This is a genomic window from Solimonas fluminis, from assembly GCF_002930645.1.
In the GTDB taxonomy this organism is placed as follows: Bacteria; Pseudomonadota; Gammaproteobacteria; order Nevskiales; family Nevskiaceae; genus Solimonas_A; species Solimonas_A fluminis.
In genome coordinates, this window is record NZ_PSNW01000006.1 from 104901 (window position 1) to 161661 (window position 56761).

At 68.6% G+C, this 56761-nt stretch carries 48 protein-coding genes (1 of these 48 running past the window's edge); 21 read left to right on the forward strand and 27 right to left on the reverse strand.

Going from position 1 to position 56761, the window contains the following annotated elements; translation table 11 throughout:
* From C3942_RS12270 to C3942_RS12340, 15 genes are all read right to left on the reverse strand, one after another.
* On the reverse strand, positions 1 to 76 hold the 5' end (the start) of the coding sequence (locus C3942_RS12270) for a Pycsar system effector family protein (RefSeq protein WP_104230634.1). The gene continues 470 nt to the left of window position 1, outside the view; 76 of the gene's 546 nt are visible here — the first part of the coding sequence; its start codon is at positions 74 to 76; its stop codon lies beyond the left edge, outside the window.
* An 18-nt stretch (positions 77 to 94) separates the two neighbouring features.
* Positions 95 to 949 (reverse strand): alpha/beta fold hydrolase, encoded by an 855-nt coding sequence (locus C3942_RS12275; RefSeq protein ID WP_104230635.1) that lies wholly within the window; start codon positions 947 to 949, stop codon positions 95 to 97.
* 64 nt (positions 950 to 1013) lie between these two features.
* Positions 1014 to 2084, reverse strand: coding sequence for an SMP-30/gluconolactonase/LRE family protein (locus tag C3942_RS12280; protein ID WP_207766066.1), 1071 nt, complete (start codon positions 2082 to 2084; stop codon positions 1014 to 1016).
* Between the two features lie 105 nt (positions 2085 to 2189).
* Positions 2190 to 4184, reverse strand: a complete 1995-nt coding sequence (locus C3942_RS12285; RefSeq protein ID WP_279331154.1) for a propionyl-CoA synthetase — start codon at positions 4182 to 4184, stop codon at positions 2190 to 2192.
* 46 nt (positions 4185 to 4230) lie between these two features.
* Entirely contained in the window at positions 4231 to 5241 is a 1011-nt protein-coding gene (locus tag C3942_RS12290; RefSeq protein ID WP_104230638.1) for an alpha/beta hydrolase, read from the reverse strand.
* 34 nt (positions 5242 to 5275) lie between these two features.
* Complete coding sequence (locus C3942_RS12295; RefSeq protein ID WP_104230639.1) at positions 5276 to 6883, reverse strand: acyl-CoA carboxylase subunit beta; 1608 nt, start codon at positions 6881 to 6883, stop codon at positions 5276 to 5278.
* Positions 6880 to 7386, reverse strand: coding sequence for an acyl-CoA carboxylase biotin carboxyl carrier protein subunit (locus C3942_RS12300; protein WP_104230640.1), 507 nt, complete (start codon positions 7384 to 7386; stop codon positions 6880 to 6882). The genes C3942_RS12295 and C3942_RS12300 overlap by 4 nt, the downstream gene beginning before the upstream one ends.
* Positions 7387 to 7399: 13 nt before the next feature.
* The gene (locus C3942_RS12305; protein WP_104230641.1) at positions 7400 to 8905 is read right to left on the reverse strand and encodes an acetyl-CoA carboxylase biotin carboxylase subunit; all 1506 of its coding nucleotides are present in this window, start codon (positions 8903 to 8905) and stop codon (positions 7400 to 7402) included.
* A gap of 4 nt (positions 8906 to 8909) precedes the next feature.
* Positions 8910 to 9605, reverse strand: a complete 696-nt coding sequence (locus C3942_RS12310; protein WP_104230642.1) for a TetR/AcrR family transcriptional regulator — start codon at positions 9603 to 9605, stop codon at positions 8910 to 8912.
* A 128-nt stretch (positions 9606 to 9733) separates the two neighbouring features.
* The gene (locus C3942_RS12315; RefSeq protein ID WP_104230643.1) at positions 9734 to 11491 is read right to left on the reverse strand and encodes an acyclic terpene utilization AtuA family protein; all 1758 of its coding nucleotides are present in this window, start codon (positions 11489 to 11491) and stop codon (positions 9734 to 9736) included.
* Positions 11492 to 11557: 66 nt separating this feature from the next.
* A complete protein-coding gene (locus C3942_RS12320) occupies positions 11558 to 12340 on the reverse strand; it encodes an enoyl-CoA hydratase-related protein (RefSeq protein WP_104230644.1) in 783 nt (260 codons plus the stop codon).
* Between the two features lie 165 nt (positions 12341 to 12505).
* Positions 12506 to 13735, reverse strand: a complete 1230-nt coding sequence (locus C3942_RS12325) for an MFS transporter (RefSeq protein WP_104230645.1) — start codon at positions 13733 to 13735, stop codon at positions 12506 to 12508.
* 19 nt (positions 13736 to 13754) lie between these two features.
* On the reverse strand, positions 13755 to 14744 hold the full coding sequence (locus C3942_RS12330) for an alpha/beta hydrolase (RefSeq protein ID WP_104230646.1): 990 nt from the start codon (positions 14742 to 14744) through the stop codon (positions 13755 to 13757).
* A gap of 80 nt (positions 14745 to 14824) precedes the next feature.
* Entirely contained in the window at positions 14825 to 15181 is a 357-nt protein-coding gene (locus C3942_RS12335) for a YciI family protein (protein WP_104230647.1), read from the reverse strand.
* Between the two features lie 61 nt (positions 15182 to 15242).
* Entirely contained in the window at positions 15243 to 17549 is a 2307-nt protein-coding gene (locus C3942_RS12340) for a serine/threonine protein kinase (protein ID WP_104230648.1), read from the reverse strand.
* Positions 17550 to 17651: 102 nt separating this feature from the next.
* On the opposite strand from C3942_RS12340, the gene C3942_RS12345 reads away from it, so the two are divergent.
* Complete coding sequence (locus C3942_RS12345; protein WP_104230649.1) at positions 17652 to 19103, forward strand: amidase; 1452 nt, start codon at positions 17652 to 17654, stop codon at positions 19101 to 19103.
* A gap of 59 nt (positions 19104 to 19162) precedes the next feature.
* Here the strand turns inward: C3942_RS12345 and C3942_RS12350 are convergent, their stop codons facing one another.
* Together C3942_RS12350 and C3942_RS22305 are read right to left on the reverse strand one after the other, a co-directional pair.
* On the reverse strand, positions 19163 to 21274 hold the full coding sequence (locus C3942_RS12350; RefSeq protein ID WP_104230650.1) for a TonB-dependent receptor family protein: 2112 nt from the start codon (positions 21272 to 21274) through the stop codon (positions 19163 to 19165).
* 50 nt (positions 21275 to 21324) lie between these two features.
* A complete protein-coding gene (locus tag C3942_RS22305; RefSeq protein WP_165797435.1) occupies positions 21325 to 21693 on the reverse strand; it encodes a hypothetical protein in 369 nt (122 codons plus the stop codon).
* A 192-nt stretch (positions 21694 to 21885) separates the two neighbouring features.
* Between C3942_RS22305 and C3942_RS12355 the strand changes: the two genes are divergently transcribed.
* The 6 genes from C3942_RS12355 (at position 21886) to C3942_RS12380 (ending at position 26818) form a co-directional block, all read left to right on the forward strand.
* Positions 21886 to 23052, forward strand: coding sequence for a 3-ketosteroid-9-alpha-monooxygenase, oxygenase component (locus C3942_RS12355; RefSeq protein WP_165797436.1), 1167 nt, complete (start codon positions 21886 to 21888; stop codon positions 23050 to 23052).
* Between the two features lie 25 nt (positions 23053 to 23077).
* The gene (locus tag C3942_RS12360; RefSeq protein ID WP_104230652.1) at positions 23078 to 23461 is read left to right on the forward strand and encodes a carboxymuconolactone decarboxylase family protein; all 384 of its coding nucleotides are present in this window, start codon (positions 23078 to 23080) and stop codon (positions 23459 to 23461) included.
* The gene (locus C3942_RS12365) at positions 23458 to 24327 is read left to right on the forward strand and encodes a hypothetical protein (protein WP_104230653.1); all 870 of its coding nucleotides are present in this window, start codon (positions 23458 to 23460) and stop codon (positions 24325 to 24327) included. Before C3942_RS12360 ends, C3942_RS12365 begins: the two co-directional genes overlap by 4 nt.
* Positions 24328 to 24438: 111 nt before the next feature.
* Positions 24439 to 25200 carry a TetR/AcrR family transcriptional regulator gene (locus tag C3942_RS12370; RefSeq protein ID WP_104230654.1) on the forward strand — a complete coding sequence of 254 codons (762 nt, stop codon included), beginning with the start codon at positions 24439 to 24441 and terminating at the stop codon, positions 25198 to 25200.
* A 19-nt stretch (positions 25201 to 25219) separates the two neighbouring features.
* Positions 25220 to 26500, forward strand: a complete 1281-nt coding sequence (locus C3942_RS12375; RefSeq protein WP_104230655.1) for a cytochrome P450 — start codon at positions 25220 to 25222, stop codon at positions 26498 to 26500.
* A gap of 153 nt (positions 26501 to 26653) precedes the next feature.
* Positions 26654 to 26818, forward strand: a complete 165-nt coding sequence (locus C3942_RS12380) for a rubredoxin (RefSeq protein ID WP_104230656.1) — start codon at positions 26654 to 26656, stop codon at positions 26816 to 26818.
* A 162-nt stretch (positions 26819 to 26980) separates the two neighbouring features.
* Here the strand turns inward: C3942_RS12380 and yjgA are convergent, their stop codons facing one another.
* Positions 26981 to 27529: a ribosome biogenesis factor YjgA gene (gene yjgA, locus C3942_RS12385; RefSeq protein WP_133164297.1), complete on the reverse strand. Its 549-nt coding sequence runs from the start codon at positions 27527 to 27529 to the stop codon at positions 26981 to 26983.
* A 93-nt stretch (positions 27530 to 27622) separates the two neighbouring features.
* Here yjgA and C3942_RS12390 point away from each other — a divergent pair, with 93 nt between their 5' ends.
* Positions 27623 to 28807 (forward strand): alpha/beta hydrolase family protein, encoded by a 1185-nt coding sequence (locus C3942_RS12390; protein WP_104230658.1) that lies wholly within the window; start codon positions 27623 to 27625, stop codon positions 28805 to 28807.
* A 283-nt stretch (positions 28808 to 29090) separates the two neighbouring features.
* Positions 29091 to 31727, forward strand: a complete 2637-nt coding sequence (locus tag C3942_RS12395; RefSeq protein WP_165797437.1) for an Ig-like domain-containing protein — start codon at positions 29091 to 29093, stop codon at positions 31725 to 31727.
* 104 nt (positions 31728 to 31831) lie between these two features.
* Here C3942_RS12395 and C3942_RS12400 read toward each other — a convergent pair whose 3' ends face one another.
* Positions 31832 to 32635 (reverse strand): SDR family NAD(P)-dependent oxidoreductase, encoded by an 804-nt coding sequence (locus tag C3942_RS12400; protein WP_104230810.1) that lies wholly within the window; start codon positions 32633 to 32635, stop codon positions 31832 to 31834.
* A 128-nt stretch (positions 32636 to 32763) separates the two neighbouring features.
* Between C3942_RS12400 and C3942_RS12405 the strand changes: the two genes are divergently transcribed.
* The 4 genes from C3942_RS12405 (at position 32764) to C3942_RS12420 (ending at position 37588) form a co-directional block, all read left to right on the forward strand.
* Complete coding sequence (locus tag C3942_RS12405) at positions 32764 to 33381, forward strand: eCIS core domain-containing protein (protein WP_165797438.1); 618 nt, start codon at positions 32764 to 32766, stop codon at positions 33379 to 33381.
* A complete protein-coding gene (locus C3942_RS12410; protein WP_104230661.1) occupies positions 33378 to 34187 on the forward strand; it encodes a secretin N-terminal domain-containing protein in 810 nt (269 codons plus the stop codon). The genes C3942_RS12405 and C3942_RS12410 overlap by 4 nt, the downstream gene beginning before the upstream one ends.
* A 153-nt stretch (positions 34188 to 34340) precedes the next feature.
* Positions 34341 to 36353, forward strand: a complete 2013-nt coding sequence (locus C3942_RS12415; protein WP_104230662.1) for a TonB-dependent receptor plug domain-containing protein — start codon at positions 34341 to 34343, stop codon at positions 36351 to 36353.
* Entirely contained in the window at positions 36338 to 37588 is a 1251-nt protein-coding gene (locus C3942_RS12420; protein ID WP_104230663.1) for an HmuY family protein, read from the forward strand. Before C3942_RS12415 ends, C3942_RS12420 begins: the two co-directional genes overlap by 16 nt.
* 97 nt (positions 37589 to 37685) lie before the next feature.
* Here the strand turns inward: C3942_RS12420 and C3942_RS12425 are convergent, their stop codons facing one another.
* From C3942_RS12425 to C3942_RS12435, 3 genes are read right to left on the reverse strand one after another with little or no spacing between them, the layout of a single operon-like run.
* A complete protein-coding gene (locus tag C3942_RS12425; protein ID WP_104230664.1) occupies positions 37686 to 38513 on the reverse strand; it encodes an SDR family NAD(P)-dependent oxidoreductase in 828 nt (275 codons plus the stop codon).
* Between the two features lie 3 nt (positions 38514 to 38516).
* Entirely contained in the window at positions 38517 to 39512 is a 996-nt protein-coding gene (locus tag C3942_RS12430; RefSeq protein ID WP_104230665.1) for a flavin reductase, read from the reverse strand.
* 10 nt (positions 39513 to 39522) lie between these two features.
* On the reverse strand, positions 39523 to 39858 hold the full coding sequence (locus C3942_RS12435) for a VOC family protein (RefSeq protein WP_104230666.1): 336 nt from the start codon (positions 39856 to 39858) through the stop codon (positions 39523 to 39525).
* A gap of 153 nt (positions 39859 to 40011) precedes the next feature.
* Here C3942_RS12435 and C3942_RS12440 point away from each other — a divergent pair, with 153 nt between their 5' ends.
* The 3 genes from C3942_RS12440 to C3942_RS12450 all read left to right on the forward strand — a co-directional run bounded on the left by C3942_RS12440 (position 40012) and on the right by C3942_RS12450 (position 43679).
* A complete protein-coding gene (locus C3942_RS12440) occupies positions 40012 to 40566 on the forward strand; it encodes a VOC family protein (protein WP_104230667.1) in 555 nt (184 codons plus the stop codon).
* A gap of 129 nt (positions 40567 to 40695) precedes the next feature.
* Positions 40696 to 42282, forward strand: a complete 1587-nt coding sequence (locus C3942_RS12445) for a DUF1302 domain-containing protein (protein ID WP_104230668.1) — start codon at positions 40696 to 40698, stop codon at positions 42280 to 42282.
* 17 nt (positions 42283 to 42299) lie between these two features.
* Positions 42300 to 43679, forward strand: a complete 1380-nt coding sequence (locus C3942_RS12450; protein ID WP_243393590.1) for a DUF1329 domain-containing protein — start codon at positions 42300 to 42302, stop codon at positions 43677 to 43679.
* 65 nt (positions 43680 to 43744) lie between these two features.
* On the opposite strand, the gene C3942_RS12455 is transcribed toward C3942_RS12450, so the two are convergent.
* Positions 43745 to 44191, reverse strand: a complete 447-nt coding sequence (locus tag C3942_RS12455; RefSeq protein ID WP_207766067.1) for a YiiD C-terminal domain-containing protein — start codon at positions 44189 to 44191, stop codon at positions 43745 to 43747.
* Between the two features lie 186 nt (positions 44192 to 44377).
* Here C3942_RS12455 and C3942_RS12460 point away from each other — a divergent pair, with 186 nt between their 5' ends.
* Positions 44378 to 44860 (forward strand): nuclear transport factor 2 family protein, encoded by a 483-nt coding sequence (locus tag C3942_RS12460; RefSeq protein ID WP_165797439.1) that lies wholly within the window; start codon positions 44378 to 44380, stop codon positions 44858 to 44860.
* Complete coding sequence (locus tag C3942_RS12465) at positions 44860 to 45858, forward strand: NAD-dependent epimerase/dehydratase family protein (protein ID WP_104230671.1); 999 nt, start codon at positions 44860 to 44862, stop codon at positions 45856 to 45858. Before C3942_RS12460 ends, C3942_RS12465 begins: the two co-directional genes overlap by 1 nt.
* Positions 45859 to 45962: 104 nt before the next feature.
* Here C3942_RS12465 and C3942_RS12470 read toward each other — a convergent pair whose 3' ends face one another.
* Complete coding sequence (locus C3942_RS12470; RefSeq protein ID WP_243393591.1) at positions 45963 to 47480, reverse strand: cellulase family glycosylhydrolase; 1518 nt, start codon at positions 47478 to 47480, stop codon at positions 45963 to 45965.
* A gap of 163 nt (positions 47481 to 47643) precedes the next feature.
* Between C3942_RS12470 and C3942_RS12475 the strand changes: the two genes are divergently transcribed.
* Complete coding sequence (locus C3942_RS12475) at positions 47644 to 48741, forward strand: 3-ketosteroid-9-alpha-monooxygenase, oxygenase component (protein ID WP_104230672.1); 1098 nt, start codon at positions 47644 to 47646, stop codon at positions 48739 to 48741.
* Between the two features lie 186 nt (positions 48742 to 48927).
* Here C3942_RS12475 and C3942_RS12480 read toward each other — a convergent pair whose 3' ends face one another.
* Positions 48928 to 50121 carry a helix-turn-helix transcriptional regulator gene (locus C3942_RS12480; RefSeq protein WP_104230673.1) on the reverse strand — a complete coding sequence of 398 codons (1194 nt, stop codon included), beginning with the start codon at positions 50119 to 50121 and terminating at the stop codon, positions 48928 to 48930.
* A 228-nt stretch (positions 50122 to 50349) separates the two neighbouring features.
* Here C3942_RS12480 and C3942_RS12485 point away from each other — a divergent pair, with 228 nt between their 5' ends.
* Positions 50350 to 51726 carry a DUF1329 domain-containing protein gene (locus C3942_RS12485; RefSeq protein WP_104230674.1) on the forward strand — a complete coding sequence of 459 codons (1377 nt, stop codon included), beginning with the start codon at positions 50350 to 50352 and terminating at the stop codon, positions 51724 to 51726.
* A 118-nt stretch (positions 51727 to 51844) separates the two neighbouring features.
* Positions 51845 to 53353: an aldehyde dehydrogenase family protein gene (locus tag C3942_RS12490; RefSeq protein WP_104230675.1), complete on the forward strand. Its 1509-nt coding sequence runs from the start codon at positions 51845 to 51847 to the stop codon at positions 53351 to 53353.
* Positions 53354 to 53602: 249 nt separating this feature from the next.
* Here the strand turns inward: C3942_RS12490 and C3942_RS12495 are convergent, their stop codons facing one another.
* Both C3942_RS12495 and C3942_RS12500 read right to left on the reverse strand, forming a co-directional pair.
* Positions 53603 to 54565, reverse strand: a complete 963-nt coding sequence (locus C3942_RS12495) for a response regulator (protein ID WP_104230676.1) — start codon at positions 54563 to 54565, stop codon at positions 53603 to 53605.
* Positions 54566 to 54612: 47 nt separating this feature from the next.
* Positions 54613 to 56502 carry a DAHL domain-containing sensor histidine kinase gene (locus tag C3942_RS12500; protein ID WP_104230677.1) on the reverse strand — a complete coding sequence of 630 codons (1890 nt, stop codon included), beginning with the start codon at positions 56500 to 56502 and terminating at the stop codon, positions 54613 to 54615.
* Positions 56503 to 56761 lie beyond the last annotated feature (259 nt).

A 56761-nucleotide genomic window follows, 5' to 3' on the forward strand; every position in this document is an offset into this window, starting at 1 on the left:
TGTCCAGGTGCGCCGCGCCCTGTTCGATGCGCAGCGGCTGCGGACTGGGCGGGGCGAGGTTCGCCGGTTCGTTCATCGGCCGTGGTACTCCGGTCTATTGCTTCAGGTGCCGCGCCAGGAAATCCACCACGGCATCATTGAAGGCGTCGTTGCGGTCGCCGGCCACCATGTGTCCCGCGCCGGCGATGTCCGCGATCTCGGCCTGCGGGATCAGTTCGCGCAGGCGCTGCGCGCCTTCCAGGCTCACCACGTCGCTCTGGCTGCCGCGCACCAGCAGGGTGGGAACCTTCACGTTCCGCGCGGCGCCGCTCATGCGGGCCTCGTAGGCATCCAGGTAGGCGACATGCTCCTCCTGGCTCACCGCGATGATGCGCGGGTCCCAGTGCCAGTAGAGCCGGCCGTCATCGCCGCGGCGCAGGTTCTTCATCAGGCCCGACGGGTCCCTGGGCCGCGGCCGGCCGGGGTTGTAGGCGGCCACCGCGTCGGCGGCCTCCTCCAGGCTGGCAAAGCCGCCGGGATTGGCCGTCATGAAGCGGCGGATCGCCTCGACGCCCTTGCGCTCGATGGTCGGTGCCACGTCCACCAGCACCAGCGCGGTCGCCAAGGGGAATGCGCTCTCGCCGATCGTCGTCAGGGAGGTGATGCCGCCCATCGATGCGCCGACCAGGGCCGGCGGCGCCCGCAGCGTGGCGATCACCGCCTTCAGGTCCGCCACCATCGCGTCGGTGGAGTAGTCGCCGTCCTCGGCCCAGCCGCTGCCGCCGTGGCCACGGGCGTCGTAGGAAATGGCGTGATAACCCTCCGCCACCAGGCGCTTGAAGGCCTTGGACCAGGCATGGCGGGTCTGCCCGCCGCCGTGCAGCAGCACGACGGCAGGGCGGTCGGGAGAGCCGCCGATGTCGGCGGCCAGCGGCAGGCCGTTACGGCCGGCCAGGGTTGTCGTGGTCATGCCCGCAGTTTACCGCCGCTGCTGCGGGGAATGCGGGTTTCCCCTGGCCGGTCTCCTGCAGGCCCTAGGGCACCAGCGGCTGGGCCAGCGGCGACTCCGTGTCGTCCACGAAGACCTTCAGCACCTGGAACTGTCCCGGCAGCAGGATGCCGGTAGCGAAGGCGTGGTTGGTGACCAGCAGGTTGCCCTGGCCGTCGAAGGCGACGTTGGCGGGCGAGTCGTAGGGCCTGAAGGGGCTCAGCAGCGGGTTCTTCAGGCGTGCCGACTCCGTGCCGTCCGGCTCCAGTACCGAGATGCCCGAGGAGCCCGGCAGGGCCAGCGTCACGTAGAGCTTGCCGGACTTGCCGAAGGCGAAGCCGTCCGGCCCGCCGGCGAGGTAGCGGTGGAATACCTGCAGGTCCTCCTTCTGCGGCTGCGCCACCAGCGGCAGCGTGTAGATCGAGCCGCGACCCAGCAGGTCCACTGTCACGCCGATGAACACCTTCGTGCGATCGGGCGACAGGCGCAGGCCGTTGACGCCGATGTAGGGCGAGGCGAAGCGGCTGTCCTGGAACCAGACTTCCGGCGCGCCGCCGCCCGGCGGGATGCGCCAGATCGTCGCCTGCATGGAGTCGGAGACATAGGCGTTGCCTTCGTCGTCGAAGACGATGTCGTTGGGCAGGCTGGGCAGGTTCAGCGGCGTGGGCGAGCAGGGCTTCTTGCCCAAGCCCAGCGCGCAGGTCGGCAGGTTGGGAAAGGGCTCCGAATAGCCGGTCTGCACCTCGGTCTGCAGGTCCAGGCGCCAGGTGCCGATCTGGTTGTTCAGCACGTAGAGCCGGCCGGCACCGTCGAAGGCCAGGCAGGAGTTGGCGTGCTCCGAGCCGAAGACCTTCTCGCCCTGCGTCAGGAAGGTCCGCGTCAGTTCGCCGCTGCCGAGGTCGAACTCGAAGACCCTCGAGGGCTTGTTGTTGAGCGAGGTGCCGAAGGTGGCGGGGCCGCCGACGTAGAAGCGGTTGCCCTTCACCACGATGCCCTCGGGGAAGCCGTTGGGCACCGGCACCTGCGACAGCACCGAGACGTCGCCGAATTCCGCCGCGCCGGCACCGCCGGCGACGAGGCACAGGCCCGCGAGGGCCGCCTTGAACATCCTGTTCATGATTCCGCTCCCTGGTTTGCGCGGACTGCGCGCCAGGGACTATACGCCCCTGCCGACAGGGCAGAAGCGGCATTCAGTCACGAATGGGAAAGTTCCTACAGCCGCTTACGCGGCGGGGTAGCCCAGGCCCTTCAGGGCGCCCGCCACCTCGTCGAGGATCTTCGGGTCGTCGATGGTGGCCGGCACGGTGTAGGGCTTGCCGTCGGCGAGGGAGCGCATCGTGGCGCGCAGCACCTTGCCGGACCGGGTCTTGGGCAGGCGCGCGACAATGGCCGCCTGCTTGAAGCAGGCCACGGCGCCGATCTGCGAGCGCACGCGTTCCACCAGTTCGCGCAGGATCTCGTCCTGCGGCCGCCCGACGCCGGCCTTCAGCACCACCAGGCCCACGGGCAGCTGGCCCTTGAGCGTATCGGCGGCGCCGATCACGGCGCATTCGGCCACGTCCGGGTGCCCGGCCAGCACTTCCTCCATGGCCCCGGTGGACAGGCGGTGGCCGGCCACGTTGATGATGTCGTCGATGCGGGACATGATCCAGCCGTAGCCGTCGCCATCGACATAGCCGGCATCGCCGGTGAGATACCAGCCGGGGTAGCGCGCCAGGTAATTGTCGCGGTAGCCCTGTTCGTTGTTCCACATGGTGGACAGCGTGCCCGGCGGCAGCGGCAGCTTCAACACCAGGTTGCCGATCTCGTCGGCACCCAGGCGCTTGCCGTCGGCGTCCAGCGCGCAGAGCTCGAAGCCCGGCACCGGCACCGTGGAGGAGCCCGGCTTCACCGGCATCGGCTCGATGCCCTGGCAGTTGGCGATGGCCGGCCAGCCCAGTTCGGTCTGCCACCAGTGGTCCACCACCGGCACCTGCAGCATCTGCTGCGCCCACTGGATGGTGTCCGGATCGGAGCGCTCGCCGGCCAGGAACAGGGTGCGCAGGCAGGAGAGGTCGTACTTCTTCAGCAGTTCGCCGCGCGGGTCTTCCTTCTTGATCGCGCGGAAGGCGGTGGGCGCGGTGAAGAAGGTGCTGACGCGGTGCTGCGAGATCACCCGCCAGAAGGCGCCGGCATCCGGCGTGCCCACCGGCTTGCCCTCGTAGAGGATCGTCGTGCAGCCCTGCAGCAGCGGCGCGTAGACGATGTAGGAGTGGCCCACCACCCAGCCCACGTCGGACGCGGCCCAGAACACCTCGCCGGGCTTCACGTCGTAGACTGCCTCCATGGAGTAGCGCATCGCCACCGCGTGGCCGCCGTGGTCGCGCACCACGCCCTTGGGCTTGCCGGTGGTGCCCGAGGTATAGAGCACGTAGAGCGGATCGGTGGCCGCCACCGGTACGCAGTCCGCCGGCGCGGCGGCGGTGGCCGCCTCCTGCCAGTCGACGTCGCGCGGTGCCTGCAGACTGGCCACGGCCTGCGGGCGCTGCAGGACGATGCAGTGCGGGACCTTGTGGGAGGACAGTTCCAGTGCCTGGTCCAGCAGTGGCTTGTACTCGATGATGCGCCCGGCCTCCACGCCGCAGCTGGCGGACACCACCAGCACCGGCTGGGCGTCGTCGATGCGCTTGGCCAGTTCCGGCGCGGCAAAGCCGCCGAACACCACGGAATGGATCGCACCGATGCGCGCGCAGGCCAGCATGGCCACGGCCGCCTCCGGCACCATCGGCATGTAGATCACGACGCGGTCACCCTGCCTGACGCCCTGGGCGCGCAGCGCGCCGGCGAAGCGTGCCACCGTGTCTCGCAGTTCGCGGTAGCTGTAGTGGCGCACCGTGCCGGTCACCGGGCTGTCGTAGATCAGCGCGGCCTGGTCGGCGCGGCCGTTCTCCACATGGCGGTCCAGCGCGTTGTAGCAGGTGTTGAATCGGCCGCCGGCGAACCAGCGGTAGAGCGGGGCGTTGCTGTCGTCCAGCACCTTGCCCCAGCGCTGGTGCCAATGCAGCTTCTCGGCCTGCTCGGCCCAGAAGGCCTCGGGCTCGGCCAGGGAACGGCGGTATTCGGTCTGGTAGCGGCTCATCGCTTTCTCCTGGTGGGCGACGACGGTCCGCTCATGGCGAGTAGCCTCGTGAGCGCAGCGAGCGTGCGTATCGCGCCACGTTCGCCACGGTCCCTCGATACGCGACGCTGCGCGGCGCTACTCGGGGTGAGCGGTCCGTTGAGGGTTAGGCAGTTGCCAAACGGCTCTTGATGTATTCCAGCATCTCCTTGCGCACCAGCTTCACCTCGGGGAAGAGCGCCGAGAACAGCGGGAAGGCATGCGGCAGCAGCGGCCAGATCTCGCACTTCACGTCGACGCCGGCGGCCTTGGCGCGGCGCGCCAGCAGCACCGTGTCGTCGGTCAGCACTTCGTTGTTGGTGGCCAGCATCAGCATCGGCGGGAAGCCGGTGCAGTCTGCATAGAGCGGCGAGAGTTCCGGGTCCGATGCATCCCAGTCGCCGGCGAACATCTCGTCCACGCGCTGCAGCGCCGCGATCGGCAGGATCGGGTCGGCATGGCGCTTCCAGGTGCGCGAGGGAGGGCCATGGATGCGGCCCATCTCCGTCGCCGGAGAAACCGGGATCACGCAGGCCGGCATCGGCCAGCCGTTCCTGCGGATGCGCTGGAGCAGGCCGATGGTCAGGTGTCCGCCCGCCGAGTCGCCGCCCAGGACGATGCGCGAAGGCGCATGCCCCAGGTCCAGCAGCGCGCGGTAGGCGCGCTCGCAATCGTCGAGCTGTGCCGGGAACTTGTTGCGCGGGGCCAGGCGGTAGTCCGGCAGGAAGCCCGAGCCTCCCATCTTCGAGGCGAACCAGGCCACCATCTCCAGGTGCGCCGAGGGCGCCGCCGGCAGGATGAAGGCGCCGCCGTGCAGCCACAGCAGCACCGGCTTGTCGGTGTCGGCCAGGTTGCCATAGACATGGCCCGGCACCCGGCCGACGATGGTGTACTCCTCCGTCAGCCCATGCGTGTTGGGACAGCGCATGTGCGTGGTCAGCAGCTGCATCTTCGCGACCTTCTCGTCCGAGCCGCGGATCATGCGCGCCAGCCATGGGCGCAGGGTGTGCCGGAGCAGCCACACGATGATGCGGCTGCGCAGGCTGATGGCCATGGGCCGGTAGACCACGCAGCTTTCGACGGAAGCCGGCAGCAGGGGCTGGCGGGAGGCGGGGACGGCGGCGTTCGGGGCGTTCATGGCCTGCGGCTAGGGGCGTTCTAGGGCCTACAGCTTACATCCGGAACACGCCGTAGCGGGGATCGCCGATCGGGGTGTTCAGCGCGGCCGACAGCGAGATGCCCAGGGCGTTGCGCGTGTCCACCGGATCGAGGATGCCGTCATCCCAGATCTCCGAGGTGGACCAGTAGGCGCTCTGCTTGCGCTTGAACTCCCCCAGCACCGGGTCGCGGATCGCGTCGATTTCCTCCTGGGACAACTTCTTGCCGGTACGGGCAAGCTGGCGGATCTTCACGTCGGCCAGGGTGTTGGCGGCCTGCTCGGCGCCCATCACCGAGATCTGCGACTGGGGCCAGCTGAACGTGAAACGGCTGTCGAAGGCGCGGCCGCTCATGCCGTAGTTGCCGGCGCCGAAGGAGCCATGGCACATCACGGTGAACTTGGGAACCTCGCTGTTGGATACCGCCATGATCATCTTGGCGCCGTCCTTGGTGATGCCGCGGCGTTCGTACTCCTTGCCCACCATGAAGCCGGTGATGTTCTGCAGGAAGACGATCGGCGTGCGGCCCTGGTTGCACAGTTCGATGAAGTGCGCGCCCTTGAGCGAGCTGTCGTTGAACAGCACGCCGTTGTTGGCGAGGATGCCGACCTTGTAGCCCCAGATGTGGGCATAGCCGCAGATCAGGGTCTTGCCGTAGTTGGGCTGGTACTCGTGGAAGCGCGAGCCATCGACGATGCGCGCGATGATCTCGTGCATGTCGAAGCCCTGCTTGATGTCCTGCGGCAGCACGCCGTAGAGCTCGCTCGGGTCGTAGTGCGGCTCCTCGGGAGGCTGCCATTCGGTATGGGCCTTCTGCGGCCGCTTGAACTGCGCCACGATGTCACGCGCGATGGCGATGGCTTCCTCTTCCGAGGAGGCCGGGTAGTCGGCGGTGCCGGAGACGCTGGTGTGCATGTCGCAGCCGCCGAGGTCGTCGACGCTGACTTCTTCACCGGTGGCGGCCTTCACCAGCGGCGGGCCGGCGAGGAAGATCGCGCCGGTGCCGCGCACGATCACGTTGTAGTCCGACAGGCCCGGCACGTAGGCCCCACCCGCGGTGCAATGGCCCAGCACCACCGAGACCTGCTGGATGCCCATCTTGGAGAGCATGCACTGGTTGCGGAAGATGCGGCCCGCCATGTACTTGTCGGCGAACAGGTCGGCCTGCAGCGGCAGGAAGCCGCCGGCGGAGTCGCAGAGATGCACCACCGGCAGGCGGTTCTCGATCGCGATGTCCAGCGCGCGGACGGTCTTCTTCACCGTCAGGGGGTACCAGGCGCCGCCCTTGACCGAGGCGTCGCCGGCGTTGATCACCACCTCGCGGCCGGAGACGATGCCGATGCCGGTGACGCAGGCCGCGCCCGGCACCTCGCCGTCATAGGCCTCGTTGGCCGCCAGAGAGGAGAACTCCAGGAACGGCGTGCCCGGGTCTAGAAGCAGCTTGATGCGCTCGCGCACCAGCAGCTTGTTCTGCTGGCGCAGGCGGTCGATGTCGCGCTGCGGGCGATCATGGCGCACCGCGCGCTGCTTTTCCTTGAATTCCTCGGCCAGCTTGCGGTTGTGCGCGGCATTGGCCTGGAAAGCGGCGGAGGCCGTGTTCAGTTTGGACTCGATACGCTTCACGACTTCTTCTCCATCGGTTCCAGGCTCAGCAGCAGGGCGTCGCGGTCAAAGGTCTGGCCCTTTTCGTAGGTGACGGCCGCCACCGTGCCGTCGCGCGGCGCGGCGATGGTGGTTTCCATCTTCATGCTCTCCATCACCAGCAGGGTCTGCCCCTTGGCCACGGCGTCGCCGGCCTTGACCGAGACGCTGACGATGCTGCCCGGCATCGGCGCGCGGATGTGGTCCTCGGCGCTGCCGCCGGCCTGCGCGGCCAGGCGGTCCAGCGGATGCTGATAGCGCAGCTGGTAGGCCTCGCCGTCCAGGTGCACGAAAACGTCGTCGCCGCGGGTGGCGATGACGACCTCGATGTGGCGCTCGCCCAGCGTCAGCCAGGCGCGGCCGTCGGCGCCGGTCTTCAGGTCCACGTCCACCACCTGCTCGCCCAGGTGCAGGCGGTAGGCGCTGGCGGAGCGCGAGAGTTCCAGGTTGTGCTCGGCATCGCCGAGCTTGAATGCGTGATGCATGTCGATGCGCTCCTTAGTTGCGCCAGCCGCCCATGGCGGCATGCATGTCGGGTACGGCGTCGGCGACGTCGCGCATCGGACGCGTGCTCAGCGCCGCGGCGCCCAGCAGGGCCTGCAGCGTTTCCGCCGGCATTTCCGGCTCGGCCGCGATCTGCGGGTTGGCGTCCAGGAAGCCGGTGTGCACGTCGCCGGCGACGAAGGCCGGGTGCTGCAGCAGGCGGCGCAGGAAGGCGGTGTTGGTCTTGCAGCCCAGCAGCACGGTCTCGCGCAGCGCCTTGTCGGCGCGGGCAATGGCGTCGTTGCGGTCGCTGCCGCGGATGATCAGCTTGGCGATCATCGGGTCGAAGGCGGAGGTCACTTCGCCGCCCTGCAGCACGCCGCTGTCCCAGCGCACGCCTTCGCCCTGCGGCGGGTGCAGCACCAGGATCGGGCCGGTGGTCGGCGTGTAGCCGCGCGCCGCGTCCTCGGCGTAGATGCGGAACTCGATGGAGTGGCCGGAGGACTTCACGTCGGCCTGGCCATAGCCCAGCTTCTCGCCGGCGGCGACGCGCAGTTGCTGCAGCACCAGGTCGATGCCGGTGATTTCCTCGGTGACCGGATGTTCCACCTGCAGGCGCGTGTTCATCTCCAGGAAGTAGAACTCGCCGCCCTGGCCGAAGATGAATTCCACGGTGCCGGCGTTGCGGTAGTTCAGCGAGCGGGCGATGCCGGCCGCGGTTTCGCAGATCTTCTCGCGCAGCGCGGCGTCCAGCGCCGGGGAGGGCGTCTCCTCGACGATCTTCTGGAAGCGGCGCTGCACCGAGCACTCGCGTTCGAACACGTGCACCACGCTGCCCTGGCCGTCGCCCAGCACCTGCACCTCGATATGGCGCGGGTTCTCGATATAGCGCTCGCAGTACAGGCGACCGTCGCCGAAGTATCGCTGGCCTTCGGAGCGGCCGCGCTCGATCTCCTGCTCCAGCAGGGTCAGGTCGCGCACGATGCGCATGCCCTTGCCGCCGCCGCCCGCGCTGGGCTTGATCAGCAGCGGCGCGCCGACCTTGCGCGAGCGCTCGACGAAGGTCTTGGGGTCGTCGTCCTCGATCGCCGAGGGGGCGACCGGGAAGCCGGCCTTCTCGACGAAGTTGCGCGCGCGCACCTTGTCGCCCATCAGGTCGATCTGCTCCGGCGTGGGACCGATGAAGCGGATGCCCGCCGCTTCCACGGCGGCGCAGAAGCCCTTGTTCTCGGACAGGAAGCCGTAGCCCGGGTGGATCGCGCCGGCGCCGCTGGCCTGGGCCGCGGCGATGATCTGCGCGCCGTCCAGGTAGCTGGCCACCGGCGTCGGGCCGGTGATCTCGATGGCCTGGTCGGCCATCTTCACCGCCGCGGTGCCGCGGTCGGCGGCGTGGTAGACGACGATGCCCTTGAGTCCCAGTTTCTGCACGGTGCGCAGCACGCGCACGGCGATCTCGCCGCGGTTGGCGACGAGGACGGACTGGAAGGGCCACTTCGAAACATCGGGTTGGGCTGTTGTCATGGGTTCACTTCTTCGGCAATGCCTTCTCGATGCGGCTGGCGATCTGGGACAGCCGCTCCATTTCCTGCTTCAGGCCGGGACCGGACGGCCTGGCGATGCCCTCGCAGAGCAGCGCGGTGAGCTGTTCGGCCAGGGCGTCGATATCCAGTCCGCCGCGGCCGCAGATGTAGTTCCAGGTGCCATGCTCGATGCCGCCGTAGACCAGGTCGCGCAGCAGCGTGGCCGGCAGGTCGGCGCGGAATTCGCCGCTGCGCATGCCTTCCTCGACAACCTCGAGCAGGAACTGCGTGTAGCGGCGGTTCATGTCGTGCAGGTCCGAGCCGTGATAGTCCTGCTCGGAGCGCACCTCTCGGAACATCAGGCGGCAGAGCAGCGGGTAGTCGCGGATCGAGCGCAGGTGGCGCCAGACGAGCAGGCGCAGGCGGCCGCGCGCATCGCTGACCCCGGCGAGGTCGCGGGCGTAGTCGCCGAACATCTCCTCGTACCAGTGCTCCAGCACCTTGAGCAGCAGCTCGCGCTTGCTGGCGAAGTACTTGTAGATGGTGCCTTCGACCACGCCCATGCGGGCGGCGATCTCGGCCACCGCGGCGGCCTCGTAGCCCTTCTCGCAGAAGACATCGCGCGCCGCCCGCAGGATCTCGTCCACGCGCTGTTCGCGCGCGAGGCGGACCACCGGCTTCTTGGCGACGGTGCGAGTCATCGGCTAAGCCTCGGCGCTCGCCCGTTCACCCTTCGACAGGCTCAGGGCGAACGGGCTGGGAGGACAGTCCGTTCGGGCTGCGCCTGTGGAAGCCTCGCGCGTAGCGCGTACCAAGGTCATCATGAGCATCAGACCGCCAGGTCCGCCGGCACGTCGATCTCGAAGTCCATCAGCACCTGCGCCAGCATCTTGCCCTGCGGGTCGTAGCGCAGGCTGGCCATGCCGCCGCCGCCCAGCGCGCTGTGCATCAGGAAGTTGAAGCCGTTGAGCCCCGGAATCTCGAAGCGCTCGACCTTGCCCTCCACGAAGTGGGCAAAGTACTGCTTCACCGCGTCGGCGGTGAGCTGCCGCGCCAGCCAGGGCAGGTACTCCGGCTTGCGCGCCAGGATGCCGATGTTGGCGGCATCGCCCTTGTCGCCCGAGCGGCCGTAGGCCAGCTTGATCAGCGGGACCTTCTTCGTCGGGCCCGCAGGGGCAGCGCCGGCAGAGGCCGGGGCGGGCAGGGCGGCGCCGTCGCCATAGGCCACGGGCGGGGCGGCAAAAGGCTTGCCGTCGACCTCGATCGGCAACTGGTCCTTTGGTACCAGGCAGGAGAACAGGCGCACCAGCGGCGTCGGCGAGGGACGCCCGCCGGAGAAGCCGGTGATGCCCTGCGCCATGGCCGTGGCCGGCGGGATGAACTCGCGGCCGAAGATCTCCAGCGCGTTCTTGTCGGCATGCTGCACGGCGAGCTTCAGGATCACCTCGCGCGCGTCGCGGCGGCGGCTGTTGGCGCCCCAGTTGGATTCGGCGCCCAGCACCTCGACGTCCGTGCGGTCGTAGTCGGCCAGGCCGCGCCTGGCGAACATGGCACGGGTACGCTTGAGGATGGCTGCCGCCACCGCCTCGGCCTTCTTCACCGCATCCACGCCGCCGATCATCATCGTGCCGGTGGTGCGGAAGCCGTCCTGGTAGGTGGCGGAGACCTTGTACTGCGAGGTCGGCGCGCGGCCCTTGGCGCCGCTGACTTCCACGCGGTTCTCGCCGACCTGGGTCAGCCGGAGGTGGCGCCAGTCGCAGGTCACGTCCGGCAGCAGGTAGGCGGAGGGGTCGCCGATCTCGTAGACGATCTGCTCGGCCACCGTCTCCGGCACCACTCGGCCGCCGGTGTTGGCCGGCTTGGTGGCGATGAAGGAGCCGTCCGGCCGGCAGATGGCGATGGGGAAGCCCATGCGGTCCCAGTCGCCGGCGACCTTGTCCCAGTCGGTGCTGACGCCGCCGGTGGCCTGCGCGCCGCATTCCACCACATGGCCGGCGAGGCTGCCGGCGGAGAGCTTGTCGAACTCGTCGGCCTTCCACTGGAACTCGTGGATCAGCGCGCCCAGCACCACGGCGCTGTCGACGCAGCGGCCGGTCAGCACGATGTCGGCGCCGCCATCCAGGGCGGCCGCGATGGGGAAGGCCCCCAGGTAGGCGTTCATGCTCCAGAGCTTCGGCGGCATCGCCGTGCCGCTGAACATCTCCTTGACACCCGCGAACTCCGCGGCGCGCGGCAGCAGGTCGTCACCCGTGACGATGGCCACCTTCAATTCGATGCCCAGGGCCTTGAGCTTTTCCTCGATCGCCGCCTTGCAGGCCTGCGGATTGACGCCGCCGGCATTGGTGACCACGCGGATGCCCTTTTCCTTGAGCCTGGGCGCCAGCGAGGCGACCACCGAGGGAAAGTCCGTGGCATAGCCGGTATTGGGGTCCTTGGCGCGGGCGCGCGCCAGCAGGCTCATGGTGATCTCGGCCAGGTAGTCCAGCACCAGGTAGTCGATCTCGCCGGAATCGACCAACTGCTTCGGGCCTTCCGCGGAATCGCCCCAGAAGCCAGCGCCGCAACCAATGCGTACTTCTTTTTTCATCTTGATGTCTCCACGGACTCTCTGTGTCCGTTCGCCCTGAGCCTGTCGAAGGGTTTGCGGGCTGAATCAGTTACCCGTGAAATTCGCCGGACGCTTCTCCTGGAAGGCCGCCATGCCTTCCTTGGCGTCTTCGGTGCTGGACATCACCGGCACCATGGCCTGGGCGAACTCCAGGGACTCGCGCAGGCTCATGTCGCGCATCGCGTTGTAGGCCTGCTTGCCCAGGCGGATCGCCGTGGGCGATTTGTCGGTGACGCGGGCCAGCAGCCAGTCCAGCTTGGCGTCCAGTTCGGCACGGGGCACCACGTAGTTCACCACGCCCCAGTCCAGCGCATCCTGGGCGCTGAACTGCTCGCCGGTGATGCACATCTCCTGCAGCTTACGCGGCGGCAGGATGCGCAGCATGTAGGGCAGGATCATCATCGGCGTGACGCCGATCTTGGATTCCGTGGTGCCGATGCGGATATCGTCGGCGGCGATCGCCATGTCGCAGGCGCAGAGGATGCCGAAGCCGCCGGCCATGACGTGGCCATTGACGCGGGCGATCACCGGCAGGGTGCATTCCTGCAGGCGCTTGAACAGGTCCACGATGTAGTGCTTGGGGCGCGAGAAGTCGACGGCGAAGGCGAAGCCCTTGGCGTTCTTGGCCAGGTCCGCGCCGGCGCAGAAGGCCTTGTCGCCGGCACCGGTCAGCACGATGGCCTTCACCTCGCCGCCGCTCTGGGCGTCGGCGATGGCCTTGTCGATGGTCCGCACGACCTGCTCGTTGAGGGCGTTGCGGCGCTCCTCGCGGTTGATGGTGATCCACAGCACCGCGCCGCGGCGTTCGACAAGGACGGGTTCAGACATGAGCTTCTCCAGGGGATGTTTCGGGATGAGTCCGCCTCAATCCTAGGCGGACAGGCCGCCCGGGCAGCCCACCCCGGCATTTCCGGCAAGGTTAGGCAGGCCTTGGTGAGTCTGCCTCACCCGTTTGTGCGAGATGCCCCGCGAAGCAGGATTTTCCCTTTGTGTTCAGGCGCTTGCGGCCTGTGGAAGAGGGCGTGCCTCGCGGATCGGCAGGTTGGCCGCCGCGGCCAGCAGGGCGAAGGCGATGTCGGCGGTCCACATCCAGTTGTAGTCGCCGAAGCGCGTGATCGTGAGACCGCCCAGCCAGGCCCCGAAGAAGCCGCCGATCTGGTGCGACAGCAGGGTCAGGCCGAACAGGGTGGCGAGGTACCGGGTGCCGAACAGCTTGCCGACCAGGCCCGCGGTCGGCGGCACCGTGGCCAGCCAGGTGAAGCCCAGCGCGGCGGCGAAGACGTAGAAGGTCAGCGCCGTGCGAGGCGACAGCAGGTAGACCGCGATCATCAGGGCACGGCTGGCGTAGATCGCGGCCAGCAGCCATTTCATGCGGTAGCGCTGGCCCAGGGCACCGGCCGTCAGGCTGCCGGCGATGTTGAACAGGCCGATCAGCGCCAGGGACACGGCCGACACGCTGGCCGGCAGGCCGCAGAGCGCGACCTCGCCGGGCAGGTGCGTCACCAGGAAGGCGATGTGCAGCCCGCAGGTGAAGAAGCCCAGGTGCAGGCACCAGTAGCTGCGGTCGGCGAAGGCCGCGCGCACCGCGCGGCCCAGGCCGGGGTCGGTTTCCGCCGGAGCGGGCGCCGCATCGGCGGGCGCGGGCGGCGCGCGCAGGTAGCGCGCCAGCGGCAGCGTCAGCAGGGCGCCGGCCGCCAGCGTGAACATGGCCGCCGCCCAGCCGGCGAAGGCGATCACCGCCTGCGTGATCGGTGCGAACAGGAACTGGCCGAAGGATCCCCCGGCATTGATGAAACCGGCGGCGAAGGGTCGGCGCTGCGGCGGCAGCAGGCGCGAGGTGGCGCCGATCAGGATCGAGAAGCTGCCGGCGCCCGCGCCGGCCGCGGACAGCAGGCCCAGCGAGAGCAGCAGGCCCCATTGCCCGGGCAGCAAGGGCGCCAGCACCAGTCCGCCGGCCAGCATCAGGCCGCCGAGCTGCACCACGCCCACCGAGCCGCGGCGGTCGGCATACATGCCGAACAGCGGCTGGGCCACGCCCCACATGAGCTGGCCCACGGCGAGGGCAAAGCTGATCGAGACGATCGACAGCCCGCTGCTGTCATGGATCGGCATCACGAAAAGCCCCAGCGACTGCCGCACGCCCATGGTCAGCGTCAGGATCGTCGCGGCGACGATCATCAGCAGCCAGGCGGCGCGGGCACCGGAGTCCGGGGTCTGGGTCATGGTGCCGCCATCGTATCGCCTAGGGCGCGATCTTCTCCATCATCTGCGGCAGCGCCCACTCGAAGCCGTCGAGGAAGCAGGGCCAGTCGTGGTAGCCCGGACCGTAGAACAGCGTGCGCGTGTCCACGCCGGCCGCCTGCGTGGCCTGTGCCAGGCTCATGCTCTGCAGCAGCACCAGCGGCTCGATCAGGTAGTAGGGCGGCGCAACCGCGCCATGCGGCCCGCCGGGCAGGCCATTGCCGCTGCTGATCAGGATGCGCATGCCGGCCATCCCGGCGACATTCGTGCCGGGGTCCTGCTCCTGCCAGCGGGACCAGTTCGTCAGCGGGTCGCCCCAGATCGGGCCGTCGGGCGTGCCGGCGACGGGATTGCCGAGGAAGCTGTAGAGCGCGCTGACCCGGTCCAGGTGCAGGAAGTCCACCGGCGAGGAGAAGGATGCGGCCGCCTCGAACAGGCCCGGGTGCCTGGCCGAGTAGATCATCGAGCCGTAGCCGCCCATGGAGGGTCCGGCGATGGCGCGATGCCCGTCACCCAGCCCTCGCAGTCGCTGCTCGACGAAGGGCATCACCACGCCGATGTGGTAGGTCTCCCACTGGAAGGAGCCGTCCTGCCAGTCGGAGTACCATCCGGCATGGCCGCCGCCGCCATCCGGCATGACCGCGATCACCTCCAGGTCCTTCAGGTATTCCATCGCCCGGCCCCGGCGCGTCCAGGATGTGTAGTCGCCCGGCGCGTCGTGCAGCAGGTAGAGCAGGGGGTAGCGCTTGCCGGAAACGGCGTAGCTCTCGGGGACGATCACGCGCACGCGGTTGTCGGTGACGGTCACGCCCTCCGGCAGAGGCACGGCGAACTCGAAGCAGCGCGGCGCCGGGCAGGCGTCGTCGTCCACGGCGTAGGCATCCCGCGGCAGGCCGTCCGCGCCCGGGCTGTCCCCGCCGCCGTCGCTGCTGCCGCAGGCTGCCAGCAGGGCGGCAGCCACCAGGCCTGAGGCCCTGGATATGGTTTTCATGTGATCCCCTCTCGCCGGGGATCATAGGACCGGGCGCATCCCGGGGGACTGGTAAATCCAGATGCCCCCCGCCGGAGGGGTCAGCTCTCGGAGCAGACCCCGGTCTCGCGCAGTTCCACCGTAGCCCATTCGACCGCCGGGCAGGCCTGGGCGATGGCCAGGGCCTGGTCGCGGCTGCAGTCCAGCAGGAAGAAGCCGCCGACCATTTCCTTGGCCTCCGCGAAAGGGCCGTCGAACTGGCGGCGCTGGCCATCCCGGGTCTCGATGCGCAGGGCCTGCCGGTGCGTGGGCAGCAGCGATTCGCAGGCCTTCAAAACGCCGCGTGCCTGCAGTTCGCCGCCGAAGCTTTCCATCAGCTGCTGGTGGCGTTGCTTCTGCTCCGCGCTGCGGCTGCTGCGCCAGCCGGGTTGCTCGATGATCAGCAGGACATGGGCCATGAACGGCTCCGGATGGGGGAGGCCGATCTTATACCGCTCGAGGGGGTGCTGTGCCGGGGAGCTAGCGCGCCTGCCGGATCGCCAGCACCGCCTGGTTGCGCAGCGTGTGCAGCAGCGACAGCGCCTTGTCGGAGACGGCGATGGCGCCCGGCCGGTCGGCATCGGCATAGATCATCGCGGCCGGGCTGCCGCGCACGCTCATCGGGAATACCAGGAAGCTGGGCGCGTCCACCTGTTCCAGGTACCAGGGCGGCAGGCGCGTGCGCACCTTGGCTTCGCCGGCGTCGCGGATCAGCACGTCGGAATCCTTGGCCAGGATCAGGTTGAACAGGTCCTGCCCCCCGAGCGTGAACTCGAAGCGCCGGGCCAGTTCGTCGCAGCCGCTGCCGAAGCCGAAGCGTCCGCGCATGATCGGGCGGTGCTCGTCGCGCAGGCACATCAGCACGCGCCGCACCCGCGTCGCGCGGTACACCGTCTCGGCGACGATCCGCAGCAGGTCCGCCAGCGGCAGGTCCTCCAGCAAGGCCTTGCTGATGTCCTGGATGCCGGAGGCGAGGATGGCCTCGGCGTCGCCCGCGGCTTCCAGCGCGGCGGCCGCCGTGTCGTCCACGCGCAGCTCGCAGGTCGCCGGCGGGATCGCCGCGGACGGCGGCGCATCCGAAAGCTTCTGGCCGATGCGGCTGCGCGCAAGGTCGATGCCCAGCGTGCCGGACAGGTCCGCCAGTCCCAGGGCGGCACGCCGGAAGGCCTCGCCCAGTTCGCGCTCGCCCAGGCCCAGGCTGCTGTGGAAGCGCGCCGCCAGGGCCGTCATCGTGCTGCCGCGGTCGCCGCCCGCGTCGAGCATCGCGCAGGCCTCGCCGGCGCAGGCGCTGAGCAGGCGCAACTGCTCCTCCGCGGAGCGTGCCGCCGCCGGCTTGCCCTCCGGCAGGCGCTGCATGCTGTGGATGATCGGCTCGGGGAACCCCCAGCTGCGCGCCACGCCGATGCCGAGGTCCTGGTAGCTGATGCCCAGCACGCGCAGCGCGGCGGCATCCGGGGTGCAGCCTTCGGCCGCCACCAGCTTGCCGATGGTCTCGGCCTCTTCCCAGAAATAATAGTGCGCCAGCAGCCGGCCCAGGTCGTGGAACAGGGCGCAGATGAAGGCCTCCTCGGCACGGCCCGGCAGCAGGCAGGCGCCCAGTTCGCGCGCCAGCATGCCGCCCAGGTTGCTGCGCAGGAACTCCTCGCGCAGCACCGCCGCCTGCTTGCGGTCGCCGATGTGCTCGAACAGCATCAGCGAGATGGCCAGGCTGCGCACGGTATCGAAGCCCAGCATCACGATGGCGCGCGAGACGGTGCGGATGCGCTCGCCGGAACGGTTCGGGTAGTAGGCCGAGTTGACCAGCCTCAGCATCTTGTTGGTCAGCGCGAAGTCCTTGAGGATCGCATTGGACAGCTTCTGGACATCCGCCTTGTCCGACGCGGCCAGTCGCTGGATCGCGTTGATGGCACTGGACATGGCGGGGAAGTCGCTCTTGACCTTCATGCGCCGCAGCAGGAACTCCAGCGTGCTCTGCCGGCCGCCGTCGCCGGCATCCGCCACGGCCGGCTTCAGGTAGGCCTGCAGCGCTTCGCGCATCTGCGCGGCGCTGGCGTAGCGCAGCGCCGGCTCCCGTGCCGCGGCCTTGGCGACGATGTCCTGCAGCCGTGGGTCCACCGCCGGCTCCGCCGGGAACTGCAGCGGCATGTTGGCCAGCTGGTGGATCGCCTGGAGCGCACCGTCGCCCTGCACGGCGCGACGTCCGCTGAGCATCTCGTAGAGCACCAGTCCGGCGGCGAAGATGTCGTACTGCGGGCCCGCCTGGCGCGTGTGCACGTACTCGGGCGCCATGTAGGCCGGCGTCCCCACCAGGCCCTCGTCGGTGCCGCCCGCTGCGCGGCTGGCGATGCCGAAGTCCATCACCCGCGGCTTGCCGTCCGGCTCCACCAGGATGTTGCTGGGCTTGAGATCGCGGTGGACGATACCCTGCGCATGGGCCTGTTCCAGTGCCTCCAGCACGCCCACCATCAGTTCCGCCGCCCGTCGGGCCGGCAGGGCGCCCTGCGCCAGCTGCTGCTGCAGGGTCTGGCCCGCCACGTATTCGAACACCAGGTGCGGCTGGCCGTCCTGCTCGCCCATGTCGAAGATCGGCACGATATTGGGGTGGCGCAGGCGGCTGACGTGGCGCGCCTCGGCCTGCGGCCGGGCCGCCGGCCCGCCGCGCGAAGGCAGCAGACGCTTGATGGCGACCTCCCGCTGCAGGTCCGGGTCCCAGGCCAGGTAGACACGGCTTTGCGCACCCTGCCCGAGCAGGCGCCGAACCTCGAACTTGCCGATTGTCTGGCCCATGGTGGCCCATCTATCGGCCAGGGTGAGCGGAACTTCAGTCCCGGCGGACGAGCGGCAGGGCCCCGGCTATAGTGCCGCCTTTCCATCACCCGGCTGCCCCGCATGCCCGCCAAGAACCCGACGACCCTGCACGCCTTCCGCGACGACCTCCTGGCCGACCATGACGCGGTGGCGCTGGCGCGCCTGATCCGCCGCGGCGAACTGGACGCGCGCGAGGTGACGGCGGCCGCCATCGCCCGCGCGCAGGCGGTGGGCGCGCTCAATGCCGTGGAATACGAGGCCTACGAACTGGCCCTGAAGCGGGTGCCGCGGGCCGGCGTCTTCGGCGGCGTGCCCACCTTCGTCAAGGACAATACCGACGTCGCCGGCATGCCCACGCGGCATGGCTCGGACGCCGTGCCCCCGCGGCCGGCAACGGCCGACGGCGCTTTCGCGAAGCAGTACCTGGCGCAGGGCTTCACCTTGCTGGGCAAGAGCCGGCTGCCGGAGTTCGGCTTCAGCGCCAGCACCGAGTTCCTGCGCCGGGAGCCTACGCGCAACCCCTGGCACACGGAGTATTCCAGCGGCGCTTCCTCCGGCGGCGCGGCCGCCCTGGTGGCGGCGGGGGTGGTGCCCATCGCCCATGCCAACGATGGCGGCGGGTCCATCCGCATTCCCGCCGCCTGCTGCGGCCTGGTGGGCCTCAAGCCCACGCGCGGCCGCTTCATCGATGGCGAGCAGGCCCGCAGCCTGCCGGTGAATATCGTCTCCGAGGGCGTGGTCACGCGCAGCGTGCGCGATACCGCCCACTTCTTCGCGGGCATGGAAGGCACCTGGCGCAACGGCAAGCTCAAGCCCGTCGGCCTGGTGGAAGGTCCGGGCAGGCGCGGCCTGCGCATCGGTTTGGTGCTCGACTCCATCAGCGGACATGCCACGGACGAGCAGACGCGTGCCGCCGTGAATGCCACCGCAAGGCTGCTGGAGAGCCTCGGCCACCGCGTGGAGGAGATGCCGCTGCCGGTGAAGCCGTCCTTCGCCGGCGACTTCAGCCTCTACTGGGGCATGCTGGCCTTCTCGGTCACCCGTTTCGGGCACAAGCTGATCGCGCCGGGCTTCGACGCCTCGCAGGTCGACAACCTCAGCCGCGGCCTGGCCGGCATGTTCCGCCGCCAGATCCACCGCACGCCGCTGATGCTCTATCGCCTGCGCAAATCCTGGGATGATTACGCCCGCGTGATGAAGCAGTACGACGCCGTGCTGTCGCCGGTGCTGGCGCACGTGACGCCCAGGCTGGGGCACCTGTCGCCGAAGCAGGAATTCGAGCCCCTGTTCCAGAACCTGCTGCGCTATGTCGCCTTCACGCCGCTGAACAATGCCAGCGGCAGCCCCGCTGTCTCGCTGCCGATGGGCACCAGCTCCGAGGGCCTGCCGATCGGCGTTCAGCTCTCGGCCGCGCATGGCGACGAACGCACGCTGCTGGAACTGGCTTACGCGCTGGAGGAGGCGCAGCCCTGGCGGCGCATCCAGGACCTCAAGGCGGCGCCGAAGCGGAAGCAGCCGGCCTCGGCTGCCTGAGGGGGCGTCTCTTGCAGGAGCCGGCAAGCCGGCTCCTGCAGAAAGCCGCGCGTGACTCTCTACGGCGTGAAATTCATCTCCACGCCCGCGAACCAGCTGCGGTCCGGTGCCGGCTCGAAGAAGCGGTTGTTGCCCTCGTTGACGATCACCGAACCGGCGTAGGTCTTGTCCAGCAGGTTGTCCACGCGTACGAAGGTGCCGAAGCTGCCGCGGCCGTGGGGCCGCATCCAGGCCAGGCGTGCATTGACCACGCGATAGGACTCGGTCTGGTCGTCATTGCGGTCATTGACCGCAATGCTGCCGGCATGGCGGACGTCCACCGCGGCCGACCAGCCGGGCAGGGCGCGGCGCCAGGCCAGTTCGGCCCAGGCGTTGTGGCGTGCGATGCCGGGCACGCGGTTGCCCTTGCTCACCGGGTTCGTCGCCCCTCCTGCGAAGTACTCGAAGTCCTCGTCGAACTCGGCATCGATGTAGTCGGCCGCCAGCTGCAGCGACCAGTCGCCGGCGAGCTTCAGCGCCAGCCCGGCCTCGGCGCCGCGCCGCTGCGTATCCGCGTTCTGGAAGCTGGCGCGTCCGCCGCTGTTGCGTGCCGGCACGATGTCGTCCTCGGCGCCGGTGTCGAACAGCGCCAGCGTGAACAGGCCGCCGCGCGGCAGGGCGCGTTTCCAGCCCAGCTCGAAGGTCTGGCTGCGGGCGGCACGCAGGCCGAGATTGAGGCCGCTGCTGCCGTCCGGCTTGTAGGACAGTTCGGTGAAGGTCGGCGTCTCGAAGCCGCGGCCCCAGCTGCCGTAGACGCTGCTGGCCGCACTCCAGGCGTAGCGTAGCGCCAGCGCCGGCGTGGTGGCGCTGTAGCGCTTGTCGCCGCTGTCGTCGATGTTGGCGCCGACGACGTAATGGTCGTCCGACTCGAACGCCACCTCGCTGCGGCGCAGCGCGCCCAGTACGCTCCATCGTTCCGACAGGGCCCAGTCCGCGGACAGGAACTGGTCGAAGCTGTCGACCTGGTTGTCCTCGTCGCGGCGCAGCGCGCCGAGCACGCCGGTGGTGGCGCCGACGAAGTTCTCGTAGCCCTTGCGGTTCTCCTTCAGCGACTGGAATTGCAGGCCGGCGCTGAGCGTGCCGTGCGGCAGCTTCCAGTTGTAGCGGCCGTCGCCGCCATAGCCCTCGCGCTCCAGGTCGATCACGCCGCCGGAGTTCTGCGGCTGCGTCTGCTGCACGCTGACCGGGATCGACTGGAACTGCTGCACGGCGCGCGAGCTGCCGTAGGCCACCAGTTCCAGGCTGTCGCCGCCGGCCAGCTGCTGCTCGTAGCGCAGGCCGCCGATGCGGTCGTTGAGGCTCTTGCGCGTATTGAAGGTGGTCGCCGCCGCATCCGCCTGGCGCGGGTCGGCTTCGTACTGCGCCCGGGTGAGGCCCAGCGGGTCCTGCGCGTCGGGCTGCGACAGGCTGTTGAACACCAGGCCCAGGCGCCTGGTTTCGTCGATCTGCCAGCTGGCGGTCGCCGCCACCTGGTCGCGCCTGGCTGCGCTGTGCTCGCGGTAGCCGTCGGTCATGAAGCGCAGGCCCTCGATGCGGTAGCCCAGCTTGCCGTCCAGAGCCTGCCCGGCCGCCGAGGCCGAGGCGCGCCAGGTTTCGTCGCTGCCCATCACCAGCCGGCTGCCGAAGCTCAGCGCGGCCGGCGGCGGTGCCGAGAAGGCGGCGATCACGCCGCCCGAGGCGTTGCCGTAGGGGTAGGCCAGGGGGCCGCGCAGCACCTCCACGTGATCCAGCGAGGTTACCGACAGGCTGGAGGGCTGGCCCTGGCCATCCGGCGCCGTCAGCGGGATGCCGTCCAGCCGCAGCTGGATGCCGCGCACGCCGAAGCTGGAGCGCGCGCCGAAGCCGCGGCTCTGGATCTGCAGGTCCTGCGCATAGTTCTGGCGGTTGCGCACGGTCAGGCCCGGCACGCGCACCAGGCTTTCGGAAAGTCCGATGCCGGGCTGCGTCCAGGCCAGGTCCTCGGCATCGACGCGGCCGATCGCGGCGGGCGCCTCCAGTTCGGGACGCGGCGAGGGCAGGCCGCTGACCACCACCGGCGGCAGGGGCACCGCTGCTTCTTCGGCGAGGGCGGAGGACAGGGGCAGGGGCAGCAGGCCGAGGGCCAGCAGGGGGCGCAGGGAACGGTAGTGCATGCCGAATCCTAACCCGCGTCCGCCGGCCGGGTTCTACCCTGAAGGCAGTATCACTGTGCTGGTGCGGCGGGTCCGCAATGCCTCTCCGGCAGCGCGCAGCGGATATCGCCCGAGCAGTACCAGCGTTCGCGGCGTTCCAGTACCAGCGGCTTGCCACCCTCGGCGGACACCACGGCCTGCTCGCGCGGCGCGTCATGGCCGCAGCGGATGTCCGTGATCGCGGGGTCGCCCAGGTCGCGGCAGTAGCGCCCGGCCTCCGTCTCCAGCAACTCGCGGGCATGTGCCTCGGACCTGAAGCTGATGAAGCCGCCGGAGCGGCCCTGCTTGACGGTCTCGGTGCAGTTCGCAGGCGTGGCCGCCAGCGCCGGCAGGCAGGCCAGGCCGAGCAGCAGCGTCAGGGCGCGGAGAGGGACGGGCATGGGGGAACTCCGGAGGGCGCGACAAGCCAATCTAAGGCCTGCCGCCGGTCATTTCTACCGCAGTCGGGGGATGAACCGGGCGGGGTGCCGGGCCCATGCTTCAAAAACATTGTTATAGAAATGTTTCTGTACAAGAATCGCATCCATGAGAGAGCCGCCGGCCGCGGCGCACCGAGAGAGGGGACAAGACAGATGGATACCGACAACCGGAAGGGCGGAGACCTGAATGCCAAGGCCGAGACCCTGCGGCGCAGTTCCGCCGCCACGGCGCAGCGCAACCTCCTGACCATCCCGCGCCATGCGGACGGCTCGCCGCGCTACGCGCGCGGCTGGCACATGGTCGGCTGGAGCGACGAGTTCCCCCAGGGGGAGCCGGTGCCCCGCGACTACTTCGGCATGCGCCTGGCCTTCTTCCGCGGCGAGGACGGCAAGGTCCGCTGCCTGGACGCCTTCTGCCCTCACCTGGGCGCCGACCTCTCCGCCGGCAAGGTCCTGGGCAACGAGCTGCAGTGCCCGTTCCACAACTGGCAGTACCACGGCGACACCGGCAAGTGCGTGAAGATCCCGTACTGCGCCAGCATCCCGGCCCGCGCCAAGACCCGTGCCTTCAGGACGCTGGAGATCAACGACACCGTGCTGATCTGGTTCGATCCCGAGGGCGGCGAGCCGGACTACGACATCCTGCCGCTGGAGGACTACCGCGCCAAGGGCTGGACCCAAGGCTGGCGCCGCTTCCAGATCACCATCAAGACGCATCCGCGCGAGGTGATCGAAAACACCGTCGACAAGGGCCACCTGCTGCCGATCCACGGCTACGACGTGGACACCTGGCTGCCGGTCTGGGACGGCCACATGACCGGCGAGCTGATGTGGGGCAAGCACACGCGCCTGGCGGCTGACGCGCAGGACGACAAGCTCTATGTGCGCTCGCTGACCTTCGGGCCGGCCTACCAGTACACCTGGCAGACGCAGGATTCCAAGATGTTCGACTCCGCGATCCTCACCGCCTGGTGTCCGATCGACGAATACACCATCGAGTACTGGTTCGGCGTGATCGTGAAGGCCAACTCCAACCAGTTCCCGCCCGAGCACCTGGAAGCCGCCGCCCAGGGCTATTGCGAGGCCTCGTACCAGGCCTTCATGGAGGACGTCTACATCTGGGAGCGCAAGCTGTTCCGCCCGGAGCCGACGCTCTGCGCATCCGACGGACCGATCGCCAAGCTGCGCCGCTGGTACTCGCAGTTCTACACCGACCGCGCCGAGGTCGACACCCGCCTGTTCCACAACAGCAACCGGAAGTGGACCGTGCACGACCTGCGCGACAACATGCAGGCCGTGCTCGCCGAACAGGAAACCTGAGGGGCGCCGGCCGGAGGAGAAAACCATGAGTCGCTACGACCGCAAGAAGGGTGTGGAGCTGTTCAACGAGGTCTACTGCGGCAAGGTGCCGCTGCCGGCCGGGGAGGGCCAGAGTCCGTTCATCGACTACATGCTGGAAACCCTGTTCGGCACGCTCTGGGCCGACGGCACCCTGTCCATCCGCGACCGGCGCCTGCTGCTGATCGGCGCCATCGCCGCGCAGGGCGAGGCCAGCACACTGGCGATCCAGTTGCGCTCCGCGCTGCTGCGCGGCGAACTGACGCCGGAACAGCTCGATGCCGTCGCGGTGTTCCTGACGCAGTACGTCGGTTATCCCAAGGGTTCGCAGCTGTTCCAGGTCTGCAATGGCGTCAAGGCCGAAGCGCAACAGAAGCAAGGGACCCCATGACCACCGCTACCGCTTCCGCGGCTTCTTCCGGGCGCATTCCCGGCTACTGGTTCTCGCAGAACCCCGACAAGGCCTGGGGCGAGAAGTTCTTCCTGAGCTTCCTGCCGGTGTTCCTGGTGTTCAACGGCGTGGTGCAACAGATGGGCTGGCTCGACACCGGCAACTTCTGGAACATCACGCAGAACTTCCTGATGTGGGTGCCCTACTGCCTGCTGCTGCCCTGGTGGCTGCGCCGCAACAGCGGCGTCCCGGCCACGCAGAGCTATTGGTTCAAGTTCAACGTCTACATGGCGGTCTACGTGTTCTGGTGCACGTACTTCCATACCGAATACTTCTTCTCGGTGCTGGGCATCCGCTATCGCTTCCCCGAGGTGACGCTGTACTTCGATTCCGCCCTGCTGGGGCCGGCCGAAGCGACGGCGCGCGAGACCTTCCAGAAGGTCCCGCCGAGCATGTACCTCAATGCCATCGCCTTCTTCGTGGTCTATCACACCTGCTCGGTGGTGATCATGCGCCGCGTGCGCAGCCTCACGCCGAATGCCTCGCCGCTGCTGCGCAAGCTGCTGTGGTGCCTGACGGTGGCCGTCACCGCCTTCTTCTTCGCCTGGGCCGAGACCTTCTTCTACGTCACCGAGGGCATCAAGCAGCATGTCTGGTACGTGGACATGACGCGCATGCTCAGCATCGGCTCGGTCTGCTACATGCTCTATTTCCTCGTGAGCTTCCCCAATGTCTACCGCCTGGACGAGGAGGCGGGCGGCGAGCGCTGGAGCGTCTACCGCGCCGCCATGGAGGCCTCGGCCGTCAGCATGGTGATCCTGTTCCTGCTGGACCTGTTCGCCTGGGTCTACGGACCCATCGTCTAAGCCGATGATTCAATGGGAGAGCAGGGCCGGGGAAACCCGGCCCTGTTGTTTTTGGCTAATTTCGAGAATATATTCGCAAAACAGTTCTCGTATTGAGGCGAAACCCGGGACATGAGCGGCGCAGCGATCAAGGCGGGCAGGGGACAGGCAGCGGCGCCGCGCGTCGGCCGGCCGCCCAGCGTCACCGTGCCCCAGATCGTGGCCGTGGCGCTGGAATTGGGCCTGGACAACCTGTCGCTCAAGCAGCTGGCGGACCGGCTCGGCATCGGGCTGGCGACGCTATACCGCCACGTCGGCACGCGCGACGAACTGTTGCGCCTGGCCAGCTTCGAGCTGATGCTGCGCCGCCAGGCGCCGGCGGCGGAGTCCGCCCACTGGTCCGAGGTGGCGCTGCAGTACGCCGAAACCCTGCTGCAATCCTTCATCGCCGAGCCGCAGCTGATCACCGAACTGCAGCGCGGCCGCCTCGGCCCGCATGTCGAGGTGGACCTGCTGGAGAAGTTCCTGGGCGTCATCACGCGGCATGGCTTCAGCATCGACGAGGGCGTGCGCCTGTTCCACGCCATCGGCACCGTGGTGGTGGGCACCGCCACCGGCATGACCGGCAACCGCGCCGCCGAGGCGGCCGGGGAATCCTGGAAACTGGAGACGCGCCGCGTGCTCGGCGCGCGCGACGACGACGAGCTGCCCCTGGTGCGCCGCGCCTATCCGCAGTTCATCGACCCGGGCACCGCGCAATGGCAGTTCACCATCCGCAGCCTGCTGGCCGGCGTGGCCGCCGGGCGCGGCGAGGTGCTGCCGGCAGACCTGCTTTCGACACCAACGGCCGACAGAGCCGTGTCCATCACGCGCAAGGGCAGCGGCAAGCCCTGATCACACGAGGAGATTCGACATGAGCGCCAGCAACACGCCAGCCCGCATCGAGATCGACGGCAAGATCTTCAACCCCTATTCCCGCGACTTCATCCGCTCGCCCTGGGCCACCTGGGACCGGCTGGTGAAGGAATTCCCGGTGGCCTGGCACAAGGACCTCAGCATGTGGGTCGTCAGCAGCCACGATGCGCTGATGGACATGCTCAAGGACAACCGCTTCTCCACCAACTACAAGCACTGGGAATTCGCGCCGCCGCCCAAGCCGGTGGAGCAGCAGAACCACTTCGAGCGCGCCATCGACGCCGGCCTGTTCGCGGTGGACCCGCTGCAGCACCTGCGCCTGCGCAAGCTCACCATGCCGGCTTTCTCCAAGCCGGTGATGGGCAAGATCGACGCCAAGATCCGCGACCTGATCACGCAGTGCTTCGACGAGATCGGCACCCCCGACCAGTTCGACGCCTTCAGCATGATCGCGGAGAAGCTGCCGGTGCGCTCCATCGCGCGCATGGTCGGCGTGCCGACCAACATGGAAAGCTTCTTCCATGACTTTGCCGTCAATGTGGTCAAGTCCACCCGCATCAACCTGCCGCTCAAGGAGCGCGAGAAGGCGATGCAGGACACCCTGCCGGGCTTCCAGTACTTCCTGGACCTGATCAAGGAACGCCGCGCGCTGCCGCACCCGGGCGAGGATTTCGTCGGCCAGCTGGTGGCGGCCTCCGACAACGGCGATTCGCTCAACGACTACCAGATCGTCTCGGTGATCCAGGCCGTGATCGTGGCCGGCTCCGACACCGCCACCGACCTGCACACCTATGCCATCCAGGGCCTGCTGTCGAATCCCGACCAGTACCAGCTGCTGCGGCAGAAGCCGGAGCTGATGGAGAACGCCATCATCGAGTTGCTGCGCTACGGCGCCTTCGGCAAGACCCCGCAGTTCCGCTTCGTCTCCGAAGACCTGGAGTGGCGCGGCCAGCAGTTCAAGAAGGGCCAGTCGGTGCTGATCAACCTCACGGCCGCCTGGATGGACGATTCCAAGTGGGAGAACCCGCGCAAGCTCGACATCCAGCGCCGCCTCGACGGCAATCTGGTGTTCGGTGCCGGCGCCCACTTCTGCATCGGCACCTACCTGGTGCGAGTGCAGGGCGGCCTGATGATCCAGGAGCTGATGAAGCGCTTCCCCAACGCCGAACTGGTCAACGGCAACGGCGACGTGGAGTACGACTACAACCACCACAACGCGCGGCGCATCAACCGCCTGCTGGTGAAGACCAACGTCGAAGCGGCACGCAAGGCGGCCTGATCCCGCACGGAAAAGTGGGTGAGGCCTCGCAGGCGATGACTAAATGTCATCGCCTGCGGGGCCGAATGCCAGGCCCTGGATGGCCGGGCAGGGGCTTATTCAGATGGCCACGGTCGCGCCTTGGACGGCGTCACCATTTTTTGAAGGCATCGCATGGAAAAGTGGATCTGCGTGATTTGCGGCTACATCTATGACCCGGCGGTCGGCATGCCCGATGCCGGCATCGCGGCAGGTACCCGCTTCGAGGATCTGCCGGAGGACTGGATGTGTCCGGAGTGCGGTTCGCCGAAGTCGGCGTTCGAGGTGTATGTCGGCTGATAACAGCCGCCAACAATAGTCAGCCCTTGGGGACGGTGCCTGCGGGTCGCCGTCCCTTCTTTTTGCCCGAAGGAAACGAAAGCAGCCCATGCGGGAGCGGGCTCCCGCGATCTTCGGCTTGCAGCGGCAAAGGATTGCGAGACCGCTCCCGCGGGCAATGCGCTAGCCGTCTTTCTTCTGCAGGACTTCGCGGACCGCCTGGAACAGCTCGCGGTAGTACGGGCCCTTGCTGCCGCCGCGGCCATGCTCCTCGTCGTCCGCCAGTTCATGGCGCGCGCGTTCGACCAGCTTGCGGAAGGCCGGCGTGTCGCTGGCAGGGTAGGCTTCCAGCCAGGCCGCCAGGCCCTTGTCGTCGGCCAGCAGGCGCTGGCGCCAGCGCTCCAGTTCCTGCAGGGTCTGCACCGCACGCGTCTGGCCCTGCTTGTAGTCGGCCAGCGCACGCTGGAAGGGCTCGGGATCCTCGTCGCGCAGCAGCTTGCCGATGAACTGCATGTGGCGCCGGCGCGCCTCGCCGTTCTTCAGGCGCTTGAGTTCGACGAAGGCCTCGCGCAGGCGCTCGTCCATCTCCAGCGCGTCGAGTCGCTCCTGCGGCAACTCGCCCAGCGCGGTGCCCATCTCCTGCAGGCCCAGCATGTCGCGCTTCACCTGCGACTTGCTGGGGCCGGCGTAGAACTCGTCGGGATTGAAATCGGGGTCTTTGCGGCGGCGCATGATCGGACGGAAGGAAAGCAATGGGTCATTTTAGCCGGGTGCGGCCGGCTCCCGCTTGTGGGAGGCTTTGCGCCCCATGAGGAGAGAGCGGACATGAAGCGGATCGCGGCACTGCTGCTGGCCCTGTGGCTGGCCGCCTGCGGCGGCGGCAGCCAGGCCCCCGGCGGGGCCGGGGTGCTGCCCAAGGCCTGGCCGGCCTCCGGCCCCGGCGAGGATCCGCCGCCGGCGCCGCCCGTGGTCGAGGCCCTGATGGGCCGCCTGGACCTGCTGCCGGCCCTGCTGCCGCCGGCCGTGGCCACCACGCTGTTCGATCCGCTGATCACCGGCGTCACGGTGCGCGACCTGACCGACCCGGCCCTGGTCGCCTTCACCGTGCGGGCCACCCTGGCCCAGCTGCTGGGCCCCAAGCCGGCCGAGATCTTCCACTGGTACGGCCACCCGGACTACAACCACGCCGTGGCCCAGGTCCCCGTGCATTTCCAGAACCGCCACGGCACGAGCCTGTACGGCGAGATCGTGCTGCCGCGGCGGGGCCAGGTTCCCCCCTCCGACGGTCCGTTCCCGGCGATCCTGGTGCTGGAAGGGCAGAACACCAACCTGGCGATGTACCGCTGGTGGCACCAGCTCTATGCCGATGCCGGCTATCTCGTGTTCGCCTTCGACTTCAGCGGGCAGGGGCACTCGGAGGACGAGGCCGAGGGCGACCCCGGCGACAACGTGCACGACGCCCAGGATGCGCTGGACTACCTGCTGGAGCGCTCTCCGGTGGCCGGCGCGGTGGACCGCCGCCGCATCGGCGTGGTCGGTCACAGCATGGGCGCCATCGCCAGCCTCGGCCTGCAGGCGGTGGAGCCGCGCATCCACGCCGCGGTGGCGGCGGCACCGATCAGCGAATCCTCGGCCCCCTTCGACGCCAACCCGGTGCCGGTGATGATCCAGACCGGCGACCACGACGGGCCGGTGGCGCCGATCCCGGTGGTCAACCCGGCGGTGGTGAGGCCGGTCTACGACAAGCTGCAGGGCGACCGCGCCTTCATCGTCGCCGATGCCTCCACCCATGCCCAGCACACCAACTACGCCCTGCTGCCGACCGCGAGCTGGGGGCTGGAACTGGCCGGGCGCTATTCCCTGGCCTGGATGGACTGGCATCTGCGGCGTGACCCGGCGGCCCTGGAAATCCTGCGCAGCCCGCATCCGCACCTCTCCTGGCTGTGGGACAGCGAGGTCCGGATTGGACCTGATTCAGTCGTCATGCGCGGTGCCGGGCCATTGCCCTAGCCACGGCTCCCCCCGGGCGCGGAATTACTACCGTGCGATTCGCGCAAACCCTTGAGAGGCCGTTGATATTCCTCCTCGCGCTGTACTACTCTTCCGGCAGTATTCCAGCGCCGTTTCTGCGTCCGTCTCCATGAGCGGCGCCGCTTCCGGCGACCGGGATGATCAAGTGCGGACCCTGGCGGGTCCGTCATATCAACGGGGTGAGGTGGTGGGCCAGCGGGACAGACCCGCGGTACCGCAAACCGGCGGCCATGCCGCGCAACAGGATTCGGGGAGTCATCTGATGGACAAGCGTGCCGCGACCGGTTTCGGCCTTCGGGCTCTCATCATCAGCATGCTGCTGGCGCTGGTCACGGCCTGCGGCGGCGGTGGCGGCGGCTCCGCGGCGGTGGTGCGCCTCCAGCTCGGCCCGGCTTCGCCGACGGTCGCCAAGGGCCTGACCGTGGACCTCACGGCGACGGCCATTCGCGACAACAGCCGCACCGACGATGTCACCGCTGAAGCGACCTGGACCTCGCTGACGCCGGGCGTGGCCAGCGTCTTCAAGGGCAAGGTGACCGGCCTGGCGGTCGGCACCGCCGAAATCCGCGCCAGCTTCGACGGTGTGCAGCAGTCCATCCAGGTTTCGGTGACGGCTGCCCGCATCGTCAGCCTGGCGGTGACGCCGAGCAACGCCAAGGTCGGCCTGGGCGCGACGCAGAAGTTCACCGCGACAGCCACGATGACCGACGGCAGCACTCCGGACGTCAGCGGCCTGGCCACCTGGAGCGTGCTCAATGAAGCAGGCACCGCGGCCAGCGACGTCGTGACCATCACCGGCAACGGCCAGGGCACGACCAACCGCATCGGCAAGGCCAAGATCCAAGCAGTCGTCGCCGCCGCCACCGCTCCGCTGGTGGACTTCGAGGTCATCTCGGCCCAGTTCAAGGAAATCCAGGTGGAGCCGGCCGCGCCGTCGATCCCCAAGGGCCTCACGCAGCAGCTGTCGGCCACCGAACTGCTGACCAACGGTACCCCGACGGTCGTCACCAACACCGCCACCTGGACCACGTCCAACGCGGCGATCGCCACGGTGGACAGCGAGGGCGCCGAGCGCGGCCTGGTGACGGGTCTGGAGCCGGGCACGGCCACCATCACCGCCACCACCGCCAAGGGCAGCCGCTCCGTGGTCGTGACCGTGGTCGATGCCACCCTGCAGTCGATCCAGGTGGAAACGGTGCCTGCCGGAAGCGGCCAGTTGCCCAAGGGCGGCTTCGAGCGCAAGTTCATCGCCACCGGCATCTTCAGCGACACCACCACCCGCGACCTGACCAGCCAGGCGCTGTGGACCTCGTCCGACGAAAGCATCGCCACCATCAGCAACGCCGACGCCACCAAGGGCATTGCCACCAGCACGGCGAATGCGGGCGACACCAACATCACCGCCAAGGTGGGCACGGTGACCAGCGCGGACTTCGCCCTGGAAGTCACCGACGACACCCTGGAGAGCATCGAGGTGACGCCGGCCAGCGCCGAGGTGGGCCTGGGCCAGACCCAGCAGTTCACCGCCACCGGCATCTTCGGCGGCGGGCTGCCCTCGCAGGATCTCACCAAGAAGGTGACCTGGAGCTCCGACGCCGAGGCCATCGCCACCATCAGCAACGCTGCCGACAGCAAGGGCCTGGCGATGACGCAGAGCATCAGCGACACGCCGGCCACCATCACCGCGAAGTTCGGCGACGTGGAGGGCAGCACCGACCTCACCGTCACCGATGCGGCGCTGCTGTCCATCGTGATCAGCCCGGATGACTCGGTCCTGCCCAAGACCTTTACGCGTGCCCTGAAGGCCACCGGCAGCTACAGCGACGGCAGCGTCAAGGACGTCACCGGCGAGGTGACCTGGAGCTCCTCCAGCTCCAGCATCGCCACCATCAGCAATGTCACGACCACCAAGGGCGTGGTCCGCGGCGGCTCGGCCGGCCAGGCCACCATCACGGCCACCAAGCGCCTGCCCAACGACGTGGTGGTCAGCGACACGACGCGTGTCATCGTGACCGATGCCGTGCTCGAGTCCATCTCGGTGACGCCGGCGACGCTGACCCTGCCGCTGGGCCTGGGCCAGGCCTTCGTGGCCACCGGCAGCTTCAGCGACGACTCGACCATGGACATCACGGAGCAGGTCACCTGGACCTCCGCCGATACCAACGTGCTGAGCATCAGCAACGCGGGCGGCACCAAGGGCCAGGCCGTGGCCAAGGCGCTCAGCACCTCCGTGGTGGTGACCGCGCAGAAGGACAGCCTGTCCGACACCGCGACGGTCCAGGTGACCAACCCGGCGGTCGAGACCCTGATCGTCAGGCCCGATACCCAGAGCTGCGCGTCGCCGGCCCCGGGCGAGGACGATTCGATCGACCTGCCGCTGCCGTTCAGCACCGGCCTGATCGCCTGCGCGAGCTACTCCGACGGCGTGGTGCGCAACGTGACCACGGAGGTCACCTGGAGCTCCACCGACAGCTCGGTGGTCACCGTCAGCAATGACTCGCCCACCAAGGGCGTCATCACCGCGGCGCGAGACACCATTGCCGCGGTGGCGGCGTCCCTGGGCGGCAAGACCGACTCCATCCAGGTCAAGGTGGTCGCTGCGACGCTCACGGCGATCACGGTGACGCCGGCGGACGTGGTGATCGTCAATGCCAGCGCGCCGGTCCAGTTCGTGGCCACCGGCAGCTTCACGGGCGACATCACGCTGAACATCACCCGCAACGTGACCTGGACGGTCTCGAGCAACACGGTGACGGTCAGCAATGAAGCCGGCAAGAACGGCCAGGTCAGCCCGGCCCGTTCGCCGACCTTCGCCCAGGATGTCACGGTCACCGCCACGCGCGGCACGATCAAGGGCGAGCAGACCTTCGAGCGTCGCGCCAATCCCGCGGCGGAATAAGCCACAGGCAGGAACAAAAGGCGGCCGCGTCAGCGGCCGCCTTTTTTCGTGGCCCCGGCCGTCTGGCGGCGGCTTTCGGGCAACGGCGGGGTCACGGCGGGTCTTCAGTCCCTCTCGAGCTTCTTCTTCAGCTGCCGGTCCATCTGACGGAACAGCGGCTGGCTCAGGCGCGTGACCACGCCCGGCAGCGCTGCCATCGCCAGTCCGCCGAGCGTGCCCAACGGGCTGCTGACGCGGGCCGGGCGCTTCGCCGCGGCTTCCACGATCCAGCCGGCCGCCTTCGCGCTGTCCATCATCGGCATGTGCTTGTAGATCGCCGTCTTCGAGGACATGGGCGTGCGCACCATCGGGAAATACACCACCGTGCAGCTCACGCCCTTGTGCGCCAGCTCGGCATTGAGCGAGCGAGAGAAGGACTCCAGCGCGCTCTTGCTGGCGAGGTAGGCGGAAAACAGCGGGATCGGCACCTGCGAGGACATCGTGGAGATGTTCACCACATGCCCGGCGCCCTGCTCCAGGAAGCGCGGCAGCAGCCGCAGCGTCAGGCGCAGGGCGCCGAAGTAGTTGAGCTGCATGGTGCGCTCGTAGTCGTGCACACGGTCCAGCGCCTCGCGGATCGGCCGTCGGATCGAGCGCGCCGCGTTGTTCACCAGCACGTCGATGCGCGGGTTCTCCGCCAGCAGGCGGTCGGCGCAGCGGTCCAGGTCCGCCGGGTCCGAGAGGTCGCAGGCGTAGCTTCGCGCCCAGCCGCCTCCGGCTTCGATGGCCTGCTGCACGCGCTGCAGTTCCTCCTCGCGCCGCGCCACCAGGCAGAGCCGGGCACCGGCCTGCGCCAGCTGTCGGGCGGCTTCCTCGCCGATGCCGCCGGACGCGCCGGTCAGCACGATGGTCTTGCCCCGAAGGTCCATGGTCTCCTCCATGAGTGTTTTCCCCGAGTATCGGCCAAGGCGTCCGGGGCGGCATTGACCGCAGAAACAAGCCCGCCCACGCGCGCGGCAGAACCCGGCTGCCTGACCGCGGTCTACCGGGTATGAACGTGACGAGGATCTTCCTGCTGGTGGCCGGCCTCTTGGCGGCCGGCCTGAGGCCGTCTGCGGTACCGGCGGCGGACTGGGGCTTCGAGCTCGATCCGGAGGCGCTGGGGCGGTTCCGCCAGCAGGCGGAGGCCTATGCCGCGCCCCTGCTGCGCGACGCCATCCTGCGCTCGCGCCAGGAGGCCCTGTCGGCGGGGACGCAGCCGATTCCTCCGGCCATGCGCGAGCGGCTGCGCGGCTACTACCGCGACGATCTGCTGGACCGCGTGCGCTGGCGCAGCGGCGGCGGCAGCGAGATTTCCCTGCAGCTCCATGCGATCCAGTACGGCGACCGTGCCGCGATCACGCTGAACGAGGTGGTGGTGTTCGCGCGCGAGCCGGATGCCCTCGGCGATGCCGCCCTGTGGGCGCACGAGCTCTGGCATGTGGAGCAGTTCGGGCGCTGGGGCGTCGGCGGCTTCGCCGAGCGCTATGTCCGCGACTACCGCGCCGTGGAAGCCGAGGCCGAGCAGGCCGCCGCAGGCTACCTGAGCTGGCTGACCCGCCGACCGGTTCACAGCCGCGCCGCCGCAGCTTCGGGCAAGATCGCCGCGTCGATCCCGCCTCCGGAGCCGCCATGATCCCGCGTGTCCTGCTGTTGCTGTCCGCCCTGCTGCCGGCTGCCGCGCTGGCCCAGGTGGCCACCGAAGTGATCGAGCCGCGCCACCGGGCCGCGCTGGAACTGGTGCCACTGCTCGAGTCCGTCGGAGGACCTGGCAGCGTGAATGTCTACGACAACAAGCTGATCGTGCGCGCCACGCCTTCGCAGCTGGCCGAGATGCGCCAGCTGCTGGACCAGCTCGACCGTGCGGCGCGGCAGCTGATGATCTCGGTACGCCAGGGCGGCGTCGCGGAGCGTCGCGACCAGGGCGTGGGCTTCGCGGGCGTCTATCGTCGCGGCGACGGCAGCATCGTCGTGCCGGGCCCGGACGGGCGCGTACCGCGCGACGTCGAGCTGCAGGCCGGCGAGCGCCAGCGGCGCGACGACAGCGGCATCCGCCAGCAGGTTCGCGTGGAGGAGGGGCGCGAGGCGCGCATCTTCCTGGGCAGTTCCACGCCCCACGTGGTGCGCGAGCGTCTGCCCCACGGTGCGGTCGTGCAGCGCAGCGAGTACGTCGACAGCGGTTCCGGCTTCACCGTGCTGCCGCGCGTGCAGGGCGATCGCGTGCAGCTGGAAATCCAGGCGCAGCAGCAAATGCCGGGGCGCGGCGGGACCGTCGACTCGCGCAGCGCCGGCAGTGTCGTCAGCGGCCCGCTGGGCGAGTGGTTCGAGATCGGTGGCGCGGTCCAGCAATCCTCGTATGCCGGCAGCAGCCTGCTGGGGCGGGGCGAGGGCAGCCGCAGCAGCCAGAACAGCATCCAGGTCCGCGTCGACCTGCTGGACTGAGGCGGGACATCGCCGGTCGCGCTGCCGGAGCCCTGGCCCCGCTTTCCGTTGACGAGAACGATTCGCATCCCGCAAACTCTCATTTGAGAATGCTTCGCATTTTCAATCTTTGGGCGAGATCGGGCCTTTCCGGCCACGCCGCGGGAGTTTCGGGTGACCAGCAACGACAAGTACGCGCGCCGCCTCCGGCCGGCCGCGATGGGGATGTTCCTGGCCTTCGGGCCTTGGATGGCATCGGCGCAGGAGCCGGCGGCCCCGGCTCCGGATACCCCGACCATTGCCTTGCCGGACGCGCCGGCGCCGGTGCCCGTGCTGGCTCCCGCCACGCCCAGGGCCGTGAGGCTGCAGCCGGTGGTCGTCACCGGCACCCGCACGGCCCACAGCCTCGACGAAAGCCCGGTGGAAGTGCAGCTGATCGATGCCGAGGACATCCGCCGCAGCGGCGCCCGCGATGTCGCCGAGCTGCTGGAGCGCGAGGGCGGCGTCTATGCCAGCCGCTCCGCCGGCCGCGGCAGCCGCATCGAGCTGCAGGGCCTGTCGTCCGAGCACGTGCTGGTGCTGGTGGACGGCCGCCGCCTGATCGGCCGCATCAACGGCGCCATCGACCTGTCGCGCCTGCCGACCGGCGACGTCGAGCGCATCGAGATCGTCAAGGGACCCAGTTCGGCGCTCTACGGTGCCGACGCGCTCGGCGGCGTGATCAACATCATCACCCGCCGCGGCGGCCGCGACAGCGGCGGCGCCGTCACCGCGCGCATCGACGAGGACCGGAACCTCGACCTGCACGGCCATGCCGGCTGGGCGCTGGGGCCGGTACAGGGCAGCAGCGCCTCCGGCCTCTCGCGGCTGGAGTCCTATGACCTGGATGCCGGCACGCCGTCCAACGATGGCGGCGACGGCGACAGCCGGTTCCTCTCCACCAACGCCGACTGGCAGATCGACGAGCACGCCAGCCTCGGCCTGTCCGGCTCCTACACGCTGGACGACGGCAAACGCATCGACGGCGGCAGCGCCAACCGCTACTTCGACACCCACAAGCGCGTCGAGGAAGTGCGCGTCGGCGCGGCGCCGCGCTACGCGCTGGATGCCAGCACCGGCATCAGCGGCGACCTCTACTACAACCGCTACTTCGACCAGTTCCTGCAGACCAGCCGCGCCGACGGCAGCGTCTCGCTGGACGAGGAGACCGTGGACGAGATCGCCGTGGGCACCGTGCAACTGGAGCACCGCCGCGGTGAGCACCGCCTGATCGGTGGCCTGGAGGCGCAGTTCGAGCGCCTGGAAGCGGACCGCCTCGACCATACCGGCGAGCGTGACCGCCAGGCGGTCTACGCCCAGGACGAGTGGGTGCCGGAATGGCGCGAGGGCCGGCTCACCGTCGTGCCGGGCCTGCGCTATGACCGCGACTCGCAGTTCGGCGACCAGTTCTCGCCCAAGCTGGCGCTGCGCTACGCGCTGTCGGACGCCTGGGTGCTGCGCGCCGGCTATGGCCGCGGCTACCGCGCGCCGGACTTCAAGCAGTTGCTGCTGCTGTTCGAGAACCCGGGCGTCGGCTACCGCGTGGAAGGCAACCCGGATCTCAAGCCCGAGCGCAGCACCGGCGTCAACCTCGGCGCCACCTGGCTGGCCGGCGACCGTGCCAGCCTGTCCTTCGGCGCCTACCACAACCGCGTCCGCGACCTGATCGACGTGATCCAGACCGAGGCCGGTCCGCCGATCGTCTTCTCCTACCGCAACGTGGCCTCGGCCACGCTCACCGGCCTGGACGCACAGGCGCGCCTGCGGCCCTGGCAGCCGCTGGAGCTGCAACTCGGCTATGGCTGGCTGCGCAGCCGCGACGACGATACCGGCGATCAGCTCAGCGGCCGTCCGGAGCACCGCGCCAATGCCGCGCTGCGCTACGAGCAGAACGACTGCGCACTGCAGCTGCGCGGCGTCTGGATCGGCTCGCGCCGCTTCGCGGTGGACCTGGACACCGGCGGCACGCCGACGCCGGCCGGAAAGGCCGGGTCCTATGCCCTGTTCGACCTGCGTGCCGAATGGCTGCGCTGGGAGCAGCTGGATCTGGCCATCGGCATGGACAACCTGCTCGACGAGGGCGATCCGCAGTACCTGCCGATCGCGCCTCGCGCCGCTTACCTGGAGCTGACATGGAACTTCCGCTGATGCGCGCCGCGCTGGCGGCCGTCGTATTGCTGCTCGCCGGCTGCACCGGCGACATCTCGCCCTCCAACCCCGACGGCGACGCTGAACTGCCGGGGCCGGGCGGAGCGCAGGCCTCCTTCAGCCGGCACTCCGCCGGCTACTACCAGGCCAGCATCGACGCCAGCGGCGACGACTGGGTCTACATCGACCTCGAGACGCAGGCGCAGGTGACGCCCGCCGATCCCTCCGCCAGCGATGCCTGGGACATCGCCTTCAAGGCCCAGGACATCAAGCTCAACGGCGGCGTCTCCGGCACGCCGCCGGGCGGCGATCCGGTGAGCGCCTACGGCGAGAAGGTGGAGGAGGGCACGACCTGGCCCTTCGAGCCCGTCACCAGCGCACCGCCGCGCAATGCCGTGGCCTACGTCAGCGACGAGTCCGGCTTCCTGGGCGGCCCGAAGCTGGCCATGACCAGCACGCCGGCCGCCGACCGGGCCCTGCTCGACCATGGCTGGTACCGCCGCTCCGCCGGCGTGACCACCGCCCGGTCCAATGTCGGCTATGTCATCAGCACGGTGGAGTGCCGCTACTACAAGCTGCGCATGACCGGCTATGGCGATCGCCGTCCCAGCTTCGACGTCCAGCGCATCACTGCCGCGGGCAACTGCTCCGGCGGCGGGTCGGCGCCGGTGGCGCCGCTGGGCCGCGCCACGTTCACCGCCGGCAGCGGCGGCAGCAGCATCGCCAGGGTCGATGCCAGCGACGAGGAAGCCTGGGTGCATATCCAGTTCTCCGGCAGGCAGCAGGTGGTCCCGGTGGACCCGTCCAACGACGCCGGGGGCTGGGACATCGCCCTGCGCCGTTCCGACATCAAGGTGAATGGCGGCAGCTCCGGGGCCGGCATCGTCGAGATCCACGGCATCCTGCGCGACGACTGGGATTCCCGCACCAGCGTGCCCCTGGCGGCGGACTTCCACACCGACACCGCCAGCGCGCTGGCCTTCACCACCTACCCGCTGTCGGAAACGCCGTCGCGGCCGGCCTGCGGCGGCATCAACGGCGACCATGGCTGGTACTACTATTCCGGCTTCTGCGACGACGGCGAAGGCATCCACCACATCTCGCCGCGCGACGTGGTCTACATCGTCGTGGCTGCCAACGGCGCGCGCTGGAAGCTGCGCATGCTGGGCTACTACAGCGAGTCCGGCGCCACCGCCAACCCATCCTTCGAGTTCGCGCCGCTGTCGGGTCTCTAGAGCCTTCTCGAGACCAGCGGAAACACGAACCCGTCATGCCGGCGAAAGCCGGCATGACGGGGATTCGATTCCGTGTTCCCCTGTCCTCCCGGGGGAGCTAGAAGCGCGGCAGCACCGGGTTGCGCCGCGCCAGCACGTCCGCGGCCTTCTGGCGGAACAGTTCGTCGAAGGCCTCGGGCTGCGGGATCAGCCAGAACTGGCGCTGGCGCAGGCCGTCGAACACGCGCCGGGCGAAGGCCTCCGGCGTCAGGCCGTTCTGCTGCAGCATGCTGCGCATCAGCTCCACGAACTGCTGCACCGCCGGCTCCTGCTGCGCCTGCGGACCGAAGGGATCGTCGAAGATGCCGCTGATCACCGGCCCTGGCGCCAGCAGCGAAACGCCCACCGGGCTGCCCAGCATCTCCAGTTCGCCGCGCAGCGCCTCGGTCAGCGCCACCACCGCGAACTTGGTGGCGGAGTAGGGTGACATCAGCGGGCTGGCCAGGAAGCCGCCGACCGAGGCGGTGTTGACGATCTGCGCCGGGCGTCCCTGCTCCAGCAGGCGCGGCACGAAGGCGCGCAGAGCGTGGTGGATGCCATGCACGTTGACCTCGAAGCTGCGGCGCCAGCGTGCCGGCTCCACCTGCCAGGAGAAGCCGGTGGCCATGATGCCGGCATTGTTGAACAGCAGGTCCACGCCGCCGTAGGCCTGCCAGGCGCGCCGCGCCAGCGCTTCCACCGACTCCGGGTCGCTGACGTCGGTCGGCACCGCCAGCACCTCGCCGGACAGTGTCGCCGTGAACTCCCGCAGGCGCTCGGCCTGCACGTCGGCCGCCACCACGCGCATGCCCTCCGCGAGGGCCTGGCGCACCAGCCCGCTGCCGATGCCGCTGGCCGCACCCGTGATCACGGCCACGCCGCCCTGGAATTTCAGCATTTCGTTCATCGTTCAGGCTCCGGCAGTCGCGGATCGGGGAGAGGACGGATTCCACAGGTCAGGCAGCCCGGGGTCGGTGCTCAGCACCAGTTGCTTCAGCAGGTTCTTCAGCGCCACGGCATCCCACTCGCCCAGGACGTCCAGCACCGAGGATTCGATATCCTTGGCGGCGGCGATCAGGTGCAGCGTGCGGCGGCGTCCCTCGTCGCTGAGGAACCAGCGCAGGTCGCCCGGGCCATCCTCGCCTCGCAGCAGGCCGCGCTGGCGCAGGCCGGCCAGCACCGGGAAGCCGCAGTTGCAGCCGGCATGCGACAGGCCAGCCTCGATCTCGCCCTGGGTCAGGCCGTCACGCACCGCCAGCGTGCTGAGGATGAAGTACTCGTCGTCGTTGAGGCCGTCGGCCCGCACCTGCTCGCGGATGCGGAAGTACACCTGGAAGTAGGCCCGTCCCAGCAGGTAGGGCAGGTGATCCTCGCTCCAGTTCGCGTCGAGCCCGCCGGCCGGTGCCAGCGCCGTGACCTTGCGCGTGGCCACGGCGTACTTGCCGGCCTGGAACACCAGCGGCGGCAGGCCGCTGCGGTCGAAGGCCACCACCTCGCCGACGAAGATCAGGTGATCGCCGCCCTCGTAGACGAAGGACGTGCGGCATTGCAGGCGCGCGCTGCAGTGCGGCAGCAGCGGCGCGCCGCCGGCGGCCTCGCCGACATCGACACCGCTGAACTTGTCCGCGCCGCTCCTGGCGAAGCGGTTCGAGAGTTCCTCCTGGCCGGCGGCCAGGATATGCACGGCGAAGTGGCCGGACTGCTGGAAGGCCTCCAGGCTGCGCGAGCTCTTCGCCAGGCTCCACAGCACCATCGGCGGATCCAGCGAAACCGAATTGAAGCTGTTGGCGGTGACACCCACGGGCTGCCTGTCGGCACCGCGCGCGGTGATGATGGTGACGCCGGTGGTGAAGGTGCCCAGCGTGGCGCGGAATTCGCGTGGGTCGAAGGCGGTGGTCTGGTTCATGCCGGTCTCCTCAACGCTTTGCGCTCAGCACCAGCGGCTGCCCGCCGGGTGCCTGCAGCACGGCGCGGGTTTCGTGCGGGCCTTCCTCGGCGGGCCGGAGCAGGCTGGCGCCGGCCGCGAGCAGGCCTTCCAGGGCGCCCTCGAGATCGTCCACGCGCAGGGCCAGCGCCGGTCGGTCGACGATGCGCTCCTCGCCGGCCGCCAGGCCCAGCGTCAGGCTGCCGGCATCCAGCGCGGCATAGCGCTCGCCGTCGCGGAACTTCAGCGGCAGGCCCAGCGTATCCCGGAAGAAGGCGATCGCCGGCTCGAGCCGGTCGACCGGGTACAGCAGCGTGTGAATCTTCATCTCGCACCTCGCAGTGATCCTGTCATGCGATCCAGCCTAGGACGGCCCCGGGCGGCCTTCTTCGTCCGGGTTGATGTAGTGGCGGGGACTAGCCCGGGTCACGCTGCCTGTACGAGACTGGCTCGTGAAGACACCCTGAGGAGAGCGCGACAGATGCAGACCAAACAGGCACAGCCGGGCAGTTTCGGCCCGGTGCGGCAGCTGGGCTACGTGGTGGAAGACCTCGACGCGGCGGTCGACGCCTGGACCCGCCAGCTGGGCGTCGGTCCCTGGCTGCTGATCCGCAACATTCCCCTGCACAGCGTCTACCTCGGCCAGCCCAGCACGCCGCTGATCGACATCGCGCTGTCCTATCGCGGCGACCTGCAGATCGAGCTGATCCAGCAGCGCAACGACGCGGCCTCGCCCTACCGCGATGCCGCGCACCCCGGCCTGCACCACATGGCCTTCGTCTGCGACGACATCGAGGCCGACCTGCGCAAGGCGCAAGCGCAGGGGCTGCGGGTGGTCTGCGACATCCGCATGCCGGCCGGCGGCCGCTACGTCTACCTGCAGTCGCCGGAACTGGGCCCGCAGGTCTACGTCGAATTCCTCGAGAACACGGCCCAGATGCGGGACATGATCGCGCAGGGGGTCGCCGCGTCGGCCGCCTGGGACGGCGGCGGCGAGCCCGCGGTGATCGACTTCGCCGCCATGGCCGGAGGCTGAGGAGCCCGGCGTTTCTCCTGCGAGACAGCGCCTTCCCGCCGGACCTAGTCCGTTTTGATGTAACCAAAGCGTGGAAGGCGGAGCCTCCTGACGGGGGTAGGGTGCGTCATCCGTCAAGGAGGAGAAAACATGAGAAGCAAAGGTAAGGTCCGCCGGCTCGCCGTACGCCGCGGTGTTCTGGGTGCCGCGCTGATCGGCGCGGCGGGAGCGCAGGGAACGGCCGTCGCCGGCTCGCTGGATGTCGGCGGCGGTTTCGATGCGAAGTACAACCTGACGCTGGGCTATGCCGCCGCCATGCGTACGGAAAGTCCCGACAGCGCGCTGACCGGCCCGGCGGCGGTCAACGCCGACGACGGCGACCGGAACTTCGATTCCGGCAGCCTGATCAACAACCGCGCCAGCCTGCTCGCGGAATTCTATCTCTCGCGCGGCGGCTACGGCGCGGTGCTGCGCGGCGACGCCTTCTACGACGACGTCTACCACCGCCGCAACGACAACGACTCGCCCGGCACGGTCAACAAGGCCGGCGACAACGATGAGTTCACCGACGACGCCCGCAAGTACAGCGGCGGCCGCGCCCGCGTGCTCGACGCCTATGTCTATGGCGACTGGTCGCTGTCGGACAGCGTGCAGCTGAACCTGCGCGGTGGCCGACAGGTGGTGGCCTGGGGCGAAAGCCTGTTCTTCTCCGGCATCGCCGGCGCCCAGGGCCCCGCCGACGCCACCAAGGCCAACGTGCCGGGCGCCGAGATCAAGAACATCCTGCTGCCGGTGGCGCAGGTCTCCGGCCAGCTCGACATCGGCTCGCGCACCAGCCTGATGGCCTACTATCACCTGGAGTACAAGCCCACCGAGCTGGACCCGGTCGGTAGCTACTTCTCGATCTCCGACGTGACCGGCCCGGGCCGCGAGTTCCTGACGCTGGGCCCTGGCTTCGCCGCGCCCTACGCCGGAGACATCGAGCCCAGCGACAACGGCCAGTACGGCGTCGGCGTCAAGGTGCAGGTCAGCGGCTCGACCAATGTCGGCCTCTACCGCCTGCGCTACCACGACACCAATCCGGCCTTGTCGCTGAACATCGCCGAGGTCGCGCCCGGCGTCTTCGCCCCGGTGTCCTACAACATCGGCTACTTCGATGGCATCGACATGACGGCGCTGAGCTTCTCCACGCGCCTGGGTCCGGCCAACGTCGCGGGCGAGGTGAGCTACCGCGAGGGCATCAACGTGCTGGTCGACGGCCCGCTGGGCCCCACGTCCAGCCGCGGCGACCTGGCGCAGGTCCTGCTGTCCTCGCTGTACACCGTGCCGCCCAACTTCCTGTCGCAGGAGATCGGCCTGGTGGGCGAGGCCGGCTACATCCATGTCGAGGACTTCGACAAGGTCGCCGGCGGGCCGGGCACGCTGACCAACGACAAGATGGCCTGGGGCTACTCGCTGATCGCCACCCTGAACTACCGCAACGTGTTCCAGGGCTGGGACCTGGCGGTGCCGATCACCTGGGCGCACCTGCCCGAGGGCAACCCGGCCATGGCCGGCTCCTTCGGCAGCCTCTACGGCCAGGGCGACCGCCGCCTCAGCGTCGCCGGCAACTTCACCTACCTGCAGAACCTGCAGGTGGGCGTCAGCTACAACGCCTACCTGGGCTCGGCCACGCTGGCCGAACGCCCCTACGCGGACCGCGACTACGTCGCGTTCAACGTCAAGTACGCCTATTGATTGCGAGGAGATTCCAGATGGATCACATCAAGATGAATCGGACCCTGTCCCGATTCCTGGCGGCCGGCCTGATCGCCACCGCCCTTCCCATGGCCCATGCCAAGGGCACCCCCGAGGAGATCGCCGCCCTCGGCGGCAAGCTCACCTGCGTCGGCGCCGAGCGCGCCGGCAATGCCGACGGCTCCGTCGCCGCCTGGACCGGCAAGTGGAGCGACAGCTATCCCGGCTACAACGGCCCCGGCAAGTACAGCCCCGGCCCCTACGCCGACGAGAAGCCGCTGTTCACCATCACCGCGCAGAACGCCGCGCAGTACGAGGCGAAGCTGACGGCGGGGCAGAAGGAACTGCTCAAGCGCTACCCGCAGTCCTTCCGCATGCCGGTGTATCCGAGCCACCGCGACTTCGCCTACTCGGCCAAGGTCTGCGAGGCGCTCAGGAAGAACGCCGCCAGCGGCGAAGTGGTGAACGACGGCATGGGCGTGCAGGCGGTCAGCGGCGCGCCGGCCATCCCGTTCCCCAAGAGCGGCATCGAGGCGCACTGGAGCATGGTGACGCCGCACCGCGCCTGGACCGAGCTGGTGGTGTCGGACTCCGCCGTGGTCTACCCCAACGGCAACAAGTCCTGGGGCCGGGTCGACTACAAGATCCTGTCGCTGAGCAACGACCCCAAGCAGACGCGCAGCTCGCAGGACCAGATCGACTCCTACTTCAAGGTGCGCACCCTGTTGCCGGAACGCCAGAACGGCGAACTGTTCATCGGCTGGAACCCGAACGACTACCACAACGACGATCGCCAGACCTACTTCTACAGCCCGGGCACCCGCCGCGTGCGCCAGGCGCCGGAGTTCGGCTTCGACACGCCGCAGGGCGCGGGCGGCTTCCGCACCGTGGATGACGACCGCCTGTTCAACGGCTCGCCGGAGCGCTACGACTGGAAGCTGGTCGGCAAGAAGGAGATCTACGTTCCGTACAACGCCTTCCGCCAGAACGACACCTCCGTCAGCTACGACACGCTGCTGACCCCCAACACGCTGAACCCCGACTACCAGCGCTACGAGCTGCACCGCGTCTGGGTGCTGGAGGCCACGGTGAAGTCCGGCTACCGCCACGCCTATGCCCGCCGCACGTTCTACATCGACGAGGACAGCTGGCATGCCCTCTGGGTGGACAACTATGACGGCCGCGGCAACCTCTGGCGTGCCAGCATGGTGAACTACTTCTGGGCGCCGGAGATCGGCGGCTTCCAGGCCGGCGTCGCGGTCTACCACGACCTCACCGCGGGAGCCTATTTCGCGGATCGCCTGGTCAACCAGTCCAAGCAGTGGTGGCTGCTGAACCAGGGCGGCCTGACGCCGGAGATGTTCTCCGAGTCGGCGGCCAAGCGCTCGGGTCACTGACCTCCGGCGCTGCAACGAAGAAGGGGCGGCCCAGGAGGCCGCCCCTTCTTCGTCCGCATCCGCAATCAGAGCCGCTGCAGCGAGCGAATCTGGTAGATGCCGTGGCTGATCGCCACCACGGTGCCATCGGCGGTCTTGATCTCGCCGTCCAGCGTGAATTCGGCCTTGCCCTTGGCATCGGCCTCGCCGCTGATCGCCGCGATCTGCTCCTCGCTCAGGCCGATCTCGATGGTCACGTCGCCCTTGGCGGGCTTGAGGAAGCGCAGGTTCATTTCCTTGACGATGGGCGCATAGCGCGTCATGTCGAAGGACGACAGGAACAGCGCGCCACCCGGGATCTCGGCCACGGTGAACAGCGCCCCCGCGTACATCGTGCCGATATGGTTGCCGTTGCCGGCGAAAGGCACCGAGCACTTGACGTAGCCGCGGCGCAGTTCCACGACCTTCAGGCCGCAGTTGGCGACGAACTTGATGCCGGTTTCCAGGGCTTTCTTGGCGACTTCCAGGTCCATTGAGGGCATTCCACAGGGTAAGGAGGATGGGCCGAGGATAGCGGATCGGGCCGCGGACGGGATCGTTCGGGACGGCCGGTTAAGGCCGAACCTGCAGGCGCTTTCGTCCTAATGGGTGAAGCCCGGCCGCCCCGGCCGTTCCGATACTGGGATTCGAAGAATTCCATTCATCACGAGGAGAACGCCATGGCCTTGCCGCTGGAAGACCTGGAGCTGATCAAGCGCCTGAAGTACGCCTACTGCCGCTGCATCGACACGGCCAATCTCGCCGAGCTCAAGACGCTCTTCACCGAGGATGCCAGCGTCCGCTACGAGGGCGGCAGCTACCTGTTCGAGGCCCAGGGCCGCGACAAGATCCTGGAAGCCATCGGCTACGCCTTCCACGCCGATGCCATCGCCCTGCACCACGTCAACCATCCGGAGATCGACTTCCAGTCGCCCACCGAGGCCACCGGCACCTGGTACCTCAAGGACTGGTTCTGCGACCTGAAGAACAAGATCTATACCGACGGCTCCTCGTTGTACCGCGACACCTACGTCAAGGTGGACGGCAAGTGGCTGATCAAGCGCGCCACCTACTCGCGCATCTTCGAGATCGTCACGCCCTTCACCGAGCCGCCCAACATCACCGCCCACTACCTGGCCAAGCATGGCGTGAAGCATCCCTGATGAAGGCCGCCGTCACCGGCGGAGGCGGGCGGCTGGGCTGCGCCCTGGTGCGCGTGCTGCTGGCCCAGGGCCACGCCGTGCGCGTGCTGGAGCCGCCGGGGCGCGGCATGCCGCGCTCCCTGCAGGGGCTGGACGTGGAGATGGTCCATGGCTCGGTGCTGTCGGCCGGGGATGTGGCGCGCCTGCTGGAGGGCGTGGACTGCGTGTTCCACCTGGCCGCCAAGGTCAGCATCGAGCCCGACCGCGACGGCAGCATGCAGCGGGTCAACGTCGAGGGCACGCGCATCGTGGCGGAGGCCTGCGCGGCGCGAGGTGTCCGCCTGGTGCACTGCTCCTCGCATTCCGCGCTGGAGCACCGCCCCCTGGCGCTGCCGCTGGACGAAACGCGGCCGCTGAACATGAAGGGCCGTTCCGACTACTCGCGCACCAAGGCGCAGGGCGAGACCCTGGTCCAGCGCCTGGTGCAGGAGCGCGGGCTCGACGCCGTGGTCTGCATGCCCGGCAACATGATCGGCCCCGAGGACTACGAGCCCTCGATCTTCGGGCGCGCGCTGCTGGATCTCTACCACCGCCGCATCCCGGTGATGATGGAAGTGATCAGCGACTACGTCGACGCGCGCGACGTGGCCGCCGGCTTCGCGGCTGCCGCCACCCGCGGACGCCGCGGCGAGCGCTACCTGCTGACCGGCGAGGTGCTGGACATGCGCCAGTTCCTGGCCGTGTGGGAAGAGGTCAGCGGCGTGCCGATGCCGCGCACCGTGCTGCCGCTGTGGGTCGGCTGGGCTTCCTTGCCCCTGGCCCTGGCCGCCGCCCGCCTCAGCGGCCAGCCGCCCAAGTTCAACGCGGGCGTGCTGCGCCAGGCCGTGCTGAACCGCGTGGTCAGCCACGACAAGGCCCGCCGGGAGCTGGGCTTCGATCCGCGCCCGCCGCGCGAATCGCTGCGCGATGCGCTGGAGTTCCTGCGCGCGGAAGGCTGGCTGGAAGCGAAGGCGGCCTAGGAGCAGGCCTGCCGTTGTAGGAGCGGCCGTTGGCCGCGACGGGTCCGGTCATCGACCGAACCTGTCGCGGCCAACGGCCGCCCCTACGATGTTTCCGCCGCCTCTCAGCGCTTCGCGATCCTCACCACCACCTCGGCCGCCCCCGCCAGGTTCTCCAGCCTCAGCAGCCCGGCATTGGCCGGCGACAGGCTGCGCGCACCGGTCACTTCCAGCGTATAGCCCGAGGGATAGTGCATGGCCAGGGGCACGTAGATCTCGGTGGGGCCGCGCGCCGCGCGGGGCGTGTAGCGGTACTCGAAGGCGGCGGTGTCCGGGTCGAAGGACAGGGACTGCGGGATGCCGGCGGTGGCCTGCGGATAGGTCCGCACCAGCACCTTCAGCTTGGCGGTCTTGGCCGTGGACAGGTCGGCGTCGTCGGTGAACAGGCTCTGGTCGCCGCTGCCCTGGGACTCGGTGGTCGGGTCGCGCCAGTTCTTGTACTGCCAGTATTGCCAGCCCACCAGGCGCTCGTCGGCGTCCGAGGTCACGTCCAGCAGCACCTGCATGTCCTCGGTGGCGCCGAACTCGGTCAGCAGCTCCACCGCATCCATGCGGTCCGCCTGGGCCCGGGCCTGGTCGAAGACCCGGGGGCCGAAGGCCTGGCAGGTATCGTCCAGGCCCACCGGCAGGGCGTCCAGGATGCCCAGCTGCAGGGCGTTGCCGAGGGTGTTGAGCGGACAGTAGTAGTGGAAAGAGAAGCCCAGCTGTTCCTCGCCCGGGATCGCGGTGAAGCCGGTGGGTGCGCCGGTGCTGGTCAGGGGCTGCGACTGGAACCAGACGATGTTGTGCGGGTCCTCGGCGCGGATCGCCCGGCGGGCGTGGTCGAAGAAGGGCTGCAGCGAGCCGCTGTCATGCCAGGGGCAGCCGGTCAGGGGAATCAGGCAGGTCGGGTAGTCCAGGCCGGCCCAGGGTTCGTTCATCAGGTCGTAGCCCATGGAGTAGGGCTGGTTCTTCCAGCGCCGCGCCACCGCCGCCCAGGCCTCGGCGAAGCCGTCGCGGATGTCCTCGCTGGCCCAGAAGCGGTCGAAGGCCTCCGACAGCTGCGGCATGAAGTAGTTGAAGGGGAATCCGAAGGACGGGGCGCCCAGCAGGGTGGTCAGCGGCCCCTTGGCCTCTTCCACCGCCCAGTCCGGCACGCCTTCGCCCTGGTAGGCCGGCCCCAGCAGGTCCTGGTGGAAATCGAACAGCATCCAGATCCTGCGCGAGGCCAGCAGCTGGATCGTGCGATCCCACTGCGCCAGGTAGTCCTGGTCCACCGTGCCCCGCTCCGGCGCCACGCCGACCCACAGCGTCCCGATGCGGGCGTTGTTGAAACCGTGCCGGGCCAGCCAGTCGGCATCCTGGGCCAGGAAACCCTCGGCCGTGGCCGGCGGGTAGAAGGGGGCCTCCTTCCAGACCATGTTGACGCCGTGCAGCAGCACCACGCGCCCCTCCGGGTCCACCAGCCAGCGACCCTCGCGACGCAGCTGCGGCGCCTCGCTGCCGCCGGGAGGCGGGCTGCCGGCCGAGGGGGTGGATGACTGGCAGCCGGCCAGGGCCAGGGCCAGGGCGGCAAGCGCCCCACGAATCAGGGTATTACGCACGGCTTCTCCTCCGGACCGGCGGCGGTGCCCGGATGGCCCGCCGCTCGTGTGGTGTGCGTCTATGAAACGATGCAAGGCTGCACGGGGGATTCACTCAAATGGATGATGCGGCACCCCGGTACCACGGAGACACTGCGCCCATTAGCCCCTAGGAGCAAACCCCATGGCTGCCGTTATCAAGACGCCGATGCACAAGATCGAGGCCGAGGCCCCGCCCGACCGCTATGCGCGCGGCTGGCACTGCCTGGGCCTGGCAGAACAGTACAAGGACGGCAAGCCGCACGGCATCAACATCTTCGGCACCCGCCTGGTGATCTTCAAGGGCGAGAGCGGCAAGCTCAGCGTGATCGACGCCTGGTGCCCGCACATGGGCGCGGACCTCGCCATCGGCTGCGTCAAGGGCGAGTCCGTGGTCTGCAAGTTCCACGGCTGGGCCTGGGGCGGCGACGGCGTGTGCACCGAGATTCCCTATGCCAAGCGCATCCCGCCCAAGGCCCGCGTGAAGTCCTGGCCGACCTGCGAAGAGAACAAGATGCTCTTCGTCTGGAACGACCCGGAAGGCAACGGCCCGACGCCGGACGTGGCGATCCCGCGCATCGACCCGGTGTTCTCCGAGGAGTGGTCCGACTGGTCCATCGTGCAGTGGACCATCAAGGTCAACTGCCGCGAGCTGGTCGACAACATCGCCGACATGGCCCATTTCGTGTCCGTGCACGGCTCCGACAACGTCGTCTACTTCGCCAACCTGTTCGAGAACCACAAGGCCACGCAGGTCATGGTGGGCCTCAACCGCAAGCTCGGCGGCGCCGACGAGTACCTGACGACCATCGCCAGCTACTACGGCCCGGCCTACCAGATCACCCACATGTTCGGCTCCATGGGCGGCTACCCGGTGGAGTCGATCCTGCTGAACTCGCACACCCCGATCGACCAGCACAGCTTCGAGCTGCGCTTCGGCGTGCTGGTGAAGAAGTTCCCGGGCATGACCCAGGAGGCCTGCGACGCCATGGTCAAGCAGTACGTCGACCTGACCAACAAGGCCTTCGGCGAGGACGTCGAGATCTGGCACAACAAGATCCGCATCGACAACCCGCTGCTTTGCGACGGCGACGGTCCGGTCTACCAGAACCGCCAGTGGTACGATCAGTTCTACATGGACGCCGCCACCGTGCCGGCCGAGCTGCGCAACAAGCGCCTGATCGAGATCGACAAGGGCCTGGAGAAGAAGCCGGAGCTGAAGCACGCGTTCGATAACGTGTAAGCTTGGTTGCTTCAACCAAAAAAAGCCCCGCGAATGCGGGGCTTTTTGGTTTCCTGGAAGATTCAGTCCGTTCGTGCTGAGCCTGTCGAAGCAGGGGCGGACCGTTGGCCACGGCCGACGGCCGTTCACCCTTCGATCCTTCGACAGGCTCAGGACTTCAGGGCGAACGGCTTCCAGCAGTGTGTTTCATCCGAGACTGAAGACACTCCTCAGCAACAGCCTCACCAGCATCGTCTGCCGCGTGACCCCCGTCTTGCAGAAGATCGAGCGCAGGTGGGTGCGCGCCGTGTTGCGGCGGATGTTCATCATCTCCGCCGCCTCGTCCAGCGTGTAGCCCTCGGTCAGCAGCAGGGCCATGCGCGATTCCACGCGCGTCAGGCCCAGCAGGCGCCGCACCAGGTCCAGCGAGGGCGGGGCGGTGTTGCAGTCCGGATCGCGCAGGAAGATCACCGCCGCCGGGCGCTTGCGCGTATCGCACCAGTCTCCGGCCGGCACCGCCTTGACCACCACCGACAGCCGCGCGCGGCCCGAGGGCCGCGAGATCGGCATGGCCTCCACCATTCCGCCGCCGGCGTTGCCGCTGCCATGGCCCAGCGCACGCTGGACCAGGCGCTGCAGTTCGCGCTTGTCATCCGGGTTGTCGGCCTGCAGCCCGTTGGGCCCGCGCCAGATGCCGTCGCGCTCCGCCAGGATGCGCCGCGCCTCGTCGTTGATCTCCAGGATCTCGCCGCCTTGCGCCAGCGAGATCACCCCCAGCAGCATGCGGTTGACCGTGCCGGCCAGCATCTGCCGTTCGCACTCCAGGGAGTCGATGCGCGACTGGATCTGGATGGAGCGCTTCAGGTGCGGCAGCACGAAGCGGAACAGCGCCTTGTCGGTCTCGCCGAAAGGCATCGAGTCATGGCGGCGCGTGGCGCGCAGGCGGCATTCCACCCCGTCGGCGGTGTAGACGTCCGCGCCCAGCACGTAGCGCACATCCTGCGGGCGCAGGTATTCCTGGTACATGGGGCCGTCCAGCCACTGCTGGCCGATCAGTTCCTCCGGCGTCATGACCTCGCCTTCCTTGAGGCTGACGAAGGGGTCCACGGCGAAGTACTGCTTCTCGTAGGACAGCCGGGCGTCGTGGTTCTCGCCCACGTTGATCATCACGCCGGCATTCTCGGCGGTGGGCGGGCGCAGGATCAGCGACACGTGAGCCGCCTGCAGGCGCTGCTGCAGCAGGCGCAGCGCGTGGTGCCAGGGCGGCTGTTCCAGTGCACCTTCGTAGAGGGCTCCCAGCAGGTCGCCCACCTGGCGCGGCTCGGCGTCCATGGGGGTGCGGGGCGGGGCGCGGCGCGGCAGGCCTGCGGCGGCGCGGACACGGGGTTCGGTGGCTAGCATGCTTCCTCCTCCTGCGGCGGCGGGACATGGCCGCCGCTTGTGTCAAAAAAACATTGCAACTGCAATGTAACATGCCGCAAGCGAATTGCGAAGTGCCCGCCAAGCGGGCAGAAAATGTACTGTTTTTGGGTGAGGCGGCCGCTTTGGCCGCTCGCCGACACTGCAATCCACTCGCAAGACCCGAAGAGGGCGCGGGGGCAGGGCAACCATCAGTCGGAGGAGACAGTGATGCGTTCCAGGATTTGCACGGCATTCTTCAGCGCGACGGTCGTTCTGGCCCTCGCTCCTGCCACGGCCAGCGCCAAGCTCACGCCCGCGGAAGCGGCGAAGCTCGACGGTCCTGAGCTGAACTGCATGGGCGGCACGCGCGCCGGCAACAGCGACGGCAGCATTCCCAAGTGGGGCGGCCAGTGGGTCGGCAAGTGGCCCGGCATGAAGAACCCCCACGGCTACGAGCCCGGTCCCTACGCAGCGGAGAAGCCGCTGTTCACGATCACCGCGCAGAACCACGGCAAGTACGCCGCCAAGCTGACCGCGGGGCAGAAGGAACTGTTCAAGAAGTATCCCGAGAACTACAGCATGATCGTCTACCCGACGCATCGTGACTTCGGCAATCCGCAGTGGGCCTGCGACGTCACCAAGAAGAACGCCCTGGAGTCGGAGATGACCGACGGCGGCAAGGGCGTGACCGGCACCGGCGGCGGGCCGGCCTTCCCGATTCCCAAGAGCGGCCTCGAGGCGATCTGGTCGGTGAAGACGGCCTTCCGCGCCTGGACCGAGAAGGGCGTGCTCGACATCGCCAACGTCTACGGCAACGGCACCATCGGCTGGGGCCGCAACAAGTTCTTCACCATGAACGTGATGAACGACCCCAAGACGCGCCGGCCGCTGACCGAGCGCATCAACAGCTACTTCTACACCGGCTACCTGCTGCCCGAGCGCGACAAGGGCCTGGTCGCGGTGGGCTTCCAGCCCAACAACTACAGCAAGGACGCCACGCAAGCCTGGCAGTACCTGCCCGGCACGCGCCGCGTGCGCCAGGCCCCGGAAGTCGGCTACGACTACCCGGTGCCGCCGGCCGGCCTGCACACCACCGACGAGGACTACGGCTTCAACGGCTCGCCGGAGCGCTACAACTGGAAGCTGCTGGGCAAGCAGGAGATCTACCTGCCGTTCCACAACTTCCGGATCAACGACCCGGCGATCAAGTACAAGGAACTGATCACCCCCAACACCATCAATCCCAAGTACGTCCGCTACGAACTGCGCCGCGTCTGGGTGATCGAGGCCAACCTGATCGAGGGCCTGCGCCACCAGTACAAGACGCGCCGCATCTATGTCGACGAGGACAGCTGGCAGGTGCTCTGGGCCGACCACTACGACGGCCGCGACCAACTCTGGCGCATCGCCGTGATCCTGTACTTCTACTCGCAGGAATCCTCGGCCCACCACCGCGGCGTGCAGCTGTTCCACGACCTGACGGCCGGCGTCTACGAGGCCACCAACCTGCTCAACGAGCGCAAGCCCGAGGACTGGTGGCGCGTCAATACCCCCATGACCCCGGGCATGTTCACCCCCGAGGCCGCCGCCAGAGCGGGGCACTGAGCGGCATCTAGCCCATCCGGACGACCACAATGACCGCCAAAGCGGTCATTGTGCGTTTTTCGGGGGCCTTTTCCCCCTTGGCATCCCGCACCCCTATTCCTCGAATCGAGACACCGCCATGAGTTCTGTCGTCGACATCCGCTCCGGCCAGGCCGCCCACGTCCGCCCCCTCTTCGACCGCCTCGCCGCCAAGGCGCCGGACTACAACCTCACGACCGCCGCCCAGCGCATCGAGAAGATCAGGCGCCTCATGGCTACGGTGCTGAAGTACCGCCAGGAAATCTACGAAACCGGCAAGCTCGAGCGCGGCCTGACGCCGCCGGACATGGACGGCGAGCTGGTCATGCTCAAGTTCGAAGCCGAGTTCATCGAGCGCAACCTCGCCAAGTGGATGGAGCCCAAGCCGGCCGAAGGCCCCTCGCTGATGACCCTGGGCAAGAAGTGCTACATGCACTACGAGGCCAAGGGCATGGCCCTGGTGCTGCCGAGCTGGAACGCGCCCTACGTCATCGGCCTGCTGCCGACCCTGGGCGCCCTGGGCGCCGGCAATGCCGTGATGCTCAAGCCCTCCGAACTGGCCCCGCATTCCTCGGCCCTGATCGCCAAGATCGTCAAGGAGGCCTTCCCGGACGGCGACGTCACCGTCGTAGAGGGCGGCGTCGAGGTCTCACAGGCCCTGCTGGCCTGTCCGTTCAACCATATCTTCTACATCGGCAACAACACCGTCGGCCGCATCGTCATGAAGGCCGCCGCCGACCACTTCGCCTCGGTCACGCTGGAGATGGGCGGCAAGAATCCGTCGATCGTCGATGCCAGCGCCGACGTCGAGGACGCCGCCCTGAAGACTTCCTGGGGCCGCATGTGCAACGCCGGCCAGGCCTGCATCGCGCCGGACTACATCCTGGCGCACGAGTCCGTCATCGAGCGCTTCACCGGTGCCCTGGTGAAGGAAATCACCGCCATGTACAACCCGGACGGCAAGGGCTTCGACAAGAATCCCGAGTTCCCGCGCATCATCAATGCCCGCCATTTCGAGCGCATCAAGGCCCTGGTGGAGGACGCCAAGGCCAAGGGCGCCAAGATCGTCATGGGCGGCGAGTACCGCGCCGAGGACCGCTACATCGCCCCCACCGTGGTGATGAACGTGACCGAGGACATGAAGATCATGCAGGAAGAGATCTTCGGCCCCGTGATCGTGGTCAAGCCCTGGAAGAACCGCGACGAGGTCATCAAGGAGATCCGCGGCCGCGACAAGCCGCTGGCGCTCTACGTCTTCGCCAAGGACAAGGCCGCCTGGGAGTTCTTCCGCAACAACACCACTTCGGGCAGCACGGTGCTGAACCACAACGTGGTGCAGTCCGGCACCAACCCCTACATCTCCTTCGGCGGCGTCAACAGCAGCGGCATCGGCCGCATGGTCGGCCACGCCACCTTCCTGGAGTGTTCCAACCAGCGTGCCGTGATGGAAGAGGGCCCGGCCCTGATGGACCCGCGCGACGTGTTCCCGCCGCTGACGGACAAGTACAAGAAGCAGCTCACCCAGCTGATCGAAGGCAAGCCGGTCCCGCCGGCCATGGTCAAGCTGATCAGCGGCGTGGTGAATGTGGTGGGCAAGTTCAAGAAGTAAGCGGTTTCAAGGAAAAAGCCCCGGCATGCCGGGGCTTTTTTGTTCTCCCCGCATCAAGCCCTCGCCGGAAAAATGAGGAGCGTGAAGCGGCTGACCCGACCGTTCGCCCTGAGCCTGTCGAAGGGTGAACGCCCTCGGGAGGACATCCAGGACACGAAGCGCCCCGCTCAGCGGGCCGAGCGATCCAGCGCCCAAACAAAAACCCCTCCGCCGTCTCCAGCGAAGGGGTCTCGATCCATCCCGAAAGACTCAGCTGCCCAGCCGCCGCACCCAGCTCCGCAGCGACTTCACGCGGTCCAGCAGGCCCGTGCCGCCGGCGGCGACCGGCGGCGGGGCGGCGGGCGCCTCCACCTCGTAGCGCTGGTGCAGCGTCGGGCTGGCGGCCAGGCGCTGGTGCTGGCGCACGGCGGAGTTCACCGCGATCTTGCACTGGCTGTCGTGGATCGGCTTGGTGATGAAACGGTAGATCTGGCCCTGGTTGATCAGCTCGATGGCGCTGCCGGCGTCGGCGCGGTCGGTGAGGATCACCGATACCAGTTCCGGGTGGTGCTGCTTGAGCGTGCCGATCAGGCTCACCACCGGGTGGTCCTGCACGCGGGTGTCGGAGATCACCACGCCGATCTGGTTCTTTTCCAGCTGCTCAACCGCCTCGTTCATCGAGCTGGCGCCGTAGACCTTGAAACTGGGGCCCAGGATGGTCTGGATCTGCGGCGGCACGCGGGGGTCGTCGTCCATCACCAGCACGCCGGCGGCACCGGCCACGGGCTGCACGGCGGGGCTGTCGGCGGTCTCGGCGGGGGCGGCGGCCGCGGCGGCCATGCTGGCCTTGGCGGCGGCCACGGCGCGGGCCACCGTGGTGCTGAGGTCATCGTTCATCCACGGCTTGTTGACGAAGCGGAAGATCTCGCCTTCGTTGATCGAGCCGATGATGGCGTTGAGGTCGGAGTAGCCGGTCAGCAGGATGCGCATCGCGTTGGGGTTCAGGTCCCGCGCCGCGCGCAGCATCTCGATGCCGGTCATGCCCGGCATGCGCTGGTCGCTGACGATCACATCCACCGGCTGGGTCTTGAGCAGGTCCAGGGCCGCCTGGCCGCTTTCCGCGAAGAACACCTCGTAGCGGCTGCGGAACAGCATCCGCATGGTCGTCAGGACGCGGGGTTCGTCGTCCACGAACAGCACGCGGGCTTTCTGGGTCGGGGCTACATCATCCATCGAAAACTGACTCCTCGGACTGCTTCAGGCCAGGTCCCTGGCTCGATTCATGCGGCGGCGAGTTCCGGTGCCGCGCTCACCGCAGTGTCGCCGCTCTGGCGCTTCTGCTTCAATGGCAAACGGATTACAAATTCACTGCCCTTGCCCACGGTGGAACGCACGTCGATGCGGCCGCCGTGCTCCTCGATGATGCGGAAGACGATGGACAGGCCCAGGCCCGTGCCCTTGCCGACCGCCTTGGTGGTGAAGAACGGCTCGAAGATGCGGGCGCGCACCTCCTCGGTCATGCCGCAGCCGGTGTCCAGGATGCGGACGATGACGCCCTCGGCCTCCGCGCTGGTGTGGATGTAGATCTTGCCTTCGCCCTCGATGGCCTGGGCGGCATTGGTGAACAGGTTCAGGAATACCTGGTTCAGCTGAGAGGGCGAGCACTCGACTTGCGGCAGCGGGCCGAACTGCCGCACCACCTCGATGCGGGTCTTCAGCAGGTTGTTGGCGATCTTCAGCGCCGAGTCGATGCCGGAGTTGATGTCGAACAGGTCGGTGCGCGAGCGGTCCACGCGCGAGAAGTCCTTCAGCGAGGACACCAGGTCGGCGATCTGCACCAGGCCGAAGTCGGTGTCCTTCAGCAGGTTGCCCAGGTCCTCCATGGTCTCGGCGGGGTTCAGGGTGGCGCGCAGGCCCTCGGCCTCGGTCAGGGCGGTGGCCACTTCCTCGTCGGAGGCGTTCTGCGCCGTCATCAGCGTCAGCGCGCGATCCTGGGCGGTGATCAGCCCGCGCAGGTCGTCCAGCGAGTTGCGCACGATCTCGGTGTTGCTGCGGGCATAGCCCAGCGGCGTGTTGATCTCGTGGGCGACGCCGGCCACCATCGTACCCAGCGAGGCCATCTTCTCCGACTGCACCAGCTGCGCCTGCGAGGCGCGCAGGTCCTGCAGCGCGGTGCTGAGGTCCTTGGTGCGGGCGGTCACCTGTTCTTCCAGGTGTTCGTTGGCATGCGACAGTTCGGCATTGGCGCGGTCGATCTCGCGGAAGGAGCGGGCCAGCCTGAAACCGAGGAAGGCCAGCACCAGCAGCAGCGCCGCGGCATAGGCGGCGAGGTAGGTCCGGTACTGGTTGGCGACGGCGACCTGGCCTTCATGCCAGCTCATGTAGGCCTGTTCCAGGGCCTGCAGCTGCGGGCCGGTGGGGCGGTCGAGGAAGTCGCGCAGCTTGGCCACCAGCTCGGTCTTGTCGGCGATCACTTCCTCGGAGCGGTCGCGCAGGCCCTTCACGGCCTTGGTGAAGGGCGGGTCTTCCGGTTCGAACTGCGGCTCGCCCTCGGCCACCGGTGCCGGCGGCGGGGTGGGCGGGGCCATCGCCTGCAGTTGCTCCAGCAGCGCGCGGATGTTGCCGGCGGCGGCCGCCGGCGGCGTCGGCGTCACGCCGAAGTTCACGATCTCGGTCTTGACCTGCATCGTCAGGTTGCGGACCTCCTCGCGCTGCGCATCGGTCGCCGCGGCGGTCACGGCGTCGGCGTAGGTCGGCACGGCGTCCATGCTGTTGATCAGGCGCTGCGTCAGCAGGGTGTTGCGCGCCTCGGAGTCGAAGGCCAGCTCGAACTTGCTTTCGATGGTATCCAGGAAGGTGTCCAGGGCCTTGTCGATCTCGGGCGTCAGGCCGCGCAGGGCGCCGGCGTCCTTGTCCAGCGCGTTCAGCGCGGTGTCGAGCTGGCCGGTGGTGCCGGAGCGGTCGGTGACGGAATCGGCCAGCGAGGACACGCGCGAGCCGGTGAACTGGCGGTTGAGCAGCACGTCGAGGTTGCCGACCACCTGGATGCGTTCCAGGCGCGCGCGGTGCAGGTCCGCGTCCACGCTCTGCGTCATGCGCAGCAGGAAGACCAGCACGCCGATGGCCGCCACGGCGAGCAGTGCAAAGAACACTTGCCTGAGCTTCTTCATCCCGTCTCCCCCACATCAGACTGGGTGCCGCCTGCCTCCGCCCTCCGGACATGGCGCCGGTTTGTAGCGGGGTGCGGCCGTTTGTTCCGCCCTTCCTGCGGCCTTCCGGCAATGCCGGGGGCCGCCCCATCACGGAACTTTGGCTGGAACACTAGAGGTTCGTCCATCGGGGGGGCTTCCCCTGTTCGGACTAGAGCCCGGCTGCCCAAGGGAACTCCAGGTTGCCGAGCGGTTCCTATCCTGCAGGGGAGATCGCCCG

What these genes read in the sequence shown, in the direction of transcription:
- C3942_RS12305 (WP_104230641.1), bottom strand. Translation starts at nt 8,905, where the DNA reads ATGACAACAGCCCAACCCGATGTTTCGAAGTGGCCCTTCCAGTCCGTC.
- C3942_RS12320 (WP_104230644.1), bottom strand. Translation starts at nt 12,340, where the DNA reads ATGTCTGAACCCGTCCTTGTCGAACGCCGCGGCGCGGTGCTGTGGATC.
- C3942_RS12490 (WP_104230675.1), top strand. Translation starts at nt 51,845, where the DNA reads ATGAGTTCTGTCGTCGACATCCGCTCCGGCCAGGCCGCCCACGTCCGC.
- C3942_RS12275 (WP_104230635.1), bottom strand. Translation starts at nt 949, where the DNA reads ATGACCACGACAACCCTGGCCGGCCGTAACGGCCTGCCGCTGGCCGCC.
- C3942_RS12310 (WP_104230642.1), bottom strand. Translation starts at nt 9,605, where the DNA reads ATGACTCGCACCGTCGCCAAGAAGCCGGTGGTCCGCCTCGCGCGCGAA.
- C3942_RS12445 (WP_104230668.1), top strand. Translation starts at nt 40,696, where the DNA reads ATGAGAAGCAAAGGTAAGGTCCGCCGGCTCGCCGTACGCCGCGGTGTT.
- C3942_RS12400 (WP_104230810.1), bottom strand. Translation starts at nt 32,635, where the DNA reads ATGGACCTTCGGGGCAAGACCATCGTGCTGACCGGCGCGTCCGGCGGC.
- C3942_RS12300 (WP_104230640.1), bottom strand. Translation starts at nt 7,386, where the DNA reads ATGCATCACGCATTCAAGCTCGGCGATGCCGAGCACAACCTGGAACTC.
- C3942_RS12410 (WP_104230661.1), top strand. Translation starts at nt 33,378, where the DNA reads ATGATCCCGCGTGTCCTGCTGTTGCTGTCCGCCCTGCTGCCGGCTGCC.
- C3942_RS12465 (WP_104230671.1), top strand. Translation starts at nt 44,860, where the DNA reads ATGAAGGCCGCCGTCACCGGCGGAGGCGGGCGGCTGGGCTGCGCCCTG.
- C3942_RS12280 (WP_207766066.1), bottom strand. Translation starts at nt 2,084, where the DNA reads ATGAACAGGATGTTCAAGGCGGCCCTCGCGGGCCTGTGCCTCGTCGCC.
- C3942_RS12455 (WP_207766067.1), bottom strand. Translation starts at nt 44,191, where the DNA reads ATGGACCTGGAAGTCGCCAAGAAAGCCCTGGAAACCGGCATCAAGTTC.
- C3942_RS12435 (WP_104230666.1), bottom strand. Translation starts at nt 39,858, where the DNA reads ATGAAGATTCACACGCTGCTGTACCCGGTCGACCGGCTCGAGCCGGCG.
- C3942_RS12365 (WP_104230653.1), top strand. Translation starts at nt 23,458, where the DNA reads ATGACCACCGCTACCGCTTCCGCGGCTTCTTCCGGGCGCATTCCCGGC.
- C3942_RS12375 (WP_104230655.1), top strand. Translation starts at nt 25,220, where the DNA reads ATGAGCGCCAGCAACACGCCAGCCCGCATCGAGATCGACGGCAAGATC.
- C3942_RS12430 (WP_104230665.1), bottom strand. Translation starts at nt 39,512, where the DNA reads ATGAACCAGACCACCGCCTTCGACCCACGCGAATTCCGCGCCACGCTG.
- C3942_RS12480 (WP_104230673.1), bottom strand. Translation starts at nt 50,121, where the DNA reads ATGCTAGCCACCGAACCCCGTGTCCGCGCCGCCGCAGGCCTGCCGCGC.
- C3942_RS12495 (WP_104230676.1), bottom strand. Translation starts at nt 54,565, where the DNA reads ATGGATGATGTAGCCCCGACCCAGAAAGCCCGCGTGCTGTTCGTGGAC.
- C3942_RS12290 (WP_104230638.1), bottom strand. Translation starts at nt 5,241, where the DNA reads ATGAACGCCCCGAACGCCGCCGTCCCCGCCTCCCGCCAGCCCCTGCTG.
- C3942_RS12485 (WP_104230674.1), top strand. Translation starts at nt 50,350, where the DNA reads ATGCGTTCCAGGATTTGCACGGCATTCTTCAGCGCGACGGTCGTTCTG.
- C3942_RS12380 (WP_104230656.1), top strand. Translation starts at nt 26,654, where the DNA reads ATGGAAAAGTGGATCTGCGTGATTTGCGGCTACATCTATGACCCGGCG.
- C3942_RS12315 (WP_104230643.1), bottom strand. Translation starts at nt 11,491, where the DNA reads ATGAAAAAAGAAGTACGCATTGGTTGCGGCGCTGGCTTCTGGGGCGAT.
- C3942_RS12390 (WP_104230658.1), top strand. Translation starts at nt 27,623, where the DNA reads ATGAAGCGGATCGCGGCACTGCTGCTGGCCCTGTGGCTGGCCGCCTGC.
- C3942_RS12440 (WP_104230667.1), top strand. Translation starts at nt 40,012, where the DNA reads ATGCAGACCAAACAGGCACAGCCGGGCAGTTTCGGCCCGGTGCGGCAG.
- C3942_RS12350 (WP_104230650.1), bottom strand. Translation starts at nt 21,274, where the DNA reads ATGCACTACCGTTCCCTGCGCCCCCTGCTGGCCCTCGGCCTGCTGCCC.
- C3942_RS12425 (WP_104230664.1), bottom strand. Translation starts at nt 38,513, where the DNA reads ATGAACGAAATGCTGAAATTCCAGGGCGGCGTGGCCGTGATCACGGGT.
- C3942_RS12475 (WP_104230672.1), top strand. Translation starts at nt 47,644, where the DNA reads ATGGCTGCCGTTATCAAGACGCCGATGCACAAGATCGAGGCCGAGGCC.
- C3942_RS12370 (WP_104230654.1), top strand. Translation starts at nt 24,439, where the DNA reads ATGAGCGGCGCAGCGATCAAGGCGGGCAGGGGACAGGCAGCGGCGCCG.
- C3942_RS12355 (WP_165797436.1), top strand. Translation starts at nt 21,886, where the DNA reads ATGGATACCGACAACCGGAAGGGCGGAGACCTGAATGCCAAGGCCGAG.
- C3942_RS12420 (WP_104230663.1), top strand. Translation starts at nt 36,338, where the DNA reads ATGGAACTTCCGCTGATGCGCGCCGCGCTGGCGGCCGTCGTATTGCTG.
- C3942_RS22305 (WP_165797435.1), bottom strand. Translation starts at nt 21,693, where the DNA reads ATGCCCGTCCCTCTCCGCGCCCTGACGCTGCTGCTCGGCCTGGCCTGC.
- C3942_RS12460 (WP_165797439.1), top strand. Translation starts at nt 44,378, where the DNA reads ATGGCCTTGCCGCTGGAAGACCTGGAGCTGATCAAGCGCCTGAAGTAC.
- C3942_RS12360 (WP_104230652.1), top strand. Translation starts at nt 23,078, where the DNA reads ATGAGTCGCTACGACCGCAAGAAGGGTGTGGAGCTGTTCAACGAGGTC.
- C3942_RS12330 (WP_104230646.1), bottom strand. Translation starts at nt 14,744, where the DNA reads ATGAAAACCATATCCAGGGCCTCAGGCCTGGTGGCTGCCGCCCTGCTG.
- C3942_RS12345 (WP_104230649.1), top strand. Translation starts at nt 17,652, where the DNA reads ATGCCCGCCAAGAACCCGACGACCCTGCACGCCTTCCGCGACGACCTC.
- C3942_RS12500 (WP_104230677.1), bottom strand. Translation starts at nt 56,502, where the DNA reads ATGAAGAAGCTCAGGCAAGTGTTCTTTGCACTGCTCGCCGTGGCGGCC.
- C3942_RS12395 (WP_165797437.1), top strand. Translation starts at nt 29,091, where the DNA reads ATGGACAAGCGTGCCGCGACCGGTTTCGGCCTTCGGGCTCTCATCATC.
- C3942_RS12335 (WP_104230647.1), bottom strand. Translation starts at nt 15,181, where the DNA reads ATGGCCCATGTCCTGCTGATCATCGAGCAACCCGGCTGGCGCAGCAGC.
- C3942_RS12340 (WP_104230648.1), bottom strand. Translation starts at nt 17,549, where the DNA reads ATGGGCCAGACAATCGGCAAGTTCGAGGTTCGGCGCCTGCTCGGGCAG.
- yjgA (WP_133164297.1), bottom strand. Translation starts at nt 27,529, where the DNA reads ATGCGCCGCCGCAAAGACCCCGATTTCAATCCCGACGAGTTCTACGCC.
- C3942_RS12450 (WP_243393590.1), top strand. Translation starts at nt 42,300, where the DNA reads ATGGATCACATCAAGATGAATCGGACCCTGTCCCGATTCCTGGCGGCC.
- C3942_RS12325 (WP_104230645.1), bottom strand. Translation starts at nt 13,735, where the DNA reads ATGACCCAGACCCCGGACTCCGGTGCCCGCGCCGCCTGGCTGCTGATG.